This window comes from Pseudoalteromonas sp. G5_S1_14_S5 (assembly GCF_054968605.1).
This window is the reverse complement of sequence record NZ_JBQKUM010000012.1, coordinates 1-57,671: the sequence shown is the minus strand read 5'-3', so window position 1 is coordinate 57,671 and position 57,671 is coordinate 1. Positions and strand designations below refer to the sequence as shown.

The window sequence follows — 57,671 nt, the reverse complement described above, 5'->3', positions numbered from 1 at the left end:
GCAGAAAACTTTTTGCGTAAGCACCCTGAACGCATCACCTTTTACGCGCCAATTGTGACCTTTTTAATGACGCTAATGGCGGGTACTGGCCACACTGCATTCTCAACTCTGCCTGTTATTGCGGAAGTAGCGAAATACCAAGGTGTACGTCCTTCTCGCCCACTGTCTATTGCTGTTGTTGCGTCTCAAATTGCTATCACGGCTTCGCCAATCTCAGCAGCAGTTGTGGCTTTCGCAGCCATGCTTGCACCATTCGGTGTTGATTACCTAACACTACTGATGGTTTGTATCCCAACAACCTTCATCGCTTGTATGGTGGGTGCTGTTGTTGCTAACTACATGGGTAGCGAACTAAAAGACGATCCTGTTTACCAAGAGCGCCTAGAGAAAGGTCTAATCAAACTAGCAACAGATGAGAAGCGCGAAATCCTTCCTACAGCGAAGAAAGCGACATACATCTTCCTAGCGGCGATTGGCTTCGTGGTTTGTTACGCAGCGGCTATCTCAAGCTCTGTTGGCCTAATCGAAAACCCTACACTAGGTCGTAACGAAGCGATCATGTCGGTGATGTTGGCAGTAGCAGCGGCAATCGTAATGTTCACTAAGATCGATGCAGCGAAAATTTCTTCAGCACCTACATTCCGCTCTGGTATGACTGCGTGTGTATGTGTACTTGGTGTGGCTTGGTTAGGTTCTACGTTTGTGAACGCACACGTTGCTGAAATCAAAGACGTTGCTGGTGCGCTACTGGCAGATTACCCATGGATGCTGGCTCTTGTTCTGTTCTTCGCTTCTATGCTGCTTTACTCTCAAGGCGCAACAACGGTTGCATTAATGCCTGCAGCACTAGCAATTGGCGTAGCACCACTAACAGCCGTTGCTTCTTTCGCTGCAGTAAGTGCACTGTTCGTTCTTCCTACTTACCCTACGCTACTGGCTGCGGTTGAGATGGATGACACAGGCTCAACGCGTATCGGTAACCTAGTATTCAACCACCCGTTCTTCATTCCAGGTGTGGTAACAATCAGTACTGCAGTAGCACTAGGCTTCGCATTCGGTGGTCTGTTTATCTAAAATCCACTGATGATATGACTCTAAAAGGAAGCTTCGGCTTCCTTTTTTTTTGTGGCTTAATGTGATTTTTGATGCCCGTCAAATAACCATGACAAACTTTAAAACTCGTTCAAAAATAAAGTTTGAATAAAATTCCAAGACTATCCAACCCATTATCTATCGACACCTATCAAATCAACCCTCCCCTATTTACAAACTAACCAAACCGAATATTAATCCAAACTAGTTAACCAAAAAACCTTACGGTTTTCCTCACATTTTTTAGCCCTTTTACTGGCTACTATTTTTGTGAACAGCACCAAACTTAAATGATTAAGTAAGGAATAAAATAACCGCAGCTAAATTAAACAAACTTCATCTTGATTAGTAAATATCAAATAACTTTAATTTAAAGCCCGCAAATTTATATCGTTGGGTAATTTATAAGTGTCAGTGTATTTACAGTCTATAAATCATTATTCGCTAATTCACATCTCTTCTACTTAAGATGATGTAAGGAGATAGCCATGACAACTCAAACGATACCAAGCGAGAAAAAAAAGGGCGGCTTCTTTGCCAACTTTAAATTCCCTTCTGCTTATACCATTCTGTTTATTTTAATTACATTCGTTGCTCTACTGACCTGGATTGTTCCAGCGGGCCAATATGACCGAGCAATGAATGAAGAATTAGGCCGAGAAGTGCCAGTAACCGGAACCTATCAAGCGGTTGAAGGTAACCCTCAAGGCGTGATTGACGTACTGCTAGCGCCGATTGATGGCTTCTACGACCATAATAGCTATGAAGCTGCTGCAATCGACGTTTCACTGTTCATTCTCATCATTGGTGGCTTCTTAGGGCTAGTTACCAAGACAGGTGCAATTGATGCTGGTATCGAACGCGTCACCGCACGCTTCGAAGGACGAGAAGAGTTGATGATACCAATACTGATGGCACTGTTTGCCGCCGGCGGCACTGTCTATGGTATGGCGGAAGAATCACTCCCATTCTATACGCTTCTTGTGCCTGTCATGATGGCAGCTCGCTTTGACCCTCTAGTGGCAACAGCGACTGTACTTCTAGGCTCGGGCATAGGGGTACTAGGTTCTACCATTAACCCGTTCGCAACGGTTATCGCGGCTAACGCTTCTGGCATCCCATTTACTGACGGTATTGTGGTGCGTGTGGCAATGTTGATTATTGGTTGGGGTATCTGTGTCGCTTACGTCATGCGCTATGCAAGAATGGTGCAAGCAGCCCCAAGCAAGTCGATTGTGTATGACAAGTACGAAGAAAACAAAGCGCACTTTCTTGGCAATTCAAGCAGAGAAAAACTGGAATTCACTGCGACTCGTAAACTGATTCTAACTATTTTTGGTGGCTCATTCGCGGTAATGATTTATGGCGTATCCGTTGCTGGATGGTGGATGGCGGAGATCTCTGCGATGTTCCTAGCAGCGACCATCATTGTCGGTATTGTGGCTCGCATAAGCGAAGAAGAGTTTACCTCAAGCTTCATTGACGGCGCACGTGACCTGCTCGGTGTAGCGCTAATCATAGGTATTGCACGTGGTATTGTGGTGGTGATGGACCGCGGAATGATCACCGATACGATTCTGTTCTCTGCAGAGCAGATGGTCACCGGGCTCTCATCCGTTATCTTTATTAACGTGATGTTCTTCCTAGAGATTCTATTGTCATTCTTAGTGCCATCGACATCAGGCCTAGCAGTACTGACCATGCCTATCATGGCGCCATTGGCTGACTTTGCAGGTGTTAGTAGAGACCTTGTGATTACCGCTTACCAATCAGCTTCAGGCTTGGTAAACCTCATTACCCCAACCTCTGCGGTGGTAATGGGTGGCTTGGCGATAGCTCGTGTGCCTTACGTACGCTGGGTAAAATGGGTCATGCCATTGATCGGTATCTTAACCGTGTTCTGCATCGTAGTACTGAGTATTGGTGCGCTTATCTAGCATCCCTTAAGCAAACACACTTCCATTCAAAGTCGCTTCGATAGCGGCTTTTTTAGATCTATCGCTAGCTCAACCAGTTTTACCATTACTGCAGCCCATAGCGAACTCAGCAGCTCCCAAGAAGCGCTATCTCAACGCCCCAACTCACCTGTAAACATCACAGACAAAGCTAACAAAACCACTCATTATTTACCAAGGTGATATATGGGGAAATATTTAGTCATGCATTAGCGTTAAATATATTTACAGATTTATTAAAAGTAACGACAAAAAATAAATAAATGGTCAAACCCAATTAAAAAAAACCTCATAAGTCCTATATTAAAACGTGACCCAAATAACTTTATAAGAATTTAATTTGTTAACGGATAATTAATTCCACATTCAAAATTAAATATATAAATAAAAATACTGCATACTTTCACTTTCAGCTCACTTTTATCAATTAAAGTACATTGCATATAAACCCCCACTATTTAGATTTTACTAATCTGGAATAGAAAAACATGAATAATGTTCCCCCAGGATTAACTTTTTAGAAGCAATCGATGATAGTTCAAAGTGCATAAAATTTGTTAAAACCCTTGTTTCTAAAGGGATGAGGGATAAAAAATGATTTGTGATAGATCTCTAAGAATCCCTGAGTAGCAGGCGTAATATTAACTCCAGACAAGAGATATGAATAAATAATTCATTATCCTCAACTGGAAAATAAATAATTACTCTTAGCAATGAAAGTAATTCAAATATTTAAGAGAGAGGCGATCATGAGTAAGTTCTATGTAGGTTCTGAAATAGGTCAATTGCGTCGTGTTCTAGTTCATCGCCCAAGACGCGCACTGACTCACTTAACACCATCTAACTGTCACGATTTGCTGTTTGATGACGTACTGGCTGTTGAGCGTGCAGGTAAAGAGCATGACGTATTCACTCAAACGCTACGTGATCAGGGTGTTGAGGTTCTTCTTCTTACTGACCTACTAGCAGATACCCTAGCCGTACCGGAAGCGAAAGACTGGCTACTGAACTGCCAAGTGTCTGATTACCGTTTGGGTAAAACTTTTGCTAACGACGTACGCTGCTACTTAGCTGACTTACCAAACCTAGAGCTTGCAAAAATCCTAACCGGCGGTCTGTCTTACGCTGAAATGCCGATGAAGTCTTCTTCAATGATGCAAGGCATGTTCACACCAACCGACTTCATTATTGAGCCTTTACCAAACCACCTATTTACTCGCGACACCTCTTGCTGGGTTTACGGTGGTGTATCGATCAACCCAATGGCGAAACCAGCACGTCAACGCGAAACCAACCACGTGCGTGCGATTTACCGTTGGCACCCAACCTTCGCAGGCCAAGACTTCATTAAATACTTCGGCGATGAAGAGAGCATCAACTACGACAACTCAACGATTGAGGGTGGCGACGTACTTGTTATCGGCCGCGGCACAGTGCTTATCGGTATGTCGGAGCGTACCACGCCACAAGGTGTTGAACAGTTAGCGTCAAACCTGTTCAAACACGGCCAAGCGAAGCAAGTTATCGCTATGCAGCTACCAAAACACCGCTCTTGCATGCACCTAGACACGGTAATGACACACATGAACGAAGATACGTTCTCTGTTTACCCTGAAGTGGTGAGTAAAGATGTGAAGTGCTGGAACCTAACCGGTGATGAGTCTGGTGCGGTGAAATTGAAAGAAGAAGGCTACTTCGTTACCGCTATCGAAAAAGCATTGGGCGTAGACAAGCTAAACCTCATCACTACTGGTGGTGACAACTTCCATGCAGAACGTGAGCAGTGGAATGATGCGAACAACGTTCTTACGGTGAAACCTGGCGTCGTTATTGGCTACGAAGGTAACACCTACACCAACGAAAAATACGATAAAGCAGGCATCACAGTGCTGACAATTCCTGGAGACGAGCTTGGTCGTGGCCGTGGTGGCGCACGTTGCATGAGCTGCCCTATTGAGCGTGATGGTATCTAATCACTAAGACGAAACAGCCAAGTTGATGAACGCAAATAACCTCAACTTGGCCCCAATAAGAGAACACAATTATGACTAAACAAACTGTTGTTGTTGCACTCGGTGGTAACGCCCTACTTCGTCGCGGTGAGTCGTTAGAAGCTGACGTTCAGCGCCGCAATATTGAGACAGCGGTGAAAACCATCTCTGAAATCGCCAAAGAGTACAACGTGGTGTTAGTGCACGGTAATGGTCCACAAGTTGGCTTACTTGCTCTGCAAGGTTTGGAATACAAGAAAGTAAATCCATACCCACTGGATGTATTGGGCAGCGAAACGCAAGGCATGATCGGTTACATGCTGATGCAAGAGTTCAAAAACTATCTGCCGAACCGCAACATCTCATGCATGTTGACCCAAATGACGGTTGATCCAAACGACCCTGCGTTTGCCGATCCAACCAAGCCAATCGGCCCAATCTACGAAGAAGCAGAAGCGCGTGAATTGGCAGAAAAGTTCCACTGGATAGTAAAACCAGACGGCCAACACTTCCGTCGTGTTGTGCCAAGCCCAAGACCAACCGGCATCGTTGAACATGAAGCGATCACCCAGCTTATCGAAGCGGGTCACCTAGTAATCTGCACTGGCGGTGGCGGCATTCCAGTGAAAAAAGAGCATGGCAAATTGGTTGGTGTCGAAGCGGTTATCGACAAAGACATGTCCGCCGCTTTCTTAGCAAAACAATTGAATGCCGATGCACTACTGATTCTGACTGACGCAGACGCGGTTTACCTAGATTGGGGCAAACCGACTCAACACGCACTGCGCAGTACTACGCCAGGTGAACTTACGAAGTTCGAATTTGATGCCGGCTCCATGGGACCAAAAATTGAAGCATCGTGCGAATTCATCCAACAAGGCGGCAAAGTCGTCGGTATCGGTGCACTCGAAGATGGTTTGCAAATTCTGCAAGGCCAAGCGGGTACCAACATCACCAAAGATTAATCCACTCGTGAGCTTTTCAAACCTTGCGAGAAAACTGAATCACCGTTTGAACTGAAATTAATACACAAAAATTAAATCGTGCTTTCTTGAATTTTCTTTCCCTGTAACAGGAAAGCGCCTAAATCTAAGAAGGAATACATCATGGCTTTTAACCTACGCAATCGTAACTTCCTAAAACTACTAGATTTCACTCCACGCGAAATTCAACATTTGTTAGATCTTTCAATGGAGCTTAAAAAAGCGAAGTACAACGGTTACGAACAGCCACAACTGACTGGCAAAAACATCGCACTTATCTTTGAGAAAACCTCAACTCGTACTCGCTGTGCATTCGAAGTGGCAGCATTCGACCAAGGTGCTCGCGTCTCTTACTTAGGCCCATCTGGTTCTCAAATTGGTCACAAAGAATCGATGAAAGATACCGCTCGCGTTCTTGGCCGCATATACGATGGCATTGAATACCGTGGCTTCGGTCAAGAGATTGTTGAGGAGCTAGGCGCTTACGCTGGTGTACCGGTATGGAATGGTCTGACTGACGAATTCCACCCAACTCAAATCTTGGCAGACTTCCTGACCATGACTGAATACGGCCGTGGCAAACAGCTACATGAAATCAAGTTTGCTTATCTAGGTGATGCTCGTAACAACATGGGTAACTCTCTAATGGTTGGCGCAGCGAAAATGGGCATGGACATTCGCCTTGTAGCTCCTAAGCAATTCTGGCCAGAAGAAGGGCTATTGGCTCAATGCCGTGAAATCGCAGAGCACACTGGCGGCAAAATCACCCTAACTGAAGATGTTCAAGAAGGCGTGCAAGATTGTGACTTCCTATACACCGACGTTTGGGTATCGATGGGTGAAGCGAAAGAAGCGTGGGCTGAGCGCATTAACCTAATGATGCCTTACCAAGTGAACATGGAAATGCTAAAAGCAACCGGTAACCCACACGTGAAATTCATGCACTGTCTACCAGCTTTCCATGGCGAAGATACCACGGTAGGTAAACAGCTTACTGCAGAATATCCACAGCTAAAAGACGGTGTGGAAGTGACTGATGAAGTGGTCGAATCTGAATTCTCTATCGTGTTCGATGAAGCTGAAAACCGCATGCACACCATCAAAGCTGTGATGGTTGCAACACTAGGTAACTAATAAGCAAAACAGTTAAAAAGCTTAGAAGCAAAGCACTCTCTTATTTTCAAACCAGTCGATAATTTGAGTGCAATAACAGGGAAATGCGGGTGGCGTGCATGGGAATTTTCCCTTGGATAAAACCCGCATTTTTTTTCATTCATTTGAAAAGATTATTGCCTAAAAAAGTCGAAATTTTTCAGCCCCAACAAAAGCTTAAAAAGAAGTAAAAACGCAGGATAATTTGGCATAAATATCCATAAAATGAATACTTTACATAAAATATTGCGCGCTTTTTTTATCTGAGTATAATCCTCCGCAATTTGTCTAAAGAGAGCAAAAAATGAACCGCAGTTTTGTCGCACATGATTGTCAAACTACACGCCAAAGAGTGGCGTCGGTGTCATTTTTATTTTGCTCTATTGATCGTTTCGACGCCTCCTATTTTTAGGGGGCTTTTTTTTGTCCGCAATTTGACTGTATGCATAGAAGGAAGACCCGTTATGGCGCATTCGTTATTTAACAAGCACATCATCTCCATTCCTGAGCTCTCTCGTGATGAACTGGAGCTTATCGTCGATACCGCAGCAAGGCTCAAGGCTGAACCAAATCCAGAGTTGCTGAAAAATAAAGTCGTTGCGAGCTGTTTCTTTGAGCCTTCAACTCGAACTCGCCTCTCATTCGAAACCGCAGTTCAACGCCTTGGTGGCACAGTCATCGGTTTTGATAATGGCGGTAACACATCACTGGCTAAGAAAGGCGAAACGCTTGCCGATTCAGTGCAGGTGATTTCATCGTACGTTGATGCCTTTGTGATGCGTCACCCACAAGAAGGGGCGGCACGCTTGGCGTCTGAGTTCTCTAACAGTGTGCCAGTGGTGAACGGCGGTGATGGCGCGAACCAACACCCAACTCAAACCCTACTAGACCTGTTCTCGATTTACGAAACGCAAGGTACACTCGACAACCTCAATGTGGCGTTTGTCGGCGACCTTAAATATGGCCGCACCGTGCACTCATTGACGCAAGCACTATCAAAATTCAATAACGTGCATTTCTTCTTTATCGCACCTGAAGTATTAGCGATGCCGGATTACATCTGTGAAGAACTGGAAGTGATGGGCATTCAATACAGCACACACAGCAGTATTGAAGAAGTGGTACCGGAACTGGATGTGCTATACATGACTCGCGTACAGAAAGAGCGCTTTGATGCATCAGAATACGCACACATGAAATCGGCTTACATCCTCACCGCCGACACATTGAAAGACGCCCGCCAAAACATGAAAGTGCTTCACCCACTGCCACGCGTTGACGAGATCACCACCGACGTTGATAAAACACCACACGCTTACTACTTCGAGCAAGCTGAAAATGGTGTATACGCTCGCGAAGCCCTATTAGCCCTAGTTCTAAACGACACTTTATAAGCAGGAGACACAGTCATGGTTAAACAAACTCAGCTACAAGTAGAAGCGATCCGTAACGGCAGCGTCATTGACCACATCCCTGCTCACCTAGGTATCAAAATCCTTAAACTGTTCAAGATGCACAAAACCGAACAGCGCATCACCATGGGATTAAACCTGCCATCATCCGCGCTGGGTCACAAAGACCTGATCAAAATTGAGAACATCTTTCTAACCAAAGAGCAGGCGAACCAATTAGCTCTGTATGCGCCACAAGCAACAGTCAATCAGATTGAAGAGTACAAGGTTGTAAACAAACTGACGCTTGTACTGCCAGAGCAAATCAACAGCGTGTTTTCATGCCCAAATAGCAACTGTATTTCACACGGTGACCCCGTTGAAAGTAGATTTAAAGTGCAGCTAAAACAGGAAAATGTGCAGCTAAAATGCCATTACTGTGAAAAAGTATTCTCTCGCGAGATCATGAGTGAAATTCGCTAACCCTTATCCTAATTAGCACAAGGTCAAACCCTTGAAAAACACATGGATATTTATTCCCAATGTGGAATAAATATCCACTTACCTCAAGCATAAAGCACCAAAATATAAGTAAATAACCAGAATTTTATTTGGTGATCCCCTTCAAAAAGATAACTATCCTTTAGTGGTAGACTGAATGCATAGATGATCATACATCTCGCATACCCACCCTTCTTTACTTCAGGATTCGTCGGTAAGCCCTAATAAACAAATCGTACTCTACGGCTTTGGGAGTGCGCACGACGCTATGGACAAGCGGTATCACTGTTGACCTTAAGGAGTTGTTCATGAACCCGATCACTGAGCACGTTTGCTTGTATTCAGCTGAAGATAAAACACTGACTGCAGCGTGCAAACGCCTACTACAACAACAAAGCTTTTCTACCCAAAACCAGCTGCGCGAAAAGCTGGTCGAGATCGGCTATACCGGTATTAGCCAATCGACGGTATCTCGTATTTTGTCACAGCTCGGCGTAGTCAAAATCCAGAATGCCTGTGGTAAAAAGGTCTACTGCATCACGGTTGAAAGCGCGCCTGTACGTGTCGATGCGTCCATCTCATCGCAAATCGAATTAATCACTCATAACCAAGCAATGGTGATAGTAAAAACTCATCCAGGTTGTGCGCAGTTAGTCGCAAGATTAGTAGATATCGACCCACATACCGAGATTATCGGTACTGTTGGCGGCAACGACACCGTGTTAATTATTCCAAAAGACACAACCAATATCGATGCTTGTGAGCAAGTGGTAAAAGCACGCTTAGGTGTCGCTTAAATGGGGTACTGGCAAGGGCTTCCTATGCCTGCTGCAAGGCTGACCCTATCCCGATTACCTAAGAAAGTGAATTTCCCGCCCTAAGGGATATTTGCTAGACAATGAAACTAATAGCAAACTATTACGGTCTGATTGAGTTAAGATACCCATAACTTCATTAAATGACTAAATAGTATGCGACGACTTGCCACATTACTTTTTGTTTGTATTTCCCTATTCACCCAGCCTGCGTGGGCGCTTTTTGGAAATGACAACGCCGAGCCAAGCTTCGGAGGCAATAACAACGGTTTTGTTACTGTAGACCAAGCTTTCCCTTTCAATTACTACCAGCAAGATGGCAAGGTGCTTCTCGACTGGCAGGTAAAAGAAGGCTACTACCTCTATCAACATAGCCTCTCTTTTAGCGGCCAAAATCTCGCTATCGGTAATGTTGAGTTAGAAGATGGTAAACCACACCAAGATGAATTCTTTGGTGAAGTGAGTGTTTATACTCAACCGCTATTCGTACAAGTTCCTCTGCAAAGTTACCAAGATAGCTCACAGCTGATCGTTAAGTATCAAGGCTGTGCCGAGGCTGGCTTCTGCTACCCTCCAGAAACTCGTGTCATCGACATTGCACCGTTTGAAACGACGGGGTCAAGCGACACTGCAGCTAAAACTACCAGTAACCAAGCGAACACCTCACCACGAGTTGCTTCTACAAAAGCAGATGTGGCAAATAACACAGCACCACAATCAAGCGCACCCGTTTCAAAAGAAGCGAGCCTAGCCGATAAACTCGGTGACAGTTGGTGGACTCCATTGCTGTTCTTGGCGCTCGGAGTTGGCTTAGCCTTCACACCGTGTGTTCTGCCTATGTATCCAATCCTTACGGGCATCGTGTTAGGTGGTGGCAAGCTCAGCCAAGGTCGCGCGTTGATGTTATCCTTCATATACGTGCAAGGTATGGCGCTAACTTACACCCTACTGGGTTTGGTGGTTGCGTCTGCGGGTATGCAATTCCAAGCTGCGATGCAACATCCTTACGTGTTGATTGCGTTGAGCGTGCTATTCGTAGCATTAGCGATGTCGATGTTCGGCGTATATAACCTACAACTGCCGAGCGGTGTCCAAACCTGGCTCAACAACCAAAGCAACAAGCAGCAAGGTGGCAATACCTTGGGCGTGTTCGCTATGGGTGCGATATCTGGCTTGGTATGTTCACCTTGTACTACAGCCCCACTCTCGGGTGCGTTGCTGTATGTTGCTCAAAGTGGCGACCTATTTACCGGTGCAATTGCTCTGTACGCGTTAGCCATGGGTATGGGTATTCCGCTAATCTTGGTGGCGGTATTCGGCAATAAGCTACTGCCAAAAGCGGGCAGCTGGATGGACAAGGTGAAGGTCGTATTCGGCTTTATCTTGTTAGCAGCACCAATCTTCCTACTAGAACGCATCATCCCTGAGCCATGGGCAACCGCGCTTTGGTCTGGCCTTGGTTTCATCGCCTTCGGTTGGTTGTATCACAGCAAGAACGCACTGCCATTTGGTGGCTGGAAGCAAAGTGCAGTAGGTATTATCGCAATGCTTGGTCTGTTTGCTTCTGCTCAACCTGCACTCAATTACTGGTTTGCAGAAAAGAGCGTTGTAGTGGAACAGCAGATCCAGTTTACACGCATTAACACTGTTGAAGAGCTTGAAATCCAGCTCATTGAAGCGAAGAAACTGGGTAAACCGGTAATGCTCGATTTCTACGCCGACTGGTGTGTGGCATGTAAAGAGTTTGAGAAGTACACCTTCCATCAAGCAGATGTCGAGAACAAACTGTCTGACTTCGTGTTACTTCAAGCAGACGTAACGCGAAACATGCCTCAAGACATTGAATTACTGAGGCAGATGCAGGTACTTGGCTTACCAACCATTGAGTTCTGGGATAGCGAGGGCAACCATGTTCCAAATGCTCGCGTGACTGGTTTTATGCCTGCCGATCTATTCTTAAAACACATGCAAGACCACCAGCTATAACGGCAACATTGGTCTAAATGCTTTGCTGACAAAGCCGCCCCGCCCCTCATCACGAGATGGCAGTGCGGCTTTTTGTTATAGCAAGAAACGCTTTCGTAGAAAGGGGATAAAAGTCGATATGGTTCAGACTTTTAAAGCATAGATATTGTCCACATACTCAATCAAGATGATAATAAATATTAACTAAATTGTTAAAAGTATGGACGTCATGGACTCGACCTACACCATCATCATTGCTGATGACCACCCTCTCTTCCGCAACGCCCTATTTCAGTCAGTTCATATGGCGATCAGCGGTGCGAACCTGCTTGAGGCCGACTCTCTCGACGCGTTACTGACTCTGCTTAAAAAAGAAGATGAACCCGACCTACTGCTGCTCGATCTAAAAATGCCGGGAGCCAATGGGATGTCTGGTCTGATTCAGCTTCGTGCAGAATACCCAGATCTACCGATTGTCGTGATCTCGGCAAGTGAAGAGGCTAGCGTGGTCACTCAAGTGAAAAGCCATGGTGCGTTTGGTTTTATTCCAAAGTCGAGTGACATGCGTGAATTGGTGAGTGCACTGAATCAAGTGCTGAATGGCGACCCATTCTTCCCTGAAGGACTGATTACTAACAATGCGGCTTTTAGCGACCTTGCGGAAAAAATTGCCACACTGACGCCACAACAATATAAGGTGCTAGGGATGCTTTCCGATGGCCTGCTGAACAAACAAATCGCCTATGAACTGAATGTTTCGGAAGCAACCATCAAGGCGCACATGACAGCCATCTTCCGAAAACTGGACGTAAAAAACCGAACTCAAGCGGTTATCTTACTGCAAGAAGTCCATAATTAAGCGCCACTGATATCCTCTTCTAAAGTCGTCTTAGGTAAACATAAACCCAGCTTGACGGCTTTATGATCTTCTGTCTCTGCAACCACCCAATTGATGTCATGCCACTCAAAACTATCACCTAATACTGGATGAGGACCAAGTTCGCGCTCAGCCAGCTCTTTTAGCGTCATCTCTCGCTCTTCTTCAGAACCAAGCTCAATGCCATAGCAATCACTCACCGCCGCTATCGACAAACCAACCTCAAGGAAGAAATCACCAAAGAATCGTGCAACCTCTTCAGCTTCCGGCGCCTCACTGAACAATTCACTTAAGCTGTCTAAGTCTTTGTCTTGACCAAGCACACAAAGAATATCGTTCGCTTCTAACACAGTGCTACCCGACGGGTGAAGCAAAGCGTCTTGTCGAAACAGCGCGGTAATACGTGTACCCTCTGGCATCGACAAGCGCTTAAGCGGCTCACCGACACACCACTTCTCTTCTTTCAGCTTGTAGACAAACATCTCCCATTCGCTGGTCGGGTAAATCTCGATACCAGTACGTGAAATAGGTGTCGGTGTTGGTGGCAAGGTGACTTGAGCCAGCCTCGCAACCTTCATCAAGCTACCACCTTGAACAATTAACGAGACCATAACCACGAAGAACGCGATATTGAAATACAGCTGAGCATTAGGCAGACCCGCTATCATCGGGAATACCGCCAAAATGATCGGTACCGCTCCACGTAAACCTACCCAAGAAACAAACCAACGCTCCTTGGTGGTAAAACGTCGAAATGGCAGCAAACCTAACCAAACCGACAGCGGACGAGCAAACAGAATCATACCGAAAGCTAGCGCCAAGGCAGGCAGCGCAATCTCCATCAATGTCGATGGTGTTACCAAGAGACCAAGAACCAAGAACATCACAATCTGGCTTAGCCAGGTCATGCCATCAAGAACATTGAGAATCGAGTGTCGAGAACGTGTTGGACGATTACCAATGAACAAGCCCACAAGGTAAATCGACAAGATGCCACTGCCGCCAAGCATATTAGAGAAAGCAAACTGAGCCACACCGCCACTCAGTACCAGAATCGAGTAAAGACCATCAGCCAACTGTATTCGGTTGATTAGACTCCACAGAACCCAACCGCCACCGAGGCCGATAAGCGTACCGACACCAAATTGCATCGCGAAGCTTTTAAGCAGGAAGTTCATCCCCATCTCTGCATCTGGGGTGCCAAGTAGCGCGATTAAGGTCACCGTTAAGAAGACCGCCATTGGATCGTTGGTACCAGATTCTATCTCTAAGGTTGAACCAACACGCTCGTTAAGGCTCTGTCCTTTGAGCAGAGAAAATACCGCAGCGGCATCGGTCGAGCCCACAATCGCCCCTACCAAAATACCTTGCATCAATGATAGGTCGAAGAGCCAAGCCGCCATTAAGCCGGTGAGAGTCGCTGTACAAGCCACACCTATCGTGGCTAACGACAGAGAGGGCCAAAACGCGACCTTAAAACTCGCCACCTTAGTACGCATACCACCATCAAGCAAGATCACGGCAAGCGCGAGGTTACTCACCAAGTAAGTTAATGAATAGTCATCAAAATTGATGCCGCCGGGGCCATCTTCGCCCGCCAACATACCAACAAACAAAAAGATCAAAAGAATCGGAACGCCCAATCGTGAGGACACTTGTGAGAAAAGCACACTGATGGCGATGAGCACGGCACCAGTTAAAAATAAGTGATTAATAGTTATTGCGTCCAATTCGTTCCCCCAAAGAATAAAACTCGTGATTAAAGCATGTCGAATTTCTGCTATTAAGCAAGAAAAGGGCTCTAAAAGCAGCGTAATTACTATAACAAACTTATATTTCCCTTCTTGTCATATGCAGGACTAAATAATGATTCTCTGTCATTTAGTTGTTAAATTTTATTACTCCCTCACTAATTCATCCCTTTTTGTTAGACTTTTGGCTAAGTTAACAACCTTGTAACATCGCATTTTTATATGGTTTTGTCTCCCGACTCCAATATTTCAGTGAATTAGGGCTAATACCGTCCCGACTAAAGTTGCACAGACCACTTGACTTATCCTTGCTACATTTCAAATCGTAACATTACGTTAACACAACTAAATTCTACGGAAACGGAATAAAGGAGAAGGCAATGGCGTTCGAATCTACGGAACATGCTCAAGCCTACTGGAAGGAAAACTTGGGAATTATGGGAACACTGCTCGCGATCTGGTTCGCAGTGTCTTACGGCGCAGGCATCTTATTTGTTGATGCCCTCAACACCGTTCAGTTTGGCGGGTTCAAGCTCGGCTTTTGGTTCGCTCAACAAGGCTCGATATATACCTTCGTGGCGCTGATATTCATTTACGTTGTCCGCATGAATGCGCTCGACAAAAAATACAACGTACAGGAAGACTAGAGGCTAGAAAATGGATATTCAAACTTGGACGTTTATTCTCGTCGGTATCACTTTCGCACTGTATATCGGCATCGCAATCTGGGCTCGTGCAGGGTCTACCAGTGAATTCTACGTTGCGGGCGGTGGTGTACACCCAGTAGCAAACGGTATGGCGACAGCCGCTGACTGGATGTCGGCAGCGTCATTCATCTCAATGGCAGGTATCATCTCATTCGTTGGTTACGACGGTGCGGTTTACCTGATGGGTTGGACAGGTGGTTATGTACTACTTGCGCTATGTTTAGCACCTTACCTACGTAAGTTCGGTCAGTTTACGGTTCCTGATTTCATCGGTGAGCGTTACTACTCGAAAACAGCACGTATGGTAGCGGTATTCTGTGCAATCTTCGTATCATTCACATACGTTGCAGGCCAGATGCGTGGTGTGGGCGTAGTATTCTCTCGTTTCCTAGAGGTCGACATTAACCTAGGTATCATCATTGGTATGGGTATTGTGTTCTTCTACGCAGTACTTGGTGGCATGAAAGGCATCACTTATACTCAGGTAGCTCAATTCTGTGTCCTCATTTTCGCCTTCCTTGTTCCAGCAATCTTTACGTCAATCATGATGACAGGTAACCCGCTCCCACAAGTTGGTATGGGTTCAACGATTTCAGGCACAGACGTTTACCTTCTCGATAAACTGGATGGACTCACCGAAGAACTCGGATTTACCGCCTATACCGAAGGTAACAAGAGCATGGTGGATGTATTCTTCATCTGTGCAGCTCTAATGGTGGGTACAGCAGGTCTTCCACACGTAATCATCCGTTTCTTCACAGTACCTAAAGTACGTGACGCTCGTATCTCAGCAGGTTGGGCACTACTGTTCATCTCATTGCTGTACACAACAGCACCAGGCGTTGCAGCATTCGCTCGTGTAAACATGATCGAAACGATTAACGGCCCAGACATGCAAGGTGTCGCTGCAGCAGACGCACCTAGCTGGTACAAAAACTGGGAAAGCACTGGCCTAGTAGGTTGGGAAGATAAGAACGGCGATGGCAAAATGTTCTACTCGGGCGATGAGCGCAACGAGATGAAGATTAACCGTGACATCATCGTACTGGCTTCTCCTGAGCTAGCAAAACTACCAAACTGGGTTGTAGCTTTACTGGCAGCAGGTGGCCTAGCAGCCGCACTATCAACAGCAGCAGGTCTGCTACTGGTAATATCAACATCGATTTCACATGACTTGTTGAAGAAAGGCTTCAGACCAAACATGACCGACAAGCAGGAGCTCCTAGCCGCTCGTTTGGCAGCAATTGTCGCGATTATCGGTGCTGGTTATTTAGGTATTAACCCACCAGGCTTCGTAGCTCAGGTAGTAGCGTTTGCCTTCGGCTTAGCCGCAGCATCCTTCTTCCCAGCCATTATCCTAGGTATCTTCTACAAGAAGATGAACAAGGAAGGCGCGATTGCAGGTATGTTGACAGGTATCGCCTTCACAGCAAGCTACATCATCTACTTCAAGTTCATTAACCCAGCAGCAAGCACACCTGAAAACTGGTGGTTTGGTATCAGCCCAGAAGGGATCGGTACGCTAGGTATGTGTCTAAACTTCGTAGTATCAATTGCGGTAAACAAAGTGACTGCTGAAGTACCACAAGACGTGCAAGAGATGGTTGAAAACATCCGTTACCCTAAAGGTGCAGGTCAAGCTCACGACCACTAAGCATGACCACGAAACAAAGATGTTTAACAAAAAATGAATCAGTACTTACATTGTAGGGGTTAGGCACTGAATCTCAGAAAGCCGGTACGTTATGTATCGGCTTTTTTCTTTTGTCTGCCGTTTTATAAAAACAGAAACAAAGGGTTGTGTTTAAAGTCTCATTTGATAATAATTATCATTAACATCCAATAAAGAGATGAAGATGATGAAAGAGCAGCAGGTTCTCTATTCGAGGTTCTATAAAGCGCAGGATCGCTTTACCACCTTAAAGCAAGCTCACGGTCACGAGCCGTTTGTAATTCGAGACTACATCGAGTGTGCACAAACGCTTGCCGCATACTATGAAAAACACGCCGCCCAAGAAAATATTTTGCTGTGCGAGCTGTACCTGCGCCAAGTTTTCTTCCATCTGATTGAAGCAATTGAGTCACCTGAGCGCAGTTTTACCTTTCGTCATATCTGCCTAGACTCAATTCACTCACCTCTATTTTATCTAAAACGCCACTACTGCCAGCAACCACATGGCCAAGCGCGTTTTTTGAAACTCAGCCAGACACTACAACAAGTCCAAGCTCCACTTGGCTAACAAGGATAAAAGATGACCCTACAATTTCGAATTGAAAAAGACAGCATGGGAGAAGTAAAAGTTCCTGCTGATGCACTCTACCAAGCACAAACGCAACGTGCCGCAGATAACTTCGCATTTAGCTCCCACAAAATGCCCACCAACTTTATCCAAGCACTGGCGCTAATTAAACAAGCAGCTGCTGATACCAATGCTCAATTAGGCTTATTAGAAGGTGATATTGCCAATGCGATCGCCGATGCGAGCCAAGAGATCATTGATGGTAAACATCTCGATCAATTCCCGATCGATGTTTATCAAACCGGCTCTGGTACTAGCTCCAACATGAACGCCAACGAAGTGATTGCAACACTCGCTTCCAGAAGTTTGCAAGGCGACGTGAACCCGAACGATCACGTCAATATGGGCCAAAGCAGTAACGATGTGGTACCAACAGCTATTCAAGTCAGTGTCGCACTCACTGCTGAAAACAAGCTGCTACCAGCACTAAGTCACTTGTCTGAAGCACTGAGCGTTAAACAGCAAGAGCTTGCTGAGGTCGTGAAAACCGGTCGCACTCACCTAATGGATGCGATGCCGATTACCTTTGCTCAAGAGTTGGGTGGCTGGAAGTTCCAGATTGAACACGCTAAACAAGCGATTGAAAGCAGCCTGCCCGCTATTAAAGCGCTTGCTCAAGGTGGAACGGCGGTAGGTACAGGCATCAATGCTGACCCTCGCTTTGCCGATAAGTTTGCAAGTAACCTGTCGCAGTCGACAAAGATCAGCTTTAACTCGAGTGAAAACTTCTTTTTTAACCTCAGTAGCCAAGATGCGATCGTTGCCTTTTCGGGTCAGCTTAAAACTGCAGCAGTTGCGATCATGAAGATCGCAAACGATCTTCGCTGGATGAACTCTGGTCCATTAGCTGGCTTAGGAGAGATTGAATTGCAGGCGCTACAACCAGGCTCATCTATCATGCCCGGTAAAGTGAACCCTGTGATTCCAGAAGCTGCAGCGATGGCGGCAGCGCAGGTGATTGGTAACGACACTACAATTACGGTCGCGGGCCAATCTGGCAACTTCCAACTGAATGTGATGCTGCCAGTGATTGCTCATAACGTATTAGAAAGTATCGAGCTTTTAGCTAACAGCTCTATTGCTCTGGCAGATAAAGCCATCGCTACTTTCACTGTACGCCAAGACAACCTGGATTTAGCGCTTTCAAAGAATCCAATTCTGGTGACGGCGCTTAATCCTGTGATTGGTTACCTAAAGGCAGCTGATATTGCCAAGAAAGCCTACAAAGAGGGTTTGCCAATCCTTGATGTTGCAGAAAGAGAAACCGATCTAAGCCGAGAAGAGCTCAGCAAGCTGCTTGACCCAACCGCTCTCACTCAAGGTGGTATCGCAGGTTAAAACCAGTAATTCATAACAAATCTACCAGATCGAAAAAGGCCTCAGATGAGGCCTTTTTAGGATCTAATAGTTTATGGAAAATAGTTAATTCAATTAACTCACGCGATTCAATACCGCTCTGAGTTTTGGCGGCTTCACAGGCTTGGCAATAAAGCTAAAACTATTGGCTTTTATCGCTGCCAACATATCATCGGTTCTGTCGGCAGTGATGATGACTCCCTCAAAAGAGTCACCAAGGCGTAAACGACATTGTTGCAAAACCTCAAGCCCTGTTCTGCCATTATCGAGACGGTAATCAGAAAAGATCACATCGGGCTTCCAGTCACCATCTAGGCACTGCAAGCTTTCGACTAAATCAACCGCCGTTTTAACCTCACAACCCCAACGACCAATCAGGTTCTCCATCCCGACTAAAATCTCTCGTTCATTATCAACACACAAGATTTTAAGGTGCTCGATGTCACTGCTCGCGACGGGCGCCGCAGCTTGCATAACCGGAGCCACTTGTTCCGATCTTGCTAACGTAATAGAAAAAACACTGCCTCGTCCCGGCCATGAACGCATCGATATTTGATGGCCAAGCACATGAGCAATACCTTTCGAAATCGCGAGACCCAGCCCTAAGCCTTGATCGGAGCGGAGTTGGCTACCACGAGTGAACTCTTCGAAGATCTCTTGTTGCTTGTCTTCATCAATACCGGTTCCGTTATCCCACACATCGATTCGCACCTGCCCATTGACTCGTCTTGCTCCGAGCACAACTTTCCCTTCTGGGTTATAGCGGAAGGCGTTAGTCAAAAAGTTCTGAATCACTCGTCTCAGCAACTTAGGGTCAGAGTTAATAAACAGAGATGATGGGATCATCTTGAAATCGATTTTTTGCTGAGTCGCTAAGGCACTAAATTCCGCATTCAAGTTAGCAAGCACATCGTGCACCGCAATGGCATGAATGTTGGTTTCCAGTTTGCCAGACTCTAATCGTGAGATATCAAGCAAGTCGCCAATCAAGTCCTCGGCCGCGCCCAATGCACTTTCAATATGAGACGAAAGCTGTTTCACCTCTTGCTCTTTTGCTACCTCCGAAAGTGATGACGCAAACAAGCGTGCGGCATTCAGTGGCTGCATCAAATCGTGGCTCACCGCCGCTAAAAAACGGCTCTTAGATTGTGATTCCTGATCAGATATCTGTGTTGCTTTAACCAAACGATGGTTCAGCTTTTCGAGCTCTTGAGTTCGTTCGTGTACTCTTGATTCCAAGCTTTCATTCGCGTCTTTTAACGCCTGCTCTGCTTGTCTGAATACCGTGATATCAGTAAAGCTCATCACAAAGCCGCCGCTTGGCATTGGGTTACCTTGCACCTCAATCACTCGACCATCAGGACGAATACGAGAAGAGGTGTGTCGTGTACCTTGTTCCAAGTGATAAACACGGCGACGCACGTGATCTTCCGGGTCACCCGGACCACACAAACCTTGCTGCGCATTATGACGAATCACATCGGAGATCGGCCTGCCCACTTGTATCAAACCAGCAGGGAATTCAAACAGTTCCAAGTAACGCTGATTCCACGCCACCAACCTCATCTGTTTGTCCACCACGGCAATCCCTTGGCCAATGTGCTCAATCGCCCCTTGCAGTAAGCCACGGCTAAAATCGTACAACTCCGAGGCTTCATCAACGATGATCGCCACTTCTTCAAGCTGCATATTTCTGCCCTGCAAAGCAGAAGTAAGTACTAACTTCGCAGATGAAGCACCAAACACACCCGCCAACACGCGCTCAGCATGTCGAATCAAGCTTGCAGGCGCTTGCTGATTAGGAAGTAGTGGCTGACCTTGCTGCTGCCAGTAACTTTGGATAGCGCTTTTCGCTCGCTTGCGACCGACAAAGCGCGACGCCAACATCTCTAATTCAGCCACGGTTACACAGCTTTGATAAAGGCTAATGTTCTCATTTTCAGGCAGCGGCGTACCAACGAATGCCGCCGATTGTAAGCGCTCACTTAGGCTTGCTCTGGTCGAAATAGAAACCACGGCATAACACAAAGTATTGAGCACAATACTCAGCACTATCCCCCAGTTTGAACTGCTAATATCCCAACTATTGAGTAACTCTGGTGGTGTGATGATCCACAGCAGCAAGTTACTTTGACTGTCGCCAGCCAACATACTGGTTTGACTCATCAAAGTAATTAGCCAAATCACCGAGCCGACCATTAAACCGACATAAACCCCCTTGCGATTGCCAGGGCGCCAGTACAGACCACCGATCAGAGCCGGTGCAAATTGAGCAATCGCAGCAAACGAAAGGAAGCCGATAGCGGATAAAGAATGTATGGTATCGAGCGCCTGATAGAACAACCAAGCACCAAGGAGAAGCAGTAAAATAAGCCCACGACGAATCACCAATAGTAACCCAGAGAAGTGGCGGTGAGTCCTTTTGGTTAGGCGCATTCGGCGCAGCAATAGCGGCATCACTAGATCGTTCGACACCATGATCGCCAACGCGATGGTCGATACGATCACCATGCCACTGGCCGCTGATGTACCGCCAAGGAACGCAAGCAAGGCAATATGATTGGCGCCTTCAGCCATCGGCAGACTGATCACATACGTATCTGCAGGCATATTCGGAAGCAGCCCTTGCCCCGCCCATGCAATTGGCAGAACAAACAGCCCCATAAAAATCAGATAAAGCGGAAATAACCAGCGAGCGGTGTGCAGGTCTTGAGGGCGTTCATTCTCAACAACCATGGTATGAAACTGGCGCGGTAGACAGACAATCGCCAACATGGTCAAAACAGTATGGATAATTAAGGTCGGAATATTCGGCGACTCATAAGTGCTCGCTGCCACGTCTAGCAGGTCAATCTTGTCGCTGCTCATCGCCAGATAAATGATAAAGAGGCCAACAATCAAAAATGCCGCCAGCTTAACGATCGACTCAAACGCCACCGCCATCATCATGCCACGGTGATGTTCCGTGTTGTCGATGTGTCTTGTACCAAACAGCATGGTAAAAATGGCCAGCGCACCAACCACAAACCAAGAAACATGGTAATCCTGATAGCCAAAATCTTGCGCCAAACTCGGGGCGACAATATCCAGCCCCATTGTGATACCACGCAGTTGTAAGGCGATATAAGGAAGAATGCCGATCACTGCGATAACCGTCACCGCAACCGCTAGACCTTGAGATTTACCATAACGAGCCGCGATAAAGTCGGCAATTGAGGTAATGTGTTCCCGTTTCGCTATCAGAATCAGTCGCGCTAAGATCCGCCACCCAAGGGTGAAGACCAGAATCGGTGCGAGATAGATGGGTAAGAAAGACCAAGGATTATTACTCGCCTGACCCACCGTTCCGTAGAAGGTCCACGAGGTGCAATACACTGCAATAGAAAGGCTATAGATCCACGGTCGCCAACGCGATAACCAACGAACCTGCCTGTCTCCATACCAAGCGATCAGAAATAATACGCCCAAATAGGCTAAAGAGACTGGAATTACTACCCATCCTTGCATTGAAAACCCTTTCTTCATCCATAAAAAACCTCTCCATAAGGGAGAGGTTTCATTTAACTAAGGATGAATCATTAACTCAATCGCATCGCTTAAATTCTGTGCTTTAGACTCTAATAATCACGATCGGTTATCAGCTATGAACTTCTGACTCTGGTTGATTAACTTCAACCACAGAGCTTCTTTCCTCAAGCTTGATAAACAGGGCAATAGCACCCATCGCAGCCATTCCCCAGAAGATATTCGCGCCCCACAATTCGTAACCCCAACCACTTAAGGTCGTCATTAACGCGATAAAGGCGCCAAGTGGTATCGCATTGTAAAGTGCCTGCAGTGCCACCATTTTGTTCGACTCTTGAGACTGAATGTATTGAATGGCAGCGATATGTGCCATCGCAAATGTCACCCCATGCAGCAGCTGAGCCACTATCAATACTGGAATCGCAGTCGTTGATGCAGTAATACCCCAACGAGCCATTACTCCGATGCCAGCAATCACAAACAAAGTGCGCAATGATAATCCGGCAAACAATCGCTTGCTCAGAGCAAATACTGCCACCTCAGCAACCACAGCCAAGCTCCACAGATAACCGATGATCGCCTCAGAGTGCCCCGCCTCTTTCCAGTAAATCGCACTAAAGCTGTAATACGCGGCGTGGCTTCCTTGAAGCAGTGCCATCAATGCAAGAAACTTCACTACCGATGATTCACGTAACAGTTGACCAAGTTTAGGTCTTTCAGCCACTTGCTCAGACTCTGTCACCGGCATCACGTTTGGGTTTCTCATCGCGAGCAACAGAGAAAACAACACCCCTGCCAGTGCAGTATACAAAATCATATCCGTGCCAAATTCAGCCACCAGATAACCAACCACGGTAGAACCCGCAATAAATGCCACTGATCCCCACAAACGTGTACGTCCGTAATCGAGCATTTTGAGACGGCTGTAATGGTTCGCCATTGCATCCGAAAGCGGAATAATCGGTCCATAGCAGAGGTTGAACATCACCGTTGCTAGCAGCATCAATAAAAAGCTACCACCAGTAAAGAAATGGAAACCAACGAATAATAGCGCGACAAAACTTAGGCAACGCAATGCTGGCATTAAATGCTCAACTTTATAGATACGCGGTGTTATCACAAAGTTAGCAACACAACGCGTAGCCAAGCCCACCCCAATCAATACGCCAATGTCCCCTGCAGACACGCCTTGGTCTTCAAACCACAGCGCCCAAAATGGCAAATAAACGCCATAGGCAAAAAAGAAACCAAGAAAATACTGGGATATCCAGCCATAAGGGGAAGGATTAAACATAGGCGACCTATAAAAATGTGTGGAACAAGGGAGCGCCAATTATGCCTAGGTCACAAAAGATGAAAAAGGGAATTATTGCGGGGATAGTATTCCCATATTCAATGAGTTCAGATATCGCATTTCAGCAAGATATCTAAGCTCCCCAAGTCGCCACTCTCTCACTTAGACTAAAGTCGTCTGGAGCTTCGCTAGTAATTTGTCAGACTGAAAAGAGACTCCTATTTCTTTGCCATTACTTATACCTGATAAATTTAATATGCAGCACCCGCCCTTCGATAGCTTGTCTGAGGCTGAACAGTTAACGCTGCGATCGGCTTTGGACGTGGTTTACTAACGAGCACACGAAGTGATATTGGAAACAGACCGCCCGAGTCGACACCTGCACATTCTGATTAAAGGTGCTGTTGAAGAGCGTTTCAGCAGCGATGGAGAGATCTATGCGCACTATGCCAATGACGATATCTTCGATGTGCGCAGTCAGTTTGAGCCTCACACCAAACATCAATATATCGCACTGGAAGACACACTAAGTTACTATTACCAAGCGACATTTTTCTTGAGCTATACCACGCTAACGGCCAATTCGCCGCTTACTTTGATAGCAACCTCTCGACCCGAAAAGCATTGATTGAAGCCGCTCAGCAACAGCAGAATCTTGCCGAGTCCATACTGACCAAAGTCGATGATTCGATTTATCACCCACCACTGATACTTGAACCCGAACAGCCTATCAATCAAGTGACTCAAACCCTTAAAGAACAAGGCTTAGACTCAGCCTTGGTTCATTTGGAACATGATGATCCAAAAGCTTTTGGATCATCATGTTTCTTTCCGTAAGGAATCGTCACACGGACCAATTTATTGCACGCGGTAATGCTTGATGATCGCACTCTCGATACACCTGTCGGCGAGATAGCAACCTTCCCTGTTTTGCATGTTAATCATGGTGACTTCTTGTTTAACTCCATGATCACCATGACAAGAAATCGTGTAAAAAGGCTGATGGTTTGTGATAGGCTCAATACGGTCGGCATGGTGGATATGACGAAAATACTCAGTGCGTTCTCAACTCACTCACATGTCCTTACTTTGCGTATCGCTCAAGCCACCAGCATTGAAGAGTTGGCAATGGTTTCCAACAAGCAACGTCAACTGGTCGAAAGCCTGCTAAATAATTGTATTCGCACACGTTTTATCATGGAGCTGATTTCTGCCGTCAATGAACAGATAATTGAAAAGACCTTTGAACTGGTTATTCCCCCTGCGCTACACAACCATTGCAGCCTCATCGTACTGGATTCTGAAGGTCGCGCAGAATAAATACTCAAAACCGATCAAGACAATGCGCTGATCATTCAAGACGGATTAGAGTGGCACCAATGCCAAAATGCGATGAATGATCTCACTCATACCTTGCAACAATTAGGTTATCCACTGTGTCCTGGCAACGTAATGGTCAACAACCCGAAGTGGGTTCACTCTGAACAAGAATGGAAGCAAACTCTGACAAGTTGGGTAAAAAAGGCAACGCCAGATACAGTGGTGGATATTGCCATTATGGCGGATGCACATGCTGTTGCAGGTAATAGAGATTTGCTACTCCCTGTTAAGCAGCACTTGAGTGATTTAATACTAGGGCAAGAGCTGATTCTGACCGAATTCTGCCGCCCTGCATTGAACTTCTCTGTGCCTCTCACTCTTTTTGGCATTACAAGCTCAAAGGCTCTCCCTACCAGCCTCTGTTTACTGCGCCTGTTCATCAAGAATATGTCTCACTCGATTGTGAAACCACCAGCCTCGACCCTAATCAGGCTGAATTAATCACCATTGCCGCGACCAAGATCATCGGCAACCGCATCATCAACAACAAGCCTTCCGAAGTACGACTACAAGCCCCTCAATCTCTCGACTGCAATTCAATCAAAATTCACCGTATTCGCCATCAAGATTTAAAACATGGCATCGAAGAGAAGCAGGTTCTAATTGAATTACTTAACTTTATTGCTAATCGTCCTTTAGTCGGCTATCACATCTGCTATGACAAAAAGATTCTCGACCGCGCCTGCTTGAAACAACTCGGATTCCCGCTGCCTAACCGGTTAGTCGAAGTGAGCTAGCTCTATCAAGATAAATTGGAAAGACAGCTACCGAATGCTTATTTCGACCTCAGTATGGATGCGATTTGTCGCCAGCTCGACTTACCAACTCCATTCAATAAACATGATGCATTACATGACGCTATCTCTGCTGCGCTGATCTTTGTTCGCCTGAAACATGGCGATCTACCCCGTTTCAACTCTTCATACACCTAATTCAACCCCTGCATCTCGACATAGAGAGCAACATCTCAAAAATGAACTTAACTCGCTATTTTGTAAGTGAAAAGCGACGTCTCATCCTAAAGTCTAATTGTGGAAATCGCCGTCCTAGCCGAGAGTGATAACACAAAGACGGTTCTGTAATAGACCTAGAAACTGAACACAAAGGAAGTTGCCAATTCATTAGGAATGTAGGCACAAGGAGAGATGCAATGAGTGAAGCCCACGTTTATCCGGTAAAAGAAAATATTAAATCAACCACACACGCGGATAATGACACTTACCTAGCCATGTACCAACAATCTGTTTCTGACCCAGAAGGCTTTTGGGGTGAACATGGAAAAATCGTGGATTGGATTAAGCCATTCACAAAAGTAAAAAATACCTCTTTCGATCCAGGCCACATCGATATTCGCTGGTTTGAAGATGGCACACTGAATGTGTCGGCGAACTGTATTGACCGCCACCTTGCTGAGCGCGGTGATGAAGTCGCAATCATCTGGGAAGGCGATGACCCAGCTGATGATAAAAACCTAACTTTTAATGAACTGCACAAAGAAGTATGTCTATTCTCTAACGCTCTAAAAGAGCAAGGCGTACGTAAAGGCGACGTGGTTTGTTTATACATGCCAATGGTTCCTGAGGCTGCGGTTGCTATGCTGGCGTGTACTCGTATTGGTGCAGTTCACACCGTAGTATTCGGTGGTTTCTCACCAGAAGCTCTGTCCGGTCGTATTATCGATTCGAATGCTAAAGTCGTGATCACAGCCGATGAAGGCGTACGTGGCGGGCGGGCTGTTCCTCTTAAGAAAAATGTCGACGAAGCACTGACTAACCCAGAAGTGAAAACCATCGACAAAGTGATGGTGCTTAAGCGTACTGGCGGCGATGTTGCATGGCATGAACACCGTGATATTTGGTGGCATGAGGCGACAGCACACATATCAGCAGACTGCCCACCAGAAGAGATGAATGCGGAAGACCCACTATTCATCCTTTATACATCAGGCTCAACAGGCAAACCCAAAGGTGTAATGCACACTACCGGTGGTTACCTTGTTTACGCAGCAATGACCTTTAAATACGTATTTGATTACCAAGAAGGCGAAACCTTCTGGTGTACTGCCGATGTGGGTTGGATTACTGGCCACACATACCTGGTTTACGGACCACTGGCTAACGGCGCTAAGACAATCCTGTTTGAAGGTGTACCAAACTACCCGAACACAAGCCGCATGAGTGAAGTAGTTGATAAGCACCAAGTTAACATTCTTTACACTGCACCTACGGCTATTCGTGCACTGATGGCAAAAGGCAATGAAGCGGTTAAAGGCACATCTCGTGACAGTTTGAGAATCATGGGATCAGTAGGTGAACCTATTAACCCAGAAGCATGGGAGTGGTACTACAAAACGATTGGTAATGAGCAATCTCCAATTGTTGATACGTGGTGGCAAACCGAAACGGGCGGCATCCTAATTGCTCCGCTACCGGGCGCTACCGACCTAAAACCGGGCTCAGCGACTCGTCCATTCTTCGGTGTACAACCTGCGCTCGTAGATAACATGGGTAACATCATGGAAGGCGCTACCGACGGCAACCTCGTCATTCTAGACTCGTGGCCTGGTCAAATGCGTACCGTTCATGGCGATCATGACCGTTTTGAGCAGACATACTTCTCTACCTTCAAAGGCATGTACTTCACCAGTGATGGCGCTCGTCGTGATGAAGACGACTACTACTGGATTACTGGTCGTGTTGATGACGTACTGAACGTATCTGGTCACCGTATGGGTACAGCAGAGATTGAGTCGGCGCTCGTGGCATTCGATAAGATTGCAGAAGCTGCGATTGTGGGTATTCCTCACGACATCAAAGGTCAAGCGATTTACGCTTACATCACGCTTAATGATGGCGAGTTCCCAACCGCAGAGCTTCATAAAGAAGTGAAAGACTGGGTGCGTAAAGAGATCGGCCCAATTGCGACACCAGACGTACTGCACTGGACCGACTCATTACCGAAAACACGTTCAGGTAAGATCATGCGTCGTATCCTGCGTAAGATAGCAACGGGAGATACTGGCAACCTTGGTGATACTTCAACGCTCGCTGACCCAAGTGTGGTTGATAAGCTGATTGCCGAGAAAGCTGAATTGGCATAACAGCTATCACATCAAAATCACTATTTAAAACAGAACATTTCCAAACCGTCACCTATGTGGCGGTTTTTTGTGGCTGCTCTTGCTCTCAAATATCCACATTAAAATTATACCATTAACGCTTTTTGTTAAGTTGGTAACAATTTCACTTGCTACCAATAGGAGATTAGACCAGTAAATTGCTGCGATTTGCGCTGAATTAGCTATAATCTGGTTCTAATTTTTAGATTTGGGTTTTTCTCACTGGAAATTAACTCCAATTTTTCAATAAAATGGCAACATTCACGGCCGTAATCACGATAAAGGAAGATAGCCCCACGATGCCTACAAAGTTTCGCATTCTAGTTTTAAATGGCCCAAACCTTAACCTGTTAGGCCTAAGAGAACCGGCACACTACGGCTCTCAAACACTTGACCAGATTATTAGCTCACTAACAGAGCAAGCGAAAACACAAGATGTTGAGCTATTTCACTTACAGTCAAATCGTGAGTATGAACTGATCGAAGCTATCCATAGTGCATATCAAGATATTGATTTCATTATCATCAACCCAGCGGCCTTTACACATACCAGTGTGGCGTTGCGTGATGCACTACTTGGCGTAGCGATCCCATTTATTGAAGTGCACCTATCGAATGTTCACGCGCGTGAACCTTTTAGGCACCACTCTTACCTCTCAGACAAAGCAGAAGGGGTAATCTGTGGCTTAGGCGCACAAGGCTACCAATTTGCTTTGACTGCTGCGATTCACAAGTTGCAGTCAAAATAACGAACATAACCGAACTAATAGACACCAGCTCTAGTCATAGAGCATGGTTAATTAACAAAAGAGAAAGAAACGATGGATATTCGCAAAATCAAAAAGCTGATCGAATTGGTTGAAGAGTCTGGTATCGCAGAACTAGAAATCTCTGAAGGTGAAGAGTCAGTACGCATCAGCCGCAACGGCACTGCACCTGTAGCAGCACCAGTTCAATACGCAGCAGCTCCGGCTCCAGCAGCGGCACCAGCTCCAGCAGCGGCTCCTGCTCCTGCGGCGGCTCCAGAAGCAGCTGAAGCTCCAGCAGCAGTAACTGGTCACCAAGTTCTTTCTCCAATGGTTGGTACGTTCTACAGCGCGCCAAGCCCAGACGCAAAACCATTCGTAAAAGTAGGTCAACAAGTTAACGCTGGCGATACTCTATGTATAGTTGAAGCAATGAAGATGATGAACCAAATCGAAGCTGACAAGTCTGGTGTTGTAACTGCAATCCTAGTTGAAGACGGCCAACCAGTTGAGTTCGACCAAGCTCTAGTAATTATCGAATAATAGAGAAGCCTCATTATGTTAGATAAATTAGTAATCGCGAACCGTGGTGAAATTGCACTACGTATTCTGCGAGCATGTAAAGAGCTAGGCATTAAGACGGTAGCTGTTCACTCAACAGCTGACCGTGACCTTAAACACGTGCTACTTGCAGATGAAACTATTTGTATCGGCCCAGCTCGTGGTATCGATAGCTACCTGAACATCCCTCGTATCATCAGCGCGGCAGAGGTAACAGGCGCTGTTGCTATTCACCCTGGCTACGGCTTCCTATCTGAAAACGCAGACTTTGCGGAGCAAGTTGAGCAAAGCGGTTTCATCTTCGTAGGCCCTAAAGCTGAAACTATCCGCATCATGGGTGATAAAGTTTCTGCAATCACGGCAATGAAGAAAGCAGGCGTACCTTGTGTACCTGGTTCTGACGGCCCACTGAACGACGACGAAGCAACTAACAAAGCTCACGCTAAACGTATTGGCTACCCAGTGATTATCAAGGCGTCTGGTGGCGGCGGTGGTCGTGGTATGCGTGTTGTTCGCACTGAAGGTGAACTAACAGAAGCAATCGCAATGACACGTGCTGAAGCAAAAGCATGTTTCAACAACGACATGGTTTACATGGAGAAATTCCTAGAAAACCCACGTCACGTTGAAGTACAAGTAATTGCTGACGGTCAAGGCGGTGCTATCCACCTTGGTGAGCGAGACTGTTCAATGCAGCGTCGCCACCAGAAAGTGGTTGAAGAAGCACCAGCTCCAGGTATCACTGAAGAGATGCGTAAATACATCGGTGAACGTTGTACTCGTGCATGTCTAGAAATCGGCTACCGCGGTGCAGGTACATTTGAATTCCTATACGAAAACGGCGAATTCTACTTCATCGAAATGAACACTCGTATTCAAGTGGAGCACCCAGTAACAGAGATGGTAACTGGCGTTGACCTAATCAAAGAGCAACTTCGTGTTGCTGCTGGTCAGCCTCTATCTTTCACGCAAGACGATATCAAGATCAAAGGTCACGCGATCGAATGTCGTATCAACGCGGAAGATCCAGAGAAGTTCCTACCTTCACCAGGTAAGATTGAGCGCTTCCACGCTCCCGGTGGTATGGGCGTTCGCTGGGACTCTCACATCTACACGGGTTACACAGTTCCACCACACTACGATTCAATGATCGGTAAGCTAATCACTTACGGTGAGAACCGTGATGTTGCAATTTCTCGTATGAAAAACGCACTAGGTGAGATGATTGTAGAAGGCATCAAAGTAAACCTCTCTCTACAAGAGTCGATCATGAACGACGAGAACTTCCAACACGGTGGTGCAAACATCCACTACCTTGAGAAGAAACTTGGTCTTCAATAGAAACTAGCCTCGTGTAATTTGTTCTTAAATGAACAAAATAAAATGCTCACTTTGGTGGGCATTTTTTGTTTTTAAGCGTCCAAAAAACGCAATCAATATTCCCCATGATATTCCTTGGGGTTTTGGTGAATTTGCTCATATTTTCTGCTAGACTCGCCATCCAATTTTTCTCATATAGAAGATTCAGCCATGCCTTGGATTCAAATCAAGCTTAATGCTACCAATGAAAATGCCGAACAAATCGGCGACATGTTAATGGAAGAGACTGGTGCTCTTTCTGTAACTTTCCTGGATGCACAAGATACCCCTGTATTTGAGCCTCTGCCGGGTGAAACTCGCCTTTGGGGTGACACTGACATTCTTGCACTTTACGACGCAGAGATTGATACAGGTGTCGTTCTAGCGCAGATTAAAGCAAGCAACATGTTCCCTGCAGACTTTGCTCATAAAGTTGAGCAAATTGAAGACAAGGATTGGGAACGTGAATGGATGGACAACTTCCACCCAATGAAGTTTGGTGAGCGTTTATGGATTTGCCCAAGCTGGCGCGATATCCCTGAACCTGACGCGGTAAACGTAATGCTAGACCCTGGCCTTGCATTCGGTACTGGTACTCACCCAACAACAGCATTGTGTCTTGAGTGGCTTGAAGGATTAGACCTGACAGGCAAAACCGTCATCGACTTCGGTTGTGGCTCAGGCATCCTAGCGATCGCAGCGATCAAACTAGGCGCAGCAAAAGTTATCGGGATAGACATTGATCCTCAAGCACTACTTGCATCAAAAGACAACGCAGAGCGCAATGGCGTTGCTGAGCAACTTGAGGTGTTCTTGCCACAAGATCAGCCTGAAGGTTTACTAGCAGACGTTGTTGTTGCCAACATTCTTGCCGGTCCACTTCGTGATCTTTCAGGCATCATTAAAGGCCTAGTTAAGCCAAATGGCGTGCTTGCGATGTCGGGTGTTTTAGATACACAAGCGGAAGATGTTGCGACTTATTATCGTGATGAGCTTCACATTGATCCGATTATCGAGCAGCAAGAGTGGTGTCGAATCTCTGGTCGCAAGCAAGGCTAGACAAGACTTTGGGTGCTAATTGATTGAATTTCATGCAAATTACAAAAACAAATTGTAAATGCTCAAATATTAGTCTTTTCACGCAGCGAAAAAATGCGTAAAATGCGCGCCCTTGCTGGTACAGAACTGTGATGACGTTTTGAAAATCGGAAATTATCAACTTAAGAACAATCTAATCGTCGCTCCAATGGCTGGCGTAACGGATAGACCATTCCGTGAGTTGTGTCTTCGCTACGGTGCGGGGATGGCAGTCAGTGAAATGATGTCCTCCAATCCAAAAGTTTGGAAAACGTCGAAGTCTCAGCAGCGTATGGTACATGAAGGCGAATCGGGCATTCGTTCAGTACAAATCGCTGGTGCAGATCCACAGCTTATGGCCGAGGCTGCGCAATTCAATGTCGATAACGGTGCGCAAATCATCGATATCAACATGGGTTGTCCAGCCAAAAAAGTGAATAAGAAGCTTGCGGGCTCCGCCCTACTTCAGTACCCAGACCTCATTGAAGAGATCTTGAAAGCTGTAGTAAACGCAGTCGACGTTCCAGTAACGTTAAAGACTCGTACAGGCTGGGATACAGATAACAGAAACTGTGTCCAAATCGCTAAAATAGCCGAAGACTGCGGCATACAGGCACTTGCCCTTCACGGGAGAACTCGCGCTTGTATGTACAAAGGTGAGGCAGAATACAAACACATTAAAGCGGCGAAACAAGCTGTATCTATTCCGGTTATTGCTAACGGTGATATCGATAGCCCGGAAAAAGCGAAGTTTGTGCTGGAGTACACCGGCGCTGACGCTTTAATGATTGGTCGTCCTGCCCAAGGTCGTCCATGGATTTTTAACGAAATCCTACACTTTTTGGAAAACGGCACCACGATGGACCCACTCCCAATTTCGGAAGTGAAAGACATCATGCTTGGCCATGTTCACGCTCTACATGAGTTTTATGGAGAGTTTTTAGGCCCTCGCATCGCTCGTAAGCATGTGGGTTGGTACCTAAAAGAACATGAACAAGCGAGTGAGTTTCGCCGTACCTTCAACGCACTCGAAGCAGGTGATCTGCAGCTTGAGGCGTTAGAAGGTTATTTTGATAACGTTGCACCATAATTACGAGAAGAGCTAGACCGAATATGTTCGAACAAAATCTGACTTCAGAAGCATTGACAGTGACTACAGTAACATCACAAGACCAAATCACGCAGAAACCACTACGTGATTCAGTGAAAGCATCATTGAAAAACTACCTTGCTCAATTAAACGGTCAAGAAGTCAGCGAGTTATACGAACTAGTATTAGCTGAAGTTGAACAGCCACTACTAGACACCATCATGCAGTACACTCGCGGTAACCAAACTCGCGCAGCAACGATGATGGGTATCAACCGCGGTACTCTTCGTAAGAAACTTAAAAAATACGGCATGAACTAATCGTTCTTTCGTAATTAATTGAATTGAAAGCCAAGCTCATTCATTGAGTTTGGCTTTTTTTTGACTTGTAGATTGAGGAAGGGAGAAGTTGGGAGTGGTGGATAGGCTCCACATTTACCAGAGCGCCTCTTAGCTGCAGCAGCGTCCTTTTTCAACATTTTCTGAATCTAGTGCAGCCAGAATCGAACAATGGCTAGCGTTGTCATCTATGTGGCCACAACACGCATCGTTAATCTTTTTAAGCGCAGTCCGGATCTTGGTTAACTCAGTAATCTTCTCATCAATCATCTCCAGCTTGGCAGTGGTGATGGACTTCACTTCGGCACAGCTGTGTTGCGTCGCTTCCAAGCGAATCTCGAGCAATTCTTTAATCTCATCTAAACTCAGCCCCAACTCTTTAGATTTAAGAATAAAGGTCACCTGTTTTTGGTTATTTTCATCATATAGGCGATAACCCGATTCACTACGGCTCGCAGGAGCAATCAAATTATTTTTTTCGTAAAAGCGTAAGGTATCGGCTGTCACACCGCATCGTTTCGCTAATTCACCGATCTGAAACATGTTTTTCCCTATTCCTTCATTCATTTCACAATTAACTTTATCGTTACTTTTTAGGCTGAAATGGCACTTTTCATAATTATTTTTTGCATGCCAAACGATTGCGCGAGCTTTTTTGTAATAAATTAGTTAGAATCTGCGCCATCAAATTTGGAGTTGGTTATCTTATAGCTTAATCGTAAGACTAACCTCAAAGGTCTTTACCAAAACTGGCCAATATTTTATCTCTTACTGGAATCTAGAATAATCCACGTTGAGAAGATAGAAACAAGTTCTTTTTTGGCAAATATCTTTATTTTAACCCCATGAATTTGAGGAAAATGGAAGCATGAATAACGCTCGTCCAATTCGCCGCGCTCTAATCAGCGTATCAGACAAAACTGGTATCGTTGAATTTGCACAAGCTCTTGCTAACCGTGGTGTAGATATCCTATCTACCGGTGGCACTGCTCGCCTGCTTGCTGAAAAAGGCATCTCTGTTACAGAAGTATCTGACTACACTGGTTTCCCAGAAATGATGGACGGCCGTGTTAAGACTCTGCATCCAAAAGTTCATGGTGGTGTTCTAGGCCGTCGCGGCCAAGACGATGACGTGATGGAAACTCACGGTATCAACCCTATCGATATGGTTATTGTAAACCTATACCCATTCGCAGAAACCGTTGCTAAAGAAGGCTGTACGCTTGCTGACGCTGTTGAGAACATCGACATCGGCGGTCCAACAATGGTTCGCTCTGCAGCGAAAAACCACAAAGACGTAACTATCATTGTCAACGCTCACGACTACGACCGTGTTATCGCTGAAATGGACGCGAACGAGAAGTCTCTAACACTAGAGACGCGCTTCGACCTTGCTATCGCAGCATTCGAGCATACAGCATCTTACGACGGCATGATCGCTAACTACTTCGGCACTATGGTTCCTTCTTATGGAGAGAACAAAGAAGGTGATGAAGAGAGCAAATTCCCTCGCACATTCAACCAACAGTTCGAGAAGAAACAAGACATGCGCTACGGTGAGAACAGCCACCAGGCAGCCGCATTCTACGTTGAAGCAAACCCTGAAGAAGCATCAGTTTCTACTGCTCGCCAAATCCAAGGTAAAGCCCTTTCTTACAACAACATCGCTGACACAGATGCAGCACTTGAGTGTGTGAAAGAGTTCGATGAGCCAGCATGTGTGATCGTTAAGCACGCAAACCCATGTGGTGTAGCACTAGGTGAAGATATCCTAGAAGCTTACGACCGTGCATTCAAAACAGACCCAACGTCTGCATTTGGCGGCATCATCGCATTCAACCGTGAACTAGACGCTGCAACAGCAACGGCTATCACTGAGCGCCAATTCGTTGAAGTTATCATTGTTCCTTCTGTTTCTGCTGAAGCGGTAGAAATCGTTGCGGCTAAGAAAAACCTTCGCCTACTTGAGTGTGGCGAATGGACAACTAAGACAACTGGCTTTGACGTGAAGCGCGTTAACGGCGGCCTACTGGTTCAAGACCGCGACCAAGGCATAGTATCTGAAGATGACCTTAAAGTCGTTTCTAAGCGTCAACCAACCACGGAAGAGCTAAAAGATGCCCTATTCTGCTGGAAAGTAGCGAAGTACGTGAAATCTAACGCGATCGTTTACTCGAAAGGTGACATGACTATCGGTGTAGGCGCAGGCCAAATGAGCCGCGTTTACTCTGCGAAAATCGCAGGCATCAAAGCTGCAGACGAAGGTCTACAGGTTGAAGGTTGTGTAATGGCATCAGATGCGTTCTTCCCATTCCGTGACGGTATCGACGCGGCTGCAGAAGCGGGCATCAAGTGTGTTATCCAACCGGGTGGCTCTATGCGTGATGACGAAGTTATCGCAGCAGCAGATGAGCACGGCATGGCGATGATCTTTACTGGCATGCGTCACTTCCGCCACTAATTTCCTCTTCGTATTTGGCACTGTGGTGTCGTTAGCTGCTTTCGCCCACCCTGGTCACATAGCGAGCTATGCTCCCGGGGATGGGCTCAATTGCTGCCTAGCCACATCAACAACTACTTTGAGCGAGACTTATAATTTTGTTTTTTAAATATTCCGATATTTGAAATACGTAGAGCAAATCAGTGACTTTAGTTCAAGGAAAACACGCGCAGCTTATGACTATAAGTGAGCATGTTTGATGCAGAAATAAAGGCTCTGAGCAGCTATAAGGATTTTAAAACATGAATGTATTGATTATTGGTGCCGGCGGTCGTGAGCATGCACTTGGTTGGAAAGCAGCACAAAACCCAAACGTTGAAACAGTATTCGTTGCTCCAGGTAACGCAGGTACTGCACTTGAGCCAAAACTAGAAAACGTAAACATTGGCGTTGAAGACATCGCTGGTTTAGTAGCGTTTGCTCAAGAGAAAAAAATCGAGCTGACTATCGTTGGTCCAGAAGCACCACTCGTTATTGGTGTGGTTGACGCGTTCCGCGAAGTGGGTCTGCCTATCTTTGGCCCAACTCAAGCAGCAGCACAGCTAGAAGGCTCTAAAGCATTCACTAAAGACTTCCTAGCTCGTCACGATATCCCAACTGGTTCTTACGCGAACTTCACAGAGATTGAGCCAGCTATCGCTTACGTTCGTGAACAAGGTGCACCAATCGTAGTTAAAGCTGATGGCCTTGCGGCAGGTAAAGGCGTTATTGTTGCGATGACTCTTAAAGAAGCAGAAGACGCAATCAAAGATATGCTAGCAGGCAACGCATTTGGCGAAGCCGGCAGCCGCGTAGTTATCGAAGAGTTCCTTGAAGGCGAAGAAGCAAGCTTCATCGTGATGGTTGACGGCTCGAGCGTACTGCCTATGGCCACCAGCCAAGACCACAAACGTGTTGGCGACAAAGACACAGGTCCTAACACAGGCGGTATGGGGGCTTACTCTCCAGCTCCAGTAGTAACGCCTGAAATCCATAACCGTATCCTTGAAGAAGTTATCTACCCAACGGTACGTGGCATGGACGCAGAAGGCGCACCTTACACCGGTTTCCTTTACGCTGGCCTAATGATCGATGCTGACGGCACTCCGAAAGTTATCGAGTACAACTGCCGCTTCGGCGATCCAGAAACGCAACCTATCATGATGCGTATGGAGTCAGACCTTGTTGAACTTTGCCTAATGGCTATCGACGAGAGGCTGGACGAAGCAGAATCTAAATGGGATCCACGAGCTTCAATTGGTGTTGTTCTTGCAGCTGGCGGTTACCCTGCTGACTACTCAAAAGGTGACGTAATTTCACTACCAACAAGCAAAGTTGAAGGTCAAAAGATTTTCCACGCAGGTACTGCAAATAACGAAGCTGGCGATGTTGTGACAAACGGTGGTCGTGTGCTTTGCGCTACAGCACTTGGTAACACGGTTTCTGAAGCTCAAGAGCGCGTTTACGCGTTAACGAAACAAGTAAGCTGGAATGGTATGTTCCACCGCAATGACATTGGTTACCGTGCGATTGCGCGCGAGCAAGAGCAGTAATCACGGTGCCACTCGCTTACTTTCCAATAACAGTAAGTTAATGACAAAAAAAGAAAAGTAGAGAAAGGCGCCTTAGTAGGCGCCTTTTTTATTGTCCTAAGTACAGACGGACAGACTAATAAGTATTTAGCCTACAGTAGGCCAAATGCTTTGAATGATCTATTCGCTACTCTTCAGCAGTGATGGTCTTGCAACACAATCATGGCTTTCTTCCGCCAACATCAATAGCTCCTCTACAGTGATTTTTCCTAGTGAGTCACTACCAAGAAACGCCGCATAACTCTCCACTGATGCCAAACGGTTAATCACAAAGTTTGGTAAGGCTTGGTTAATATCGATGCTTGAAAATTCTTTACCCGAGCAAGTTTCGAAAGATTCACCGTTCCAATAGCCTTGGACCAATTTGAATCCTTCGTCATTCTGCTTAGCCGTGGTCTCTAAGACCTGTGAGGCTTCTTTCTTATAGGTTTCTAACTGTGACGATCGGATAGGTAGAATTTTGCCAGCAATGCGGTACTGCTGGTACACAGCTTCGCCTGACTTGTTGAAACGTACATGAACACGATATGAGACCAGTTCATTCGATGCGTTGCGCTGCTCGCCTTCACGGATAAATTCGCGAAGTACACCTTCCGACCAGGCATAATCCGTTTGATACCAACCGTAATCACCGACGGTAACATAGTCTGCTGATGTATGAGGCTGCGTGAGCTTATTGGTCACCCAGTAAAAACTTGTCGCGTCACCCATGACCTGGCCGCCGGTATAAGTTTCAAATTGTTCTAGGTTTTTGCGAGGGCTGGTTGAAGAACAGCCAATGAGAAATGTAGATAATAGTGAAACGAGAAGAAGTGCTTTTTTCATAAAAACCTGTACCGAGGTGGAATACGACTACCTCGGTACAGTTTAGATTATTTCACTGAATCTTTCAGCGCTTTACCTGCAACAAATGCTGGAACGTTTGCAGCAGCGATTTGGATCTCATCACCAGTTTTTGGGTTACGACCAGTGCGAGCTGCACGGTGGTTTACTTTAAAAGTACCAAAACCAATTAGCTGAACTTGATCGCCATCTTTAAGAGCATCTGTTACACCACCAAGAGTCGCTTCTAGAGCAGCTTTAGCTTGTGCTTTAGAAAGGTCCGCTTTTTCAGCAATAAAGTCGATTAATTGAGTCTTGTTCATTTTAGGTTTCCCTTCTTTGTATTTTTGAATTCAATTCACTCTAAAACATAAATGCCCCATCTGGCAAAGGTTTGTCGCCGATCTTTGACTCTAATGCCGTAGTTTTAGCCATATTATGAGTAATAACTCACAATTTGTTACTGATTTTATTGAGCAAGCCCTTGTTTAAAAGGGCCTGAGCGCAAAATTAATGATGACCTAGCCACTACTTTTTCTCTATAATCCACGCTGAATCGCTGATAAAGCGTACAATTTAATTTAAGGGCAAACATGCTGCTGCTAACTATTTACGTCTCCATCGCCATTGGAGTTTCTTTCATTTGTTCTGTTTTGGAAGCTGTACTTTTGAGTATTAGTCCGAGCTACATCGCTCAACTAAAACAAAATGGGCATCCTGCAGCAGAGTCGTTAGACAAACTGAAAACAGACATAGACCGCCCACTAGCGTCAATTTTAACGCTTAACACCATCGCGCACACAATCGGTGCTGCAACTGCAGGTGCACAAGCAGCGGTTGTTTTTGGTAGCCAATGGTTAGGTGTATTCTCTGCCATACTGACTCTAGGTATTTTAGTACTGTCTGAAATCGTTCCAAAAACAATTGGTGCAACTTACTGGCGTCAACTTGCACCAGCATCCGCAACCGTACTTCGTTGGATGGTGTTCTTCCTAACTCCGTTTGTGTGGTTCTCAGAGCAAATCACTAAGCGCTTGGCTCGTGGTCACGAAGCACCAAAAATGCGTGACGAGCTATCTGCAATGGCGATTTTGGCAAAAGAGAGTGGTGAGTTTGCGGAAGGTGAATCGAAAATCCTAAGCAACCTATTAGGCATTCAAGATGTACCTGTCACTCAAGTAATGACACCACGTCCGGTTGTGTTCCGTGTCGATGCTGAAATGAGCATCAATCAGTTCCTTACGGACCATAAAGACACGCCATTCTCACGTCCGTTGGTTTACAGCGAGCAGAGTGACAACATCATCGGCTTTGTACACCGTTTAGAGCTGTTTAAGCTGCAACAAGCGGGTTGTGGCGAAAAACCATTGGGTGACGTAATGCGCCCTATTCACGTGTTACTGAATAATCTGCCATTACCAAAAGCGTTCGATCAGATGATGGCTCAACGCCTTCAGCTATCTCTTGTTGTTGATGAATACGGCACAATTCAAGGCATCATTACCCTAGAAGACATCTTTGAGCACCTAGTAGGTGAAGAGATTGTTGATGAAGCGGATAAAACGACCGACATGCAAGAGTTGGCATTCCAACGCTGGGAAAAATGGAAAGAGAAACACGGCGTAATTGAGAGCCGCGATGAAGAAGACGAGTTGGAAGAAGAAACTCAAGAGGATAGCGATGCTTCAGATTCGAAGGCAACCGACAAAGAGCAACTGACTAAAGAAGATAAAAAAGACGCGTAATCTGAATTGGTTATCAATAGATACAACAAAGGCTCCCGAGGGAGCCTTTGTTTTTATATGTACTTTGGTTCGATTGCGAACTTATAGAGTAACGCCAATGTTACTTACTGGCTCTTCACGCAGTTCGTGGCGTAAATCTTTAATCAACTCAATATCACGTTCCGTCGCTTCACGTAGTGGTCGGAAGATAGCCCACTGAACGTCCCACTCTTCACATACCGCTTCGTTTTCTTTCTGATTTTCGTTGGTCACTTCTTCAGCGCCTTGAGCGAACTCAAGCTCAGCAACCGTTTTAACCGACTGTTGGCTTACTTTAATCACAGCTTCAAACATATGCTCGCGGTCAAGCAGACCATGAACAAGCGTTGCCAAACCTTGGCAAGCGTCCATTGCAGGATAAACACCGTAGAAGTCAAAGTCGTCTGCGCTAGGAAAAAGTTCTTCAACTTTCTCTAATTGGCGCTCAAAGTTCACCTTCGCCGTTTTAACCGTTAGGATTTCCCAAATACTATCCAAAACATCACGATAGATTCGAGCTTCCGCAAATTCTGTATTCTCACAAAAAATGGCATAGTTAGGGTACATACGCTCGCATAGACACGCCATAAAGGTAATTTGTTGCCAAGGTTCTAACTTTTCAAGACGAACCTGCAGTGGATTCTGAAGCATAGTCACTCAATAATTGCAGAAAAAGACAGCGAAAGTGTACTTGATAAACCCTGGGGGGAAAAGGTAAGCCGATGAACAATTTTACTAATAAACTCTATATTGCTACTGAGCATGACGATACCTACGTACAACTGATTCTAAAACAAGATTTACCCGACCTAGAAATCACTCAAAACCCAGAGTCTGCAGAGATCGTATTAGCCTCACCTCCCCTCATCGCTGATTGCTTGGATGAATTTACGCAGTTAGATTGGCTACAAAGCACCTACGCTGGTATCAATAAACTCACTCAGCCCAATCTGCGCCATGATTACACACTAACTAACGTGAAAGGTATCTTCGGGCCAGCGATCGCAGAGTACGTACTAGGTTATACCATTAGCCACTTCAGACACTTTTCCCACTACCACAAGCAACAACAGCAACAAAATTGGCAACCCCAGCTTTATACTAGCCTTACCGATAAAACCATGGTGGTTTTAGGTACGGGTTCAATTGGCAGTTATCTAGCGCAAGCCGCATCAGCCTTTGGTATTCACACCATAGGTGTCAATCGCACTGGCATTCCCCCAAAGCACGAAGCCTTTAAGGATACTTTCCACATCAATGAACTTGAGGCGGCTCTCAAGCAAGCGGACATTGTGATTAACACCTTGCCATCGACCGCTGAAACCTATCAACTGCTCAACCAAACGACCCTTAGTTATTGTTCTAACGTGCTGCTGTTCAATGTCGGGCGAGGTGAAAGTGTCGACAATAAAGCGCTGTTATTGGCAATTAAAAATCGTTGGGTTGAGCATGCATTTCTTGATGTATTCGAGCATGAGCCTCTTTCTCAAGAGCACCCATTTTGGAAACTGCCACAAGTCACTATTACACCGCACATTGCCGCACTCAGCGAACCGAGACAGGTGGTCGAGATCTTCGCAGAGAACTACAAGCAGTGGCGAGATGGATTTACCCTAAACCATGTCATCGACTTTGATAAAGGCTACTGATGAGCTCGTCATTATTCACAGAGATAAGACAATGCCGAGCTTGTGAACCTCATCTTTCACATGGTGCTAACCCGGTTATCCAAGCCCATCCAAATGCACGCTTGTTGATCATTGGGCAAGCACCAGGTATCAAGGTTCATGAATCCTCCATCCCGTGGAATGACGCCAGTGGCGCGCGATTAAGGGAGTGGTTGGGAATAGACAACGACACCTTTTATGACGAACAAAAGGTTGCGATTGTACCTATGGGTTTTTGCTACCCAGGTAAAGGGAAGAGTAGTGATCTGCCACCACGCAAGGAGTGTGCAGAGCTCTGGCATAAGAAAGTATTACAGTCACTGCCCAATGTTCAAATGACACTTTTGATTGGGCAGTATGCGCAAAACTACTACTTGAAGAAAAAAGCCACCAAGACACTGACAGAGACCGTCAAAAACTGGCAGGTTTGGGCACCAAAATTTTTACCACTTCCCCACCCTTCACCACGCAATAATATTTGGCTCAAGAAGAACCCATGGTTTGAAAGTGAGGTTATTCCTTACATCCGCAAACACATCTCAGAGCATTTGGCCTACCATGATCCAAATGCTTAATGAACTGCACACAGCCGAAATTAAACGAGCATAAAATTACCAATCTGAAGGCAATAAAAAACGCTGCCGGTTACCCAGCAGCGCTTTCAATTATCTTACTCAGAGTTACTTATGGTAAGGCTTAGACAATTCGTGAACAGCGTCAACGAACACACCAGCGTTTTCTGGCGGCACATCTAAGTGAATACCGTGGCCTAGGTTAAATACGTGGCCAGTACCAGCATCACCAAAACCTTCAAGGATAGTTGATACCTCTTCACGGATACGCTCTGGAGAAGCATAAAGCATTGAAGGGTCCATGTTACCTTGCAGAGCAACCTTATCACCCACGCGCTTAACTGCGTCTTGGATGTTGATAGTCCAGTCTAGGCCAACTGCATCACAGCCCGTTGCAGCGATCTGCTCTAGCCACATGCCACCGTTCTTAGTAAATAGCGTTACTGGTACGCGACGACCATCGTTTTCACGGATCAGACCGTCAACGATTTTGTGCATGTATTGCAGTGAGAATAGGTTATAATCACGAGGAGTCAGTACACCACCCCATGTATCAAATACCATTACCGATTGAGCACCCGCTTTGATTTGCGCGTTTAGGTATTCAATAACGCTGTCTGCTAGCTTATCTAAAAGTAGGTGCAGCGTTTGTGGTTCTGCGTACATCATCTTCTTGATCTTAGTGAACGCTTTAGAGCTGCCACCTTCAACCATGTAAGTTGCTAGCGTCCATGGGCTACCAGAAAAGCCGATCAAGGGAACGTCACCATTCAAATCTTTACGAATTTGACGTACTGCGTTCATGACGTATTGCAGCTCACCTTCTGGATCTGGCAGGCCAATTTTTTCTACGTCAGCTTTACATGTGATAGGACGCTCAAACTTAGGACCTTCACCTGTCTCAAAGAACAAACCTAGGCCCATAGCATCAGGGATCGTTAGAATGTCAGAGAACAAGATTGCCGCATCAAGCGGGAAACGACGTAAAGGTTGAAGGGTTACTTCGGATGCAAGTTCCGCGTTTTTGCACAAAGACATGAAGTCGCCTGCTTCTGCACGCGTAGCTTTGTACTCTGGAAGATAGCGGCCAGCTTGGCGCATCATCCATACCGGTGTGTAATCAACAGGCTGCTTTAAAAGTGCGCGTAAATAGCGATCGTTCTTTAATTCGGTCATTCCGTTAAATTCCAATTCAATCTTGTCTAATTTTGATGGCAAGTATTCTAACACTGATTGAGGGGTAAAAGCTGTGTGCTTTGCAACCTAGATCAAGTTATTAACTTTTAAATCAATGCTTAATTTGCACCCAATTAAAGGAGCATGTTAAAAATTTGCTCGCTAGCAAAAATTACAATTATAACACCTGAGTAGTCACTACTCAGCATCTCATAACGACATCTTACTTACCCCCTCCACTTGTGGAGGGTTTTTTTTAGCTTTTGACCACCCATAGGCAAAATACTATGACAGGTGATTTAGTGCTCCAACTCTTGTTCTGTTGCGCCCGCTTTGACCACGTCATTAACCGTTTTCTCTATCAGCTGCCTCGCAATGGTGCCCACAGGCGCCACATCTGGCAGAGTCGTCACATCAAACCATTGCGCGTCGGATAGCTCGCTATAATCAGGTTTGAGCGTACCACCAGCATAGTCAGCAAGAAAGCCCATCATCATGCTCGACGGGAATGCCCAAGGTTGGCTGCTAAAATAGCGAATGTTGTTCACATCAATCCCCGTCTCCTCTTTCACTTCACGAGCAACACACTGTTCTAAGGTCTCTCCAACCTCTAAGAAGCCCGCTATAACGGTATACATGCCCGTTTTATGTCTTGGGTGCTGCGCGAGTAATATCTTGTTGTCGTTGCGTACAGCGACAATAATGCATGGGAAAATACGCGGGTAATGCAGAGTACGACAGTCTCCACACTGCATTGCCACTTGATTGTGGTTTAGGTGATTACGGCCACCGCACTGCGGGCAGAAACGCATGCTCTGGGTCATATGGCCATATTGGATAGCTTTACTTGCAGTAAGAAAACTCGATTCAGGCCAGTGTAATAATTCTCTTAGGTTGACCATCGTCAGCTCTGCCTCAACGTCACAGTCGTTCAACCAATAGACGTTGCGACCTTGATGCAGACCAATACAGATTGCATGCTCTACATTCAGCCCTAGCTCGTCAGCAGAGCCGAAAGGGAACTGGTCATTATTAACCCAAATATCACTACCGGAAACAACGCACCAATAAGCTTGCTCAGCCATTTTCTTATCACTTTTTTTTAACATCCATACGCCTCATTGCTTGCAGTTCGTTCATTTTACTGGCAATCTAATTTCATACTAGAGTTGTGGCAGAGAATATTTCAAGCTATTACTTTTAGTAGATATCGATAAACGGACCCTGCTTAGGCAATTTCAATGATCACAAGGTTGTGATCAGATCATGAGGACATGGTCATGCTAAATAAATTTAAACAAATACAAGAACAATGGGGTGGCTCAAGCGAGGTCATCGATCATTGGCTCGAAACTCGACAAGCTCTCATTGTCGAATATTGCAAGCTAGGTGCCTTGCAGCCAGCTAGCAACGGGCAATCAAACGTTGTTGAACTCCCTTCTCCTAAAGAAATCAGCTCATTCTGCGATCATGTTGTCGATTATATCTCAGAAGGCCATTTTAAGATCTACGATATGGTCATGAAGAAATGGCAAGCAACAGGCTTTAAAACCAATGACGAGATTGATGCAACTTACGCGAAGATCATACTTACTACCGAGCCTCTTCTAGAGTTCAATGATAAGTACGTTAAAGTAAATGCAAATGATGAGTTGCCTAACTTCGAAGGAGATATGTCAAAAGTAGGTGAACTACTCGAAGTACGTTTTGAAGTAGAAGATAGTCTTATCCAGCTCATTGCAGACAGCTTAGCGATTCCACCAGGCGCCTAGTTAACTGAACTCTTAAGAAGCTTGCCTCTGTGCAAGCTTTTTGTTTTGCCTATAGCTCCCCTACCCACTCAACTTTGTTGAGGCCTAAGTGCCACCAGCAAACCACCAATCCGTATCTACGACTCATCCTGATTATCGCCTTTCCACCGATGCTTGTGATTCACCGGCTAGCATCTGTAAAAGTACGCCTAAAACCATACACCAATAACCCAAACGCCAGATACAAAAAAGGCACCCGAAGGTGCCTTTTTGTTATCTCTTAGAGATTACTCTTCTGAAGAGAAACCTGCATTTAGAAGTGCTGCAAGGTTATCAGTAGCTTGTTCAGCTGATGGACCTTCCTGCTCTTCTTCACGCTTAGCTTGACGCTCTTGGTGGTATGCGAAACCAGTACCAGCTGGGATCAGACGACCAACAATTACGTTCTCTTTCAGACCGCGAAGGTCATCACGCTTACCAGAAACCGCAGCTTCTGTTAGTACGCGAGTCGTTTCTTGGAACGATGCAGCTGAGATGAATGACTCAGTTGCAAGAGATGCTTTAGTAATACCTAGTAGATCACGTTCGAAACGTACTAGCTCTTTACCTTCAGCTTCTAGCTTACGGTTAGCAATCTTCACGTTGTGGTACTCAACTTGTTCGCCAGGTAGGAACTGAGAGTCACCAGAATGTGTGATTGTACACTTACGTAGCATTTGACGAACGATAGTCTCAATGTGCTTATCGTTAATCTTAACGCCTTGTAAGCGGTAAACTTCTTGAACTTCGTTCGCGATGTACTGAGTTACTGCGTGGATACCACGTAGACGCAGGATATCGTGTGGAGTTTCAGGACCGTCGGCGATTACATCACCACGTTCAACCTTCTCACCTTCGAACACGTTCAATTGACGATGCTTAGGAATCATCTCTTCGTAAGTGTCACCACCTTCACGAGTGATTACTAGACGACGCTTACCTTTCGTTTCTTTACCAAAAGATACAGTACCTGTGTGCTCAGCAAGGATCGCAGGCTCTTTAGGCTTACGCGCTTCGAATAGGTCTGCTACGCGTGGTAGACCACCGGTGATATCTTTGTTACCGCCAGATTTCTGAGGGATACGAGATAGTGTGTCACCAATGCCAACTTCAGCACCATCTTCGATGTTTACAATCGCTTTACCAGGTAGGAAGTAGTGAGCTGGCATTTCAGTACCAGGGATCATTACATCGTTACCTTGCTCGTCAACAAGTTTGATAGCTGGACGCATATCCTTACCTGCTGCTGGACGAGCCGCTGCGTCTGTAACTTCAGAAGAAGAAAGACCCGTTAGATCATCCGTTTGACGAGAAACAGTTACACCGTCGATCATATCAACGAACTGGATGCGACCTGCCACTTCTGTGATGATTGGCATAGTGTGCGCTTCCCAGTTAGCAACAACTTCGCCAGCTTCTACTGCGTCGTTGTCCGCTTTGCTCAGTACAGAACCGTAAGGAAGTTTGTGCTTCTCTTTGGTGCGACCGAACTCATCAACAATCGTCATCTCAGATGCACGAGAGGTGATAACTAGCTTCTTATCTTTGTTGATTACGAACTTAGCGTTGTGAAGTTTCACAGTACCAGTTGTCTTAGCTTGGATGCTGTTCTCTGCTGCTGCAGTAGATGCCGCACCACCGATGTGGAACGTACGCATCGTTAGCTGTGTACCCGGCTCACCGATAGATTGTGCAGCGATAACACCAACTGCTTCACCTTGGTTCACTAGGTGACCACGTGCTAGGTCACGACCGTAACACTGTGCACAACAACCGAAGTCTGCATCACAGGTAACAACAGAACGCACTTTCATACGGTCTACAGAGTTGTCTTCCATGATCTGACACCACTTCTCATCAATCAGAGTGTTACGTGGGATCAATACATCTTCAGTACCAGGCTTAAGAACGTCTTCCGCTACTACACGACCTAGAGCAAGCTCAGAAAGTGCAACTTTAACGTCACCACCTTCGATGTGAGGCATCATGTCGATACCTTCGTGCGTGCCACAGTCATGTTCGTGAACTACAACGTCTTGAGCAACGTCTACTAGACGACGAGTTAGGTAACCCGAGTTCGCTGTTTTCAGTGCTGTATCCGCAAGACCCTTACGAGCACCGTGCGTTGAGATAAAGTACTGAAGGACGTTTAGACCTTCTTTAAAGTTCGCTGTGATCGGCGTTTCGATGATTGAACCATCTGGACGCGCCATCAGACCACGCATACCTGCTAGCTGACGAATCTGAGCTGCGGAACCACGTGCGCCCGAGTCGGCCATCATGTAGATGCTGTTGAACGATTCTTGCTGTTCTTCTTCGCCGTCACGGTTGATAACTGTTTCAGAAGATAGGTTATCCATCATCGCTTTCGCAACGCGGTCATTCGTAGATGCCCAGATATCGATAACTTTGTTGTAACGCTCACCCGCAGTAACAAGACCAGATTGGAATTGCTCTTGGATTTCGCGAACTTCTTCTTCAGCAGATTCAATTTCATCGTATTTCGCTTGAGGTACAACCATATCGTCGATACCTACAGAAACACCTGAAAGTGCAGCGTATGCAAAACCTGCGTACATGATTTGGTCAGCGAATATTACTGTGTCCTTAAGACCAAGCTTACGGTACGCTTCGTTAAGTAGGGTAGAAATTTGTTTCTTACCTAGCTTTTGGTTAACGATGCTGAACGGTAGACCAGCTGGAACGATTTGCCATAGCATTGCACGGCCAACTGTTGTATCAACCAGCTTCGTTTCAGTAGTGCTGTTACCATCTTCGTCTACTACGGTCTCAGTGATACGAACTTTAACGCGAGCGTGTAGCTCAGCTGTCTTAGTACGGTATGCCTTCTCAGCCTCTTCAGGGCCAGCAAGGTACATACCTTCGCCTTTCACATTGATCTTTTCACGAGTCATGTAGTAAAGACCCAATACAACGTCCTGAGAAGGTACGATGATCGGATCACCTGACGCTGGCGACAGAATGTTGTTTGTCGACATCATCAGAGTACGTGCTTCAAGCTGTGCTTCTAGAGTTAGAGGCACGTGTACCGCCATTTGGTCACCATCGAAGTCGGCGTTGTATGCCGCACACACTAGTGGGTGAAGCTGAATCGCTTTACCTTCGATTAGTACTGGTTCAAACGCTTGGATACCTAGACGGTGAAGTGTAGGTGCACGGTTGAGTAGTACTGGGTGTTCGCGGATTACTTCGTCTAGGATATCCCAAACGATAGCTTCTTCGCGCTCTACCATCTTCTTAGCAGCTTTGATTGTCGTAGCCATGCCACGAGTCTCTAGCTTGCTGTAAATAAACGGCTTAAATAGCTCAAGTGCCATCTTCTTAGGAAGACCACACTGATGTAGACGAAGGTATGGACCTACTGTGATTACAGAACGGCCAGAGTAGTCTACACGTTTACCTAGAAGGTTCTGACGGAAACGACCTTGCTTACCCTTGATCATATCAGCAAGAGATTTCAGAGGACGCTTGTTCGAACCTGTGATTGCACGACCGCGACGACCGTTATCTAGAAGGGCATCAACAGACTCTTGCAGCATACGTTTTTCGTTACGTACGATGATGTCCGGAGCAGCTAGCTCTAGAAGACGCTTCAAACGGTTGTTACGGTTGATCACACGACGGTAAAGGTCGTTCAGATCTGAAGTCGCAAAACGACCGCCATCTAGAGGTACTAGAGGACGTAGATCTGGCGGAAGAACCGGAAGTACAGTCAGAATCATCCATTGCGGATCGTTACCCGATGCAATGAACGCTTCAACTAGCTTCAGGCGCTTAGTGATCTTCTTACGCTTAGTTTCAGAGTTAGTTGTTTCCAACTCTTCGCGCATTTCTTCCACTTCTTGATGAAGGTCCATTGTTGCAAGCAGATCTTTGATCGCTTCTGCACCCATCTTAGCAGTGAATTCATCACCCCACTCTTCTAGGCGATCTAGATACTCTTCTTCAGTAAGCATCTGAGATTTTTCTAGATCAGTCATACCTGGTTCAGTTACTACGTACATTTCGAAATAAAGAACACGTTCGATATCACGTAGAGGGATATCCATTAGTAGACCGATACGAGACGGTAGCGATTTTAGGAACCAGATGTGAGCAACTGGTGAAGCAAGCTCGATGTGGCCCATACGGTCACGACGAACTTTAGTTTGTGTAACTTCTACGCCACACTTCTCACAGATAACACCGCGGTGTTTCAGACGCTTGTATTTACCACAAAGACATTCGTAGTCTTTAACTGGACCAAAAATACGCGCACAGAACAGACCATCGCGTTCAGGTTTGAACGTACGATAGTTGATCGTTTCAGGTTTTTTAACTTCACCGAAAGACCATGAACGGATCATGTCTGGTGAAGATAGACCGATTTTGATTGCATCAAATTCTTCGGTCTTATGCTGCGCTTTTAGAAAGTTTAATAAGTCTTTCACAATCAGCTCCTGTAAGGAGTTAAAAGGGGCTCACCCGCAAAAGTGAGCACCTTCAACCAAATAATCACTTTTCTCTAGAAAGAAAGAAGGGATTACTCTTCGTCTTCTAGCTCGATGTTAATACCTAGCGAGCGAATCTCTTTCAACAGTACGTTGAACGACTCTGGCATGCCAGGTTCCATGCTGTGGTTGCCATCTACGATGTTCTTGTACATCTTAGTACGGCCGTTAACGTCATCCGACTTAACTGTTAGCATTTCTTGAAGCGTGTAAGCAGCACCGTATGCTTCTAGTGCCCATACTTCCATCTCACCGAAACGCTGACCACCGAACTGAGCTTTACCACCAAGTGGTTGCTGAGTTACTAGGCTGTACGAACCAGTAGAACGAGCGTGCATCTTGTCATCAACAAGGTGGTTCAGTTTCAGCATGTACATGTAACCAACAGTTACAGGACGCTCAAACGAGTCACCAGTACGACCATCAAACAGTTTAAGCTGACCAGATTCTGGCAGATCGCCCAGTTTAAGTAGTTCTTTGATTAACGTTTCAGAAGCACCATCGAACACAGGAGTAGCAATCGGTAGACCGCCACGTAGGTTCTTGATCAGTGTACGAACTTGATCATCAGACAGTTCAGCAATATCAACTTTCTGACGAGTATCACCAAGATCATAAACCTTCTGTAGGAACTCACGGAACTTATGAAGTTCTTGCTGTTCCTTAACCATTTGGTTGATCTTGTCACCTATACCTTTCGCTGCCAGACCTAAGTGTACTTCTAGGATCTGACCGATGTTCATACGCGATGGTACACCCAGTGGGTTAAGTACGATGTCTACAGGCTGACCTTTCTCATCGTATGGCATGTCTTCAACAGGGTTAATCTTAGAGATTACACCTTTGTTACCGTGACGACCCGCCATCTTATCACCAGGCTGGATACGACGTTTAACCGCTAGGTAAACTTTAACAATCTTAAGAACGCCAGGCGCTAGATCATCACCTTGAGTGATCTTACGACGCTTAGTTTCAAACTTCTTATCGAAGTCTGCTTTTAGCTCATCCCACTGCTCAGCAAGTTGCTCAAGCTGTGTTTGTAGCGCATCGTCTTCTAGAACTTGTTCTAACCATTGCTTACGACCGATCGTATCAAGCTTAGCTTCAGAGTAACCACCAGACAGAAGTACAGCTTTAACACGGTTAAGAAGGCCACCCTCAAGAATTTGGAACTCTTCAGTTAGGTCTTTCTTAGCTTCTTTAAGCTGCATCTGTTCGATTTCAAGTGCACGCTTGTCTTTCTCTACGCCATCGCGAGTGAAGACTTGTACATCGATGATAGTACCCGAAACAGAGTTTGGTACACGTAGAGAAGTATCTTTAACATCAGATGCTTTCTCACCGAAGATTGCACGTAGTAGCTTCTCTTCAGGAGTCAGTTGAGTTTCACCTTTAGGTGTTACTTTACCAACTAGGATGTCGCCACCCTTAACTTCAGCACCAATGTAAACGATACCTGACTCGTCTAGTTTAGACAGAGCAGACTCACCTACGTTTGGAATATCAGCTGTGATCTCTTCAGAGCCCAGCTTAGTATCACGAGCCACACAAGATAGTTCTTGGATATGGATAGTCGTGAAACGGTCTTCTTGAACTACGCGCTCAGATACTAAGATCGAGTCTTCGAAGTTGTAACCGTTCCAAGGCATGAACGCGATACGCATGTTTTGACCAAGTGCTAGCTCACCAAGGTCTGTTGAAGGACCGTCAGCTAGTACGTCGCCACGTGATACAGGTTCACCCGGTAGCACTGTAGGACGTTGGTTGATACATGTGTTCTGGTTTGAACGCGTGTACTTAGTTAGGTTGTAGATGTCGATACCAGCTTCGCCAGGTACTAGCTCATCTTCGTTAACCTTAACTACGATACGAGAAGCGTCAACAGACTGAATCATACCGCCACGTTTAGCAACCGCTGTAACACCAGAGTCAACTGCGATGTTACGTTCAATACCAGTACCTACTAGAGGCTTATCAGCCTTAAGTGTTGGTACCGCTTGACGTTGCATGTTCGCACCCATCAATGCACGGTTCGCATCATCGTGTTCTAGGAACGGGATAAGCGATGCAGCGATAGATACTACTTGGTTTGTCGCAACGTCCATGTAGTCAACGTGGTCGCGTGGGTGAAGACCAGATTCACCTTTTTGACGAGCAGTGATTAGCTCATCTGCGAACGTACCTTCTTCAGTAAGAACGGTGTTCGCCTGCGCGATTACAAATTGACCTTCTTGGATTGCAGACAGGTAATCAACTTCGTCTGTTACTACGCCATCTACTACACGACGGTACGGAGTTTCTAGGAAACCGTATTCGTTACAACGTGCAAATGCAGATAGTGAGTTAATTAGACCGATGTTTGGACCTTCAGGCGTTTCGATCGGACATAGACGACCGTAGTGAGTTACGTGAACGTCACGTACTTCGAAGCCTGCGCGCTCACGAGTAAGACCACCAGGACCTAAAGCAGAGATACGACGCTTGTGCGTAACTTCTGACAATGGGTTGTTTTGGTCCATGAACTGTGAAAGCTGTGAAGAGCCAAAGAATTCTTTAACTGCAGCAGAGATAGGCTTAGCGTTGATTAGATCTTGAGGCATGATTGCATCAAGATCACCAAGGCTTAGACGCTCTTTAACGGCACGTTCTACACGAACTAGACCAACACGGAATTGGTTTTCTGCCATTTCACCTACAGAACGGATACGACGGTTGCCAAGGTGGTCGATATCATCCACTTCGCCTTTACCGTTACGGATGCCGATCAGTTTCTTCATCACTTCGATGATGTCTGATTCATCCAGAGTACCGCGCTCTTCTTCTTCTTCACGCTCGATAGAGCTGTTGAACTTCATACGGCCTACAGTTGATAGGTCGTAGCGTTCTTCTGAGAAGAATAGGCTTTCGAATAGAGATTCTGCAGCTTCTTTCGTTGGTGGCTCGCCAGGACGCATCATGCGGTAGATTTCTACCAATGCAGAGATGCGATCTACTGTGCTATCCGCACGTAGAGTGTCTGACATGAATGGACCATGGTCTAGGTCATTCGTGAACAGTACTTCTAAAGCTTTGTGGCCTGCTTGAGATAGGTTAGCAAGTGCCTCTAGGCTGATCTCTTGGTTCGCGCCAACGATGATCTCACCAGTTGCTTCGTTGATGTAATCTTTAGATGCAACTTTACCAACGATGTACTCTACAGGTACTTCGATGTGCTCAACGCCATCTTTCTCAAGTTGACGGATGTGGCGAGCAGTAACACGACGACCAGTCTCAACGTAAACTTTACCGTTTGCTTCGATGTCGAATGACGCAGTTTCACCACGTAGACGATCAGGAACCAACTCCATAAGAAGAGTTTGGTCTTTCACTTCGAAGTTCACCTTGTCGAAGAACAGATCTAGGATCTCTTCAGTTGACTTACCTAGTGCACGAAGGATGATTGAAGCTGGTAGCTTACGACGACGGTCGATACGTACGAATAAGTTATCCTTAGGATCGAACTCAAAGTCTAACCATGAGCCACGGTAAGGAATTACACGTGCGTTATAAAGAACTTTACCAGATGAGTGGGTCTTACCCTTATCACTGTCGAAGAACACGCCTGGGCTTCGGTGCAGCTGGGATACGATAACCCTCTCGGTACCATTAATTACGAAAGTACCATTGTCTGTCATAAGCGGAATTTCGCCCATGTAGACTTCTTGTTCTTTAATGTCTTTTACAGTACCTGCTGGCGCATCTCGATCAAAGATAACTAGACGTAGTTTAACGCGTAGTGGCTTTGAGTAAGTTACACCACGGATTTGACATTCTTTAACATCAAAAACTGGCTCACCAAGACGGTAGCTAACGTATTGCAGCTCAGAATTGCCGTTGTAGCTCTGAATTGGGAATACAGAACGAAAAGCAGCCTCAAGACCGTATTGACCTTCTGGATCCTGTTCGATGAATTTATCGAAAGAATCAAGCTGGATCGATAACAGGTATGGAATGTCCAAAACTTGTGGACGAGTACCAAAGTCCTTACGGATGCGCTTTTTCTCGGTATAAGAGTAAACCATGGGGTTCCTCAGCTCGCTGATAAGTGACCCAAACTACCCAACACACTCCTCGGAGGGGGTAGTGACTAACAGCTGTTTAATGTAGTGAACAATCATATCGAAAACATGACTGTTTTTTTGCTCGGGTTATGACGCTTAAACAGCGGAAAATTCGTCATAGCCCTACAGCGCAAAAAGGCCGGTGGTTAAATAACCACCAGCCATTAGCCTTACGGCTAAGAAATTAAGTAATAATTACTTAACTTCAACAGAAGCGCCAGCTTCTTCTAGCTGTGCTTTAAGAGCTTCAGCTTCAGCTTTGTCAACGCCTTCTTTTAGAGGTGCTGGAGCTGAGTCTACAAGACCTTTAGCTTCTTTAAGACCTAGGCCAGTTGCGCCACGTACAGCTTTGATAACTTGTACTTTGTTAGAACCAGCAGAAGTTAGGATAACGTCGAATTCAGTTTGCTCAGCAGCAGCTTCGCCGCCAGCAGCGCCACCAGCTACAACTGCAGCAGCAGCTGATACGCCGAATTTCTCTTCCATAGCTTCGATAAGCTCAACAACTTGCATTACAGACATTTCTGCAACTGCGTCTAGGATTTGCTCGTTAGTAATAGACATAACAATTCTCTTTTAAGTCAACAATAAGTTTAATTTGCAACCAGTGAAAAGCAAGGCTTAAGCCGCTGCTTCTTCTTTTTGGTCACGTAGTGCAGCGATAGTACGAACCAGCTTGCCAGCAGAAGCTTCTTTCATGCACATCATTAGGCGTGCGATAGCTTCGTCGTAAGTTGGTAGTGTCGCTAGTACTTCAGCATCAGTAACTGCGCCTTCAAATGCAGCAGCTTTGATCTCGAAATCTTTGTTCTCTTTAGCGAAGTCTTTGAAAAGACGCGCTGCAGCACCTGGGTGCTCGTTAGAGAACGCGATCAGAGTTGGACCAGTGAAAGTGTCAGTTAGACACTCGTAGTCTGTACCCTGAACCGCACGGCGTGCTAGTGTGTTACGAACAACTTTCATGTAAACACCCGCTTCGCGAGCTTGTTTACGTAGAGAAGTCATTGCGCCAACTTCAACGCCACGAGAATCAGCTACAACTGCAGAAAGTGCACCATTAGCTGCTTCGTTGACTTCAGCAACAATTGCTTTTTTGTCTTGAAGATTTAAAGCCATTTGGATTAACCTCTGGTTGTGATTACAGCACCCATTACACTGTGTAATGAGCGTTTACGATGCTAATAAATATGAATCACTTCATTTAAATTAGGCACCGCCTACGTAGGTTTTATTAAGCTGAAGCTCCGAAAAGTACAGCGCCTACGGTCTTGGGATAGATAATTTGAATTGCTTCAAATCACCCAACCACAAATATTAGGCGCAGAAGTATACACTAAATCTGCGCCTAAGCAAATTAGTTTGCTTGAGTGTTCAGGCTAGCCTGATCAACAGCAACACCAGCACCCATAGTAGTAGAGATGCTTACTTTCTTCAGGAAAGTACCTTTCGCTGAAGAAGGCTTAGCTTTCTTAAGAGCAACTAGAAGAGCTTCTAGGTTCTCTTGAAGCTGGTTAGCTTCGAAAGATGCTTTGCCGATAGTAGTGTGGATGATGCCGTTCTTGTCGTTACGGTAACGAACCTGACCAGCTTTAGCGTTCTTAACAGCTTCAGCAACGTTAGGAGTTACAGTACCAACTTTAGGGTTTGGCATAAGGCCGCGTGGACCTAGGATAGTACCTAGTTGACCAACAACACGCATTGCATCTGGAGAAGCAACAACAACGTCGAAGTTCATTTCGCCTTTCTTCACTTGCTCAGCAAGATCTTCCATACCAACAACATCTGCGCCAGCTTCTTTAGCTGCTTCTGCGTTTGCACCTTGAGTGAACACAGCAACGCGGATTTCACGGCCAGTACCGTGAGGTAGCACAGTTGCGCCACGTACGTTTTGGTCAGATTTACGAGCATCGATGCCTAGGTTAACAGCAACGTCTACAGACTCAACGAATTTAGCAGTAGCTAGCTCTTTAAGAAGTGCAACAGCTTCGTTGATTTCGTATTCTTTAGTCGCGTCAACTTTGTCGCGGATTACGCGCATACGCTTAGTAAGTTTTGCCATCTTATTAACCCTCTACCACTAGGCCCATTGAACGAGCAGTACCAGCGATTGAACGCTTCATTGCTTCGATGTCAGCACCAGTCATATCAGCAGCTTTAGTTTCTGCGATTTCTTGGATTTGAGCGTCAGTTACAGTACCCACTTTTTCAGTGTTTGGACGACCAGAACCAGACTTAACGCCAGCAGCCTTCTTAAGAAGAACAGCAGCAGGTGGAGTCTTAGTTACGAACGTGAAAGAACGGTCGTTGTATACAGTAATAACTACTGGAGTCGGTAGACCTTTCTCAACAGATTCTGTTTTTGCGTTGAACGCTTTACAGAATTCCATGATGTTAACACCGTGTTGACCTAGAGCAGGACCAACCGGTGGCGACGGGTTTGCCATACCAGCTGCAACTTGCAGTTTGATATAAGCTTCAACTTTCTTAGCCATGATATTTCCTAATATTTGGGTACATGCGCTAGCCGTAAGGCAAGCTCCCCATAAATTCAATTAACGCTTTTTACTTCCATAAAAAGCAAAAAGGCGCGGAATTATAATCATAATTCGCGCCTTTAACAACCCTAAAAAGGTGATTTTTTATACTCTTTTATTTTGAACAAGTTGCTAATAAGTTATCCACAACTTAGTTCAATTAATCGAGTCTTAGTCCAGTTTTTCAACCTGACCAAATTCAAGCTCAACCGGTGTTGCACGACCAAAGATCGATACAGATACCTTAATGCGACTCTTCTCGTAATCTACTTCTTCAACAGTACCGTTGAAGTCAGCAAATGGACCATCGTTAACACGAATCACTTCACCGGCTTCGAACATCGTCTTAGGACGTGGAGCTTCGCTCGCTTTCTCTAGACGGTTCAAGATAGCATCAGCCTCTTTATCAGTGATTGGTGCTGGACGATCAGAGGTACCACCAATGAAGCCCATAACACGCGGAATGCTGCGTACTAAGTGCCATGATTCATCATTCATGATCATTTGAACTAATACGTAGCCAGGGAAGAATTTACGTTCACTTTTACGACGTTGTCCAGCACGCATTTCTACTACTTCTTCAGTAGGTACTAGCACATCGCCAAATAGTTCTTCCATGTTGTGCATTTTAATATGCTCGCGTAGCGATTGTGCAACACGACCTTCAAAACCAGAAAAGGCTTGAACTACATACCAACGTTTTTTTGGAGCTTCACTCATGAATCAGAACCCTCTACACCCCAGTCGCTAGAGAAACTAAACGGACCATAATGCCGTCAATTCCCCAAAGCACTAGAGACATAACAATACATACAGCTAAAACGATCAATGTAGTTTGCATAGTTTCTTGGCGAGTAGGCCAAACCACTTTACGAATCTCCATACGAGATTCTTTTGCAAAATCGATCGCAGCTTTACCTTTAGTTGTTGTTGCTGCAACGCCTAGTGCGGCAGCAATCAGCACAACTACACCTGCAGCGCGAATTACAACAGACAATTCACCATACAGGTAATTACCCACAACAGCAGCGGCTAACAGTACAAAAGCGACTACCCACTTCATTGTATCTGCTGCACTTGAGCTATCAGGAGTTTCAGCGTTTGCTTTCATAAAACCAACCTGTGATAAGTCTTAAATATAGACGACAATAACCCCGCTGTTGCAGGGCACATTCCTTTGCGTTGCAGAACAACACATCTAACAGTCATTTTAGTCAAAAAGACTGTTTAGTTCTTTACTAAGAGCTGAAATTGATGCCAATTCGCTCAACTCTTTTTTTAGCGCAGAAAAAGGGCATCAAATGATGCCCTTTTTACTAGTGGTTCGTCAAATCTTATGCA

At 45.7% G+C, this 57,671-nt stretch carries 48 protein-coding genes and 1 pseudogene (1 of these 49 running past the window's edge); 32 read left to right on the top strand and 17 right to left on the bottom strand.

Annotated features, from left to right (window positions below; genetic code table 11):
• The 10 genes from ACTRWI_RS05740 to ACTRWI_RS05695 form a co-directional block, all read left to right on the top strand.
• Positions 1 to 1,074, top strand: the 3' portion of a protein-coding gene (locus tag ACTRWI_RS05740) for an anaerobic C4-dicarboxylate transporter (RefSeq protein WP_499129840.1). Its footprint begins 234 nt before the window's first position; the window shows 1,074 of its 1,308 coding nt (coding positions 235–1,308); the start codon falls outside the window, past its left edge; it ends in the stop codon at positions 1,072 to 1,074.
• A gap of 506 nt (positions 1,075 to 1,580) precedes the next feature.
• Entirely contained in the window at positions 1,581 to 3,029 is a 1,449-nt protein-coding gene (locus ACTRWI_RS05735) for a YfcC family protein (RefSeq protein ID WP_499129839.1), read from the top strand.
• A 767-nt stretch (positions 3,030 to 3,796) separates the two neighbouring features.
• Positions 3,797 to 5,020 carry an arginine deiminase gene (gene arcA / locus ACTRWI_RS05730; protein ID WP_499129838.1) on the top strand — a complete coding sequence of 408 codons (1,224 nt, stop codon included), beginning with the start codon at positions 3,797 to 3,799 and terminating at the stop codon, positions 5,018 to 5,020.
• Positions 5,021 to 5,091: 71 nt separating this feature from the next.
• Entirely contained in the window at positions 5,092 to 6,003 is a 912-nt protein-coding gene (arcC, locus tag ACTRWI_RS05725; RefSeq protein ID WP_499129837.1) for a carbamate kinase, read from the top strand.
• Positions 6,004 to 6,144: 141 nt separating this feature from the next.
• The gene (argF, locus tag ACTRWI_RS05720) at positions 6,145 to 7,155 is read left to right on the top strand and encodes an ornithine carbamoyltransferase (protein ID WP_499129836.1); all 1,011 of its coding nucleotides are present in this window, start codon (positions 6,145 to 6,147) and stop codon (positions 7,153 to 7,155) included.
• Positions 7,156 to 7,637: 482 nt separating this feature from the next.
• The gene (pyrB, locus tag ACTRWI_RS05715; protein ID WP_499129835.1) at positions 7,638 to 8,567 is read left to right on the top strand and encodes an aspartate carbamoyltransferase; all 930 of its coding nucleotides are present in this window, start codon (positions 7,638 to 7,640) and stop codon (positions 8,565 to 8,567) included.
• A gap of 15 nt (positions 8,568 to 8,582) precedes the next feature.
• Positions 8,583 to 9,047, top strand: coding sequence for an aspartate carbamoyltransferase regulatory subunit (gene pyrI / locus ACTRWI_RS05710; protein WP_499129834.1), 465 nt, complete (start codon positions 8,583 to 8,585; stop codon positions 9,045 to 9,047).
• Between the two features lie 326 nt (positions 9,048 to 9,373).
• The gene (locus ACTRWI_RS05705) at positions 9,374 to 9,862 is read left to right on the top strand and encodes an arginine repressor (protein WP_499129833.1); all 489 of its coding nucleotides are present in this window, start codon (positions 9,374 to 9,376) and stop codon (positions 9,860 to 9,862) included.
• 174 nt (positions 9,863 to 10,036) lie between these two features.
• Complete coding sequence (locus tag ACTRWI_RS05700) at positions 10,037 to 11,866, top strand: protein-disulfide reductase DsbD (RefSeq protein ID WP_499129832.1); 1,830 nt, start codon at positions 10,037 to 10,039, stop codon at positions 11,864 to 11,866.
• A gap of 208 nt (positions 11,867 to 12,074) precedes the next feature.
• Entirely contained in the window at positions 12,075 to 12,704 is a 630-nt protein-coding gene (locus ACTRWI_RS05695) for a response regulator (protein ID WP_063525215.1), read from the top strand.
• Here ACTRWI_RS05695 and ACTRWI_RS05690 read toward each other — a convergent pair.
• Positions 12,701 to 14,452: a potassium/proton antiporter gene (locus ACTRWI_RS05690; RefSeq protein WP_499129831.1), complete on the bottom strand. Its 1,752-nt coding sequence runs from the start codon at positions 14,450 to 14,452 to the stop codon at positions 12,701 to 12,703. The two genes, ACTRWI_RS05695 and ACTRWI_RS05690, sit on opposite strands and share 4 nt — an antisense overlap.
• A 401-nt stretch (positions 14,453 to 14,853) precedes the next feature.
• On the opposite strand from ACTRWI_RS05690, the gene ACTRWI_RS05685 reads away from it, so the two are divergent.
• From ACTRWI_RS05685 to ACTRWI_RS05670, 4 genes are all read left to right on the top strand, one after another.
• The gene (locus ACTRWI_RS05685; protein ID WP_008219570.1) at positions 14,854 to 15,120 is read left to right on the top strand and encodes a DUF4212 domain-containing protein; all 267 of its coding nucleotides are present in this window, start codon (positions 14,854 to 14,856) and stop codon (positions 15,118 to 15,120) included.
• A gap of 10 nt (positions 15,121 to 15,130) precedes the next feature.
• Positions 15,131 to 16,834: a sodium:solute symporter family protein gene (locus ACTRWI_RS05680; protein ID WP_499129830.1), complete on the top strand. Its 1,704-nt coding sequence runs from the start codon at positions 15,131 to 15,133 to the stop codon at positions 16,832 to 16,834.
• A 202-nt stretch (positions 16,835 to 17,036) separates the two neighbouring features.
• Positions 17,037 to 17,420, top strand: a complete 384-nt coding sequence (locus tag ACTRWI_RS05675) for a hypothetical protein (protein ID WP_499129829.1) — start codon at positions 17,037 to 17,039, stop codon at positions 17,418 to 17,420.
• Between the two features lie 12 nt (positions 17,421 to 17,432).
• Complete coding sequence (locus ACTRWI_RS05670) at positions 17,433 to 18,818, top strand: class II fumarate hydratase (RefSeq protein ID WP_499129828.1); 1,386 nt, start codon at positions 17,433 to 17,435, stop codon at positions 18,816 to 18,818.
• A 93-nt stretch (positions 18,819 to 18,911) separates the two neighbouring features.
• On the opposite strand, the gene ACTRWI_RS05665 is transcribed toward ACTRWI_RS05670, so the two are convergent.
• Together ACTRWI_RS05665 and ACTRWI_RS05660 are read right to left on the bottom strand one after the other, a co-directional pair.
• Positions 18,912 to 22,343 carry a hybrid sensor histidine kinase/response regulator gene (locus ACTRWI_RS05665; RefSeq protein ID WP_499129827.1) on the bottom strand — a complete coding sequence of 1,144 codons (3,432 nt, stop codon included), beginning with the start codon at positions 22,341 to 22,343 and terminating at the stop codon, positions 18,912 to 18,914.
• 130 nt (positions 22,344 to 22,473) lie between these two features.
• Entirely contained in the window at positions 22,474 to 23,655 is a 1,182-nt protein-coding gene (locus ACTRWI_RS05660) for a 3-phenylpropionate MFS transporter (protein WP_499129826.1), read from the bottom strand.
• 352 nt (positions 23,656 to 24,007) lie between these two features.
• Here ACTRWI_RS05660 and ACTRWI_RS05655 point away from each other — a divergent pair, with 352 nt between their 5' ends.
• From ACTRWI_RS05655 to fis, 12 genes and pseudogenes are all read left to right on the top strand, one after another.
• Entirely contained in the window at positions 24,008 to 24,283 is a 276-nt protein-coding gene (locus ACTRWI_RS05655; RefSeq protein ID WP_499129825.1) for a hypothetical protein, read from the top strand.
• Positions 24,280 to 24,492, top strand: a complete 213-nt coding sequence (locus ACTRWI_RS05650; protein ID WP_499129824.1) for a hypothetical protein — start codon at positions 24,280 to 24,282, stop codon at positions 24,490 to 24,492. Before ACTRWI_RS05655 ends, ACTRWI_RS05650 begins: the two co-directional genes overlap by 4 nt.
• 36 nt (positions 24,493 to 24,528) lie before the next feature.
• Positions 24,529 to 25,476: pseudogene (locus tag ACTRWI_RS05645) on the top strand (DUF294 nucleotidyltransferase-like domain-containing protein).
• Complete coding sequence (locus tag ACTRWI_RS05640) at positions 25,395 to 25,772, top strand: exonuclease domain-containing protein (RefSeq protein ID WP_499129856.1); 378 nt, start codon at positions 25,395 to 25,397, stop codon at positions 25,770 to 25,772. The pseudogene ACTRWI_RS05645 and the gene ACTRWI_RS05640 overlap by 82 nt, the downstream one beginning before the upstream one ends.
• A 15-nt stretch (positions 25,773 to 25,787) precedes the next feature.
• Complete coding sequence (locus ACTRWI_RS05635) at positions 25,788 to 25,967, top strand: hypothetical protein (protein WP_499129823.1); 180 nt, start codon at positions 25,788 to 25,790, stop codon at positions 25,965 to 25,967.
• 218 nt (positions 25,968 to 26,185) lie between these two features.
• Positions 26,186 to 28,135 carry an acetate--CoA ligase gene (gene acs, locus ACTRWI_RS05630; RefSeq protein WP_499129822.1) on the top strand — a complete coding sequence of 650 codons (1,950 nt, stop codon included), beginning with the start codon at positions 26,186 to 26,188 and terminating at the stop codon, positions 28,133 to 28,135.
• Between the two features lie 317 nt (positions 28,136 to 28,452).
• Positions 28,453 to 28,902 (top strand): type II 3-dehydroquinate dehydratase, encoded by a 450-nt coding sequence (gene aroQ / locus ACTRWI_RS05625; RefSeq protein ID WP_499129821.1) that lies wholly within the window; start codon positions 28,453 to 28,455, stop codon positions 28,900 to 28,902.
• A gap of 72 nt (positions 28,903 to 28,974) precedes the next feature.
• Positions 28,975 to 29,442: an acetyl-CoA carboxylase biotin carboxyl carrier protein gene (gene accB / locus ACTRWI_RS05620; protein ID WP_171369057.1), complete on the top strand. Its 468-nt coding sequence runs from the start codon at positions 28,975 to 28,977 to the stop codon at positions 29,440 to 29,442.
• A 15-nt stretch (positions 29,443 to 29,457) separates the two neighbouring features.
• Positions 29,458 to 30,801 carry an acetyl-CoA carboxylase biotin carboxylase subunit gene (gene accC / locus ACTRWI_RS05615; protein ID WP_499129820.1) on the top strand — a complete coding sequence of 448 codons (1,344 nt, stop codon included), beginning with the start codon at positions 29,458 to 29,460 and terminating at the stop codon, positions 30,799 to 30,801.
• A gap of 189 nt (positions 30,802 to 30,990) precedes the next feature.
• Positions 30,991 to 31,878: a 50S ribosomal protein L11 methyltransferase gene (gene prmA / locus ACTRWI_RS05610; RefSeq protein WP_063525206.1), complete on the top strand. Its 888-nt coding sequence runs from the start codon at positions 30,991 to 30,993 to the stop codon at positions 31,876 to 31,878.
• Between the two features lie 139 nt (positions 31,879 to 32,017).
• Positions 32,018 to 32,986 (top strand): tRNA dihydrouridine synthase DusB, encoded by a 969-nt coding sequence (gene dusB, locus ACTRWI_RS05605; RefSeq protein WP_499129819.1) that lies wholly within the window; start codon positions 32,018 to 32,020, stop codon positions 32,984 to 32,986.
• Positions 32,987 to 33,009: 23 nt separating this feature from the next.
• Positions 33,010 to 33,306, top strand: a complete 297-nt coding sequence (gene fis / locus ACTRWI_RS05600) for a DNA-binding transcriptional regulator Fis (protein WP_004729744.1) — start codon at positions 33,010 to 33,012, stop codon at positions 33,304 to 33,306.
• 129 nt (positions 33,307 to 33,435) lie between these two features.
• Here fis and zntR read toward each other — a convergent pair whose 3' ends face one another.
• Positions 33,436 to 33,867, bottom strand: a complete 432-nt coding sequence (zntR, locus tag ACTRWI_RS05595; RefSeq protein ID WP_063525205.1) for a Zn(2+)-responsive transcriptional regulator — start codon at positions 33,865 to 33,867, stop codon at positions 33,436 to 33,438.
• 325 nt (positions 33,868 to 34,192) lie between these two features.
• Between zntR and purH the strand changes: the two genes are divergently transcribed.
• Positions 34,193 to 35,785 (top strand): bifunctional phosphoribosylaminoimidazolecarboxamide formyltransferase/IMP cyclohydrolase, encoded by a 1,593-nt coding sequence (purH, locus tag ACTRWI_RS05590; protein WP_499129818.1) that lies wholly within the window; start codon positions 34,193 to 34,195, stop codon positions 35,783 to 35,785.
• A 281-nt stretch (positions 35,786 to 36,066) separates the two neighbouring features.
• Complete coding sequence (gene purD / locus ACTRWI_RS05585) at positions 36,067 to 37,356, top strand: phosphoribosylamine--glycine ligase (RefSeq protein ID WP_499129817.1); 1,290 nt, start codon at positions 36,067 to 36,069, stop codon at positions 37,354 to 37,356.
• A gap of 159 nt (positions 37,357 to 37,515) precedes the next feature.
• On the opposite strand, the gene ACTRWI_RS05580 is transcribed toward purD, so the two are convergent.
• Complete coding sequence (locus ACTRWI_RS05580) at positions 37,516 to 38,220, bottom strand: DUF1481 domain-containing protein (protein ID WP_499129816.1); 705 nt, start codon at positions 38,218 to 38,220, stop codon at positions 37,516 to 37,518.
• A 47-nt stretch (positions 38,221 to 38,267) separates the two neighbouring features.
• Positions 38,268 to 38,540: a nucleoid-associated protein HU-alpha gene (gene hupA, locus ACTRWI_RS05575; protein ID WP_004729753.1), complete on the bottom strand. Its 273-nt coding sequence runs from the start codon at positions 38,538 to 38,540 to the stop codon at positions 38,268 to 38,270.
• A gap of 270 nt (positions 38,541 to 38,810) precedes the next feature.
• Here hupA and ACTRWI_RS05570 point away from each other — a divergent pair, with 270 nt between their 5' ends.
• Positions 38,811 to 39,962 (top strand): CNNM domain-containing protein, encoded by a 1,152-nt coding sequence (locus tag ACTRWI_RS05570; protein ID WP_499129815.1) that lies wholly within the window; start codon positions 38,811 to 38,813, stop codon positions 39,960 to 39,962.
• An 81-nt stretch (positions 39,963 to 40,043) separates the two neighbouring features.
• Here the strand turns inward: ACTRWI_RS05570 and ACTRWI_RS05565 are convergent, their stop codons facing one another.
• Complete coding sequence (locus tag ACTRWI_RS05565) at positions 40,044 to 40,631, bottom strand: YjaG family protein (protein WP_499129814.1); 588 nt, start codon at positions 40,629 to 40,631, stop codon at positions 40,044 to 40,046.
• Positions 40,632 to 40,702: 71 nt separating this feature from the next.
• On the opposite strand from ACTRWI_RS05565, the gene ACTRWI_RS05560 reads away from it, so the two are divergent.
• Positions 40,703 to 41,629: a D-2-hydroxyacid dehydrogenase gene (locus tag ACTRWI_RS05560; protein ID WP_499129813.1), complete on the top strand. Its 927-nt coding sequence runs from the start codon at positions 40,703 to 40,705 to the stop codon at positions 41,627 to 41,629.
• Entirely contained in the window at positions 41,629 to 42,222 is a 594-nt protein-coding gene (locus ACTRWI_RS05555) for a uracil-DNA glycosylase family protein (RefSeq protein WP_499129812.1), read from the top strand. The genes ACTRWI_RS05560 and ACTRWI_RS05555 overlap by 1 nt, the downstream gene beginning before the upstream one ends.
• A 105-nt stretch (positions 42,223 to 42,327) precedes the next feature.
• Here ACTRWI_RS05555 and hemE read toward each other — a convergent pair whose 3' ends face one another.
• Positions 42,328 to 43,395, bottom strand: coding sequence for a uroporphyrinogen decarboxylase (gene hemE, locus ACTRWI_RS05550; protein WP_198779362.1), 1,068 nt, complete (start codon positions 43,393 to 43,395; stop codon positions 42,328 to 42,330).
• Between the two features lie 299 nt (positions 43,396 to 43,694).
• Positions 43,695 to 44,504 (bottom strand): NAD(+) diphosphatase, encoded by an 810-nt coding sequence (gene nudC / locus ACTRWI_RS05545; RefSeq protein WP_499129811.1) that lies wholly within the window; start codon positions 44,502 to 44,504, stop codon positions 43,695 to 43,697.
• Positions 44,505 to 44,675: 171 nt separating this feature from the next.
• Here nudC and rsd point away from each other — a divergent pair, with 171 nt between their 5' ends.
• On the top strand, positions 44,676 to 45,167 hold the full coding sequence (rsd, locus tag ACTRWI_RS05540) for a sigma D regulator (RefSeq protein ID WP_499129810.1): 492 nt from the start codon (positions 44,676 to 44,678) through the stop codon (positions 45,165 to 45,167).
• A 266-nt stretch (positions 45,168 to 45,433) separates the two neighbouring features.
• Here rsd and rpoC read toward each other — a convergent pair whose 3' ends face one another.
• From rpoC to secE, 8 genes are all read right to left on the bottom strand, one after another.
• A complete protein-coding gene (rpoC, locus tag ACTRWI_RS05535) occupies positions 45,434 to 49,636 on the bottom strand; it encodes a DNA-directed RNA polymerase subunit beta' (protein ID WP_499129809.1) in 4,203 nt (1,400 codons plus the stop codon).
• Positions 49,637 to 49,728: 92 nt separating this feature from the next.
• Positions 49,729 to 53,757, bottom strand: a complete 4,029-nt coding sequence (rpoB, locus tag ACTRWI_RS05530) for a DNA-directed RNA polymerase subunit beta (protein ID WP_499129808.1) — start codon at positions 53,755 to 53,757, stop codon at positions 49,729 to 49,731.
• Positions 53,758 to 53,991: 234 nt separating this feature from the next.
• Positions 53,992 to 54,360: a 50S ribosomal protein L7/L12 gene (gene rplL / locus ACTRWI_RS05525; protein ID WP_063524626.1), complete on the bottom strand. Its 369-nt coding sequence runs from the start codon at positions 54,358 to 54,360 to the stop codon at positions 53,992 to 53,994.
• 57 nt (positions 54,361 to 54,417) lie between these two features.
• Positions 54,418 to 54,912 (bottom strand): 50S ribosomal protein L10, encoded by a 495-nt coding sequence (gene rplJ, locus ACTRWI_RS05520; RefSeq protein ID WP_004737075.1) that lies wholly within the window; start codon positions 54,910 to 54,912, stop codon positions 54,418 to 54,420.
• A gap of 238 nt (positions 54,913 to 55,150) precedes the next feature.
• Positions 55,151 to 55,855 (bottom strand): 50S ribosomal protein L1, encoded by a 705-nt coding sequence (gene rplA, locus ACTRWI_RS05515; RefSeq protein WP_004737074.1) that lies wholly within the window; start codon positions 55,853 to 55,855, stop codon positions 55,151 to 55,153.
• Between the two features lie 4 nt (positions 55,856 to 55,859).
• The gene (rplK, locus tag ACTRWI_RS05510; protein WP_026084318.1) at positions 55,860 to 56,288 is read right to left on the bottom strand and encodes a 50S ribosomal protein L11; all 429 of its coding nucleotides are present in this window, start codon (positions 56,286 to 56,288) and stop codon (positions 55,860 to 55,862) included.
• A 213-nt stretch (positions 56,289 to 56,501) separates the two neighbouring features.
• Positions 56,502 to 57,050 carry a transcription termination/antitermination protein NusG gene (gene nusG / locus ACTRWI_RS05505; protein WP_004737072.1) on the bottom strand — a complete coding sequence of 183 codons (549 nt, stop codon included), beginning with the start codon at positions 57,048 to 57,050 and terminating at the stop codon, positions 56,502 to 56,504.
• A 13-nt stretch (positions 57,051 to 57,063) separates the two neighbouring features.
• On the bottom strand, positions 57,064 to 57,441 hold the full coding sequence (gene secE / locus ACTRWI_RS05500) for a preprotein translocase subunit SecE (RefSeq protein WP_004737071.1): 378 nt from the start codon (positions 57,439 to 57,441) through the stop codon (positions 57,064 to 57,066).
• Between the last annotated feature and the right edge of the window lie 230 nt (positions 57,442 to 57,671).

What these genes read in the sequence shown, in the direction of transcription:
- accC (WP_499129820.1), top strand. Translation starts at nt 29,458, where the DNA reads ATGTTAGATAAATTAGTAATCGCGAACCGTGGTGAAATTGCACTACGT.
- argF (WP_499129836.1), top strand. Translation starts at nt 6,145, where the DNA reads ATGGCTTTTAACCTACGCAATCGTAACTTCCTAAAACTACTAGATTTC.
- pyrB (WP_499129835.1), top strand. Translation starts at nt 7,638, where the DNA reads ATGGCGCATTCGTTATTTAACAAGCACATCATCTCCATTCCTGAGCTC.
- ACTRWI_RS05665 (WP_499129827.1), bottom strand. Translation starts at nt 22,343, where the DNA reads ATGCAAGGATGGGTAGTAATTCCAGTCTCTTTAGCCTATTTGGGCGTA.
- ACTRWI_RS05685 (WP_008219570.1), top strand. Translation starts at nt 14,854, where the DNA reads ATGGCGTTCGAATCTACGGAACATGCTCAAGCCTACTGGAAGGAAAAC.
- acs (WP_499129822.1), top strand. Translation starts at nt 26,186, where the DNA reads ATGAGTGAAGCCCACGTTTATCCGGTAAAAGAAAATATTAAATCAACC.
- ACTRWI_RS05570 (WP_499129815.1), top strand. Translation starts at nt 38,811, where the DNA reads ATGCTGCTGCTAACTATTTACGTCTCCATCGCCATTGGAGTTTCTTTC.
- ACTRWI_RS05695 (WP_063525215.1), top strand. Translation starts at nt 12,075, where the DNA reads ATGGACTCGACCTACACCATCATCATTGCTGATGACCACCCTCTCTTC.
- ACTRWI_RS05565 (WP_499129814.1), bottom strand. Translation starts at nt 40,631, where the DNA reads ATGCTTCAGAATCCACTGCAGGTTCGTCTTGAAAAGTTAGAACCTTGG.
- ACTRWI_RS05675 (WP_499129829.1), top strand. Translation starts at nt 17,037, where the DNA reads ATGATGAAAGAGCAGCAGGTTCTCTATTCGAGGTTCTATAAAGCGCAG.
- ACTRWI_RS05560 (WP_499129813.1), top strand. Translation starts at nt 40,703, where the DNA reads ATGAACAATTTTACTAATAAACTCTATATTGCTACTGAGCATGACGAT.
- rplJ (WP_004737075.1), bottom strand. Translation starts at nt 54,912, where the DNA reads ATGGCTTTAAATCTTCAAGACAAAAAAGCAATTGTTGCTGAAGTCAAC.
- ACTRWI_RS05660 (WP_499129826.1), bottom strand. Translation starts at nt 23,655, where the DNA reads ATGTTTAATCCTTCCCCTTATGGCTGGATATCCCAGTATTTTCTTGGT.
- fis (WP_004729744.1), top strand. Translation starts at nt 33,010, where the DNA reads ATGTTCGAACAAAATCTGACTTCAGAAGCATTGACAGTGACTACAGTA.
- rplA (WP_004737074.1), bottom strand. Translation starts at nt 55,855, where the DNA reads ATGGCAAAACTTACTAAGCGTATGCGCGTAATCCGCGACAAAGTTGAC.
- secE (WP_004737071.1), bottom strand. Translation starts at nt 57,441, where the DNA reads ATGAAAGCAAACGCTGAAACTCCTGATAGCTCAAGTGCAGCAGATACA.
- hupA (WP_004729753.1), bottom strand. Translation starts at nt 38,540, where the DNA reads ATGAACAAGACTCAATTAATCGACTTTATTGCTGAAAAAGCGGACCTT.
- aroQ (WP_499129821.1), top strand. Translation starts at nt 28,453, where the DNA reads ATGCCTACAAAGTTTCGCATTCTAGTTTTAAATGGCCCAAACCTTAAC.
- ACTRWI_RS05580 (WP_499129816.1), bottom strand. Translation starts at nt 38,220, where the DNA reads ATGAAAAAAGCACTTCTTCTCGTTTCACTATTATCTACATTTCTCATT.
- nusG (WP_004737072.1), bottom strand. Translation starts at nt 57,050, where the DNA reads ATGAGTGAAGCTCCAAAAAAACGTTGGTATGTAGTTCAAGCCTTTTCT.
- ACTRWI_RS05670 (WP_499129828.1), top strand. Translation starts at nt 17,433, where the DNA reads ATGACCCTACAATTTCGAATTGAAAAAGACAGCATGGGAGAAGTAAAA.
- hemE (WP_198779362.1), bottom strand. Translation starts at nt 43,395, where the DNA reads ATGACCGAATTAAAGAACGATCGCTATTTACGCGCACTTTTAAAGCAG.
- ACTRWI_RS05705 (WP_499129833.1), top strand. Translation starts at nt 9,374, where the DNA reads ATGAACCCGATCACTGAGCACGTTTGCTTGTATTCAGCTGAAGATAAA.
- purH (WP_499129818.1), top strand. Translation starts at nt 34,193, where the DNA reads ATGAATAACGCTCGTCCAATTCGCCGCGCTCTAATCAGCGTATCAGAC.
- rplK (WP_026084318.1), bottom strand. Translation starts at nt 56,288, where the DNA reads ATGGCTAAGAAAGTTGAAGCTTATATCAAACTGCAAGTTGCAGCTGGT.
- arcA (WP_499129838.1), top strand. Translation starts at nt 3,797, where the DNA reads ATGAGTAAGTTCTATGTAGGTTCTGAAATAGGTCAATTGCGTCGTGTT.
- rpoB (WP_499129808.1), bottom strand. Translation starts at nt 53,757, where the DNA reads ATGGTTTACTCTTATACCGAGAAAAAGCGCATCCGTAAGGACTTTGGT.
- ACTRWI_RS05700 (WP_499129832.1), top strand. Translation starts at nt 10,037, where the DNA reads ATGCGACGACTTGCCACATTACTTTTTGTTTGTATTTCCCTATTCACC.
- prmA (WP_063525206.1), top strand. Translation starts at nt 30,991, where the DNA reads ATGCCTTGGATTCAAATCAAGCTTAATGCTACCAATGAAAATGCCGAA.
- nudC (WP_499129811.1), bottom strand. Translation starts at nt 44,504, where the DNA reads ATGTTAAAAAAAAGTGATAAGAAAATGGCTGAGCAAGCTTATTGGTGC.
- arcC (WP_499129837.1), top strand. Translation starts at nt 5,092, where the DNA reads ATGACTAAACAAACTGTTGTTGTTGCACTCGGTGGTAACGCCCTACTT.
- zntR (WP_063525205.1), bottom strand. Translation starts at nt 33,867, where the DNA reads ATGTTTCAGATCGGTGAATTAGCGAAACGATGCGGTGTGACAGCCGAT.
- ACTRWI_RS05555 (WP_499129812.1), top strand. Translation starts at nt 41,629, where the DNA reads ATGAGCTCGTCATTATTCACAGAGATAAGACAATGCCGAGCTTGTGAA.
- rplL (WP_063524626.1), bottom strand. Translation starts at nt 54,360, where the DNA reads ATGTCTATTACTAACGAGCAAATCCTAGACGCAGTTGCAGAAATGTCT.
- purD (WP_499129817.1), top strand. Translation starts at nt 36,067, where the DNA reads ATGAATGTATTGATTATTGGTGCCGGCGGTCGTGAGCATGCACTTGGT.
- rsd (WP_499129810.1), top strand. Translation starts at nt 44,676, where the DNA reads ATGCTAAATAAATTTAAACAAATACAAGAACAATGGGGTGGCTCAAGC.
- ACTRWI_RS05680 (WP_499129830.1), top strand. Translation starts at nt 15,131, where the DNA reads ATGGATATTCAAACTTGGACGTTTATTCTCGTCGGTATCACTTTCGCA.
- ACTRWI_RS05735 (WP_499129839.1), top strand. Translation starts at nt 1,581, where the DNA reads ATGACAACTCAAACGATACCAAGCGAGAAAAAAAAGGGCGGCTTCTTT.
- pyrI (WP_499129834.1), top strand. Translation starts at nt 8,583, where the DNA reads ATGGTTAAACAAACTCAGCTACAAGTAGAAGCGATCCGTAACGGCAGC.
- accB (WP_171369057.1), top strand. Translation starts at nt 28,975, where the DNA reads ATGGATATTCGCAAAATCAAAAAGCTGATCGAATTGGTTGAAGAGTCT.